This is a genomic window from Paenibacillus planticolens, from assembly GCF_013141725.1.
GTDB classification, from domain to species: domain Bacteria; phylum Bacillota; class Bacilli; order Paenibacillales; family NBRC-103111; genus Paenibacillus_E; species Paenibacillus_E planticolens.
Genome location: NZ_WHNZ01000079.1, coordinates 1 through 57,671 on the forward strand (window position 1 = coordinate 1; position 57,671 = coordinate 57,671).

45 protein-coding genes (1 of these 45 running past the window's edge) are annotated in these 57,671 nt (G+C 48.4%); 12 read left to right on the forward strand and 33 right to left on the reverse strand.

The annotated features are described in order from the left end of the window. Window positions 1–124 precede the first annotated feature (124 nt). Window positions 125–310: a hypothetical protein gene (locus GC097_RS30470; RefSeq protein ID WP_171687027.1), complete on the forward strand. Its 186-nt coding sequence runs from the start codon at window positions 125–127 to the stop codon at window positions 308–310. Window positions 311–841: 531 nt separating this feature from the next. Here GC097_RS30470 and GC097_RS30475 read toward each other — a convergent pair. Continuing rightward, window positions 842–3,079: an S-layer homology domain-containing protein gene (locus GC097_RS30475; RefSeq protein WP_171687107.1), complete on the reverse strand. Its 2,238-nt coding sequence runs from the start codon at window positions 3,077–3,079 to the stop codon at window positions 842–844. Between the two features lie 196 nt (window positions 3,080–3,275). Here GC097_RS30475 and GC097_RS30480 point away from each other — a divergent pair, with 196 nt between their 5' ends. Beyond that, on the forward strand, window positions 3,276–7,640 hold the full coding sequence (locus GC097_RS30480) for a DEAD/DEAH box helicase (protein ID WP_312875749.1): 4,365 nt from the start codon (window positions 3,276–3,278) through the stop codon (window positions 7,638–7,640). 18 nt (window positions 7,641–7,658) lie between these two features. Here GC097_RS30480 and nirD read toward each other — a convergent pair whose 3' ends face one another. The 3 genes from nirD to GC097_RS30495 are packed head-to-tail and all read right to left on the reverse strand — an operon-like array spanning window position 7,659 to window position 11,672. After that, a complete protein-coding gene (nirD, locus tag GC097_RS30485; RefSeq protein ID WP_171687028.1) occupies window positions 7,659–7,985 on the reverse strand; it encodes a nitrite reductase small subunit NirD in 327 nt (108 codons plus the stop codon). 23 nt (window positions 7,986–8,008) lie between these two features. Beyond that, window positions 8,009–10,429 carry a nitrite reductase large subunit NirB gene (nirB, locus tag GC097_RS30490; protein WP_171687029.1) on the reverse strand — a complete coding sequence of 807 codons (2,421 nt, stop codon included), beginning with the start codon at window positions 10,427–10,429 and terminating at the stop codon, window positions 8,009–8,011. 16 nt (window positions 10,430–10,445) lie between these two features. Continuing rightward, window positions 10,446–11,672 (reverse strand): nitrate/nitrite transporter, encoded by a 1,227-nt coding sequence (locus GC097_RS30495; protein ID WP_171687030.1) that lies wholly within the window; start codon window positions 11,670–11,672, stop codon window positions 10,446–10,448. A gap of 461 nt (window positions 11,673–12,133) precedes the next feature. Here GC097_RS30495 and GC097_RS30500 point away from each other — a divergent pair, with 461 nt between their 5' ends. Both GC097_RS30500 and GC097_RS30505 read left to right on the forward strand, forming a co-directional pair. Then, a complete protein-coding gene (locus GC097_RS30500) occupies window positions 12,134–12,781 on the forward strand; it encodes an ANTAR domain-containing response regulator (RefSeq protein ID WP_246294561.1) in 648 nt (215 codons plus the stop codon). Next, entirely contained in the window at window positions 12,778–13,809 is a 1,032-nt protein-coding gene (locus GC097_RS30505) for an anthranilate phosphoribosyltransferase (protein WP_171687031.1), read from the forward strand. Before GC097_RS30500 ends, GC097_RS30505 begins: the two co-directional genes overlap by 4 nt. A 352-nt stretch (window positions 13,810–14,161) precedes the next feature. Here GC097_RS30505 and GC097_RS30510 read toward each other — a convergent pair whose 3' ends face one another. The 8 genes from GC097_RS30510 to GC097_RS30545 form a co-directional block, all read right to left on the reverse strand. Continuing rightward, window positions 14,162–14,947 (reverse strand): peptidoglycan-binding protein, encoded by a 786-nt coding sequence (locus GC097_RS30510; protein ID WP_171687032.1) that lies wholly within the window; start codon window positions 14,945–14,947, stop codon window positions 14,162–14,164. Between the two features lie 143 nt (window positions 14,948–15,090). Next, the gene (locus GC097_RS30515) at window positions 15,091–16,713 is read right to left on the reverse strand and encodes an S-layer homology domain-containing protein (protein WP_171687033.1); all 1,623 of its coding nucleotides are present in this window, start codon (window positions 16,711–16,713) and stop codon (window positions 15,091–15,093) included. Between the two features lie 65 nt (window positions 16,714–16,778). Then, window positions 16,779–21,200: a chitobiase/beta-hexosaminidase C-terminal domain-containing protein gene (locus GC097_RS30520; protein ID WP_171687034.1), complete on the reverse strand. Its 4,422-nt coding sequence runs from the start codon at window positions 21,198–21,200 to the stop codon at window positions 16,779–16,781. A gap of 278 nt (window positions 21,201–21,478) precedes the next feature. Further along, complete coding sequence (locus tag GC097_RS30525) at window positions 21,479–23,101, reverse strand: response regulator transcription factor (protein ID WP_171687035.1); 1,623 nt, start codon at window positions 23,099–23,101, stop codon at window positions 21,479–21,481. Then, window positions 23,098–24,621, reverse strand: coding sequence for an ABC transporter substrate-binding protein (locus GC097_RS30530; protein ID WP_171687036.1), 1,524 nt, complete (start codon window positions 24,619–24,621; stop codon window positions 23,098–23,100). The genes GC097_RS30525 and GC097_RS30530 overlap by 4 nt, the downstream gene beginning before the upstream one ends. A 23-nt stretch (window positions 24,622–24,644) precedes the next feature. After that, complete coding sequence (locus GC097_RS30535) at window positions 24,645–26,384, reverse strand: sensor histidine kinase (RefSeq protein ID WP_171687037.1); 1,740 nt, start codon at window positions 26,382–26,384, stop codon at window positions 24,645–24,647. Between the two features lie 162 nt (window positions 26,385–26,546). Further along, complete coding sequence (locus GC097_RS30540) at window positions 26,547–27,224, reverse strand: helix-turn-helix transcriptional regulator (RefSeq protein WP_171687038.1); 678 nt, start codon at window positions 27,222–27,224, stop codon at window positions 26,547–26,549. A 212-nt stretch (window positions 27,225–27,436) separates the two neighbouring features. Then, window positions 27,437–31,780 (reverse strand): S-layer homology domain-containing protein, encoded by a 4,344-nt coding sequence (locus tag GC097_RS30545; RefSeq protein WP_171687039.1) that lies wholly within the window; start codon window positions 31,778–31,780, stop codon window positions 27,437–27,439. A gap of 877 nt (window positions 31,781–32,657) precedes the next feature. Between GC097_RS30545 and GC097_RS30550 the strand changes: the two genes are divergently transcribed. After that, the gene (locus GC097_RS30550; RefSeq protein WP_171687040.1) at window positions 32,658–33,647 is read left to right on the forward strand and encodes a ketoacyl-ACP synthase III; all 990 of its coding nucleotides are present in this window, start codon (window positions 32,658–32,660) and stop codon (window positions 33,645–33,647) included. A gap of 81 nt (window positions 33,648–33,728) precedes the next feature. On the opposite strand, the gene GC097_RS30555 is transcribed toward GC097_RS30550, so the two are convergent. The 15 genes from GC097_RS30555 to GC097_RS30625 all read right to left on the reverse strand — a co-directional run bounded on the left by GC097_RS30555 (window position 33,729) and on the right by GC097_RS30625 (window position 46,080). Further along, on the reverse strand, window positions 33,729–33,962 hold the full coding sequence (locus GC097_RS30555) for a hypothetical protein (RefSeq protein WP_171687041.1): 234 nt from the start codon (window positions 33,960–33,962) through the stop codon (window positions 33,729–33,731). A gap of 15 nt (window positions 33,963–33,977) precedes the next feature. After that, the gene (locus GC097_RS30560) at window positions 33,978–35,432 is read right to left on the reverse strand and encodes a glycosyltransferase family 2 protein (RefSeq protein WP_171687042.1); all 1,455 of its coding nucleotides are present in this window, start codon (window positions 35,430–35,432) and stop codon (window positions 33,978–33,980) included. Next, complete coding sequence (locus GC097_RS30565; protein WP_246294562.1) at window positions 35,429–36,466, reverse strand: GT-D fold domain-containing protein; 1,038 nt, start codon at window positions 36,464–36,466, stop codon at window positions 35,429–35,431. Before GC097_RS30565 ends, GC097_RS30560 begins: the two co-directional genes overlap by 4 nt. A gap of 4 nt (window positions 36,467–36,470) precedes the next feature. Next, the gene (locus tag GC097_RS30570; protein ID WP_171687043.1) at window positions 36,471–37,709 is read right to left on the reverse strand and encodes a CgeB family protein; all 1,239 of its coding nucleotides are present in this window, start codon (window positions 37,707–37,709) and stop codon (window positions 36,471–36,473) included. Continuing rightward, window positions 37,706–38,602: a dTDP-4-dehydrorhamnose reductase gene (gene rfbD / locus GC097_RS30575; protein ID WP_171687044.1), complete on the reverse strand. Its 897-nt coding sequence runs from the start codon at window positions 38,600–38,602 to the stop codon at window positions 37,706–37,708. Before rfbD ends, GC097_RS30570 begins: the two co-directional genes overlap by 4 nt. Next, entirely contained in the window at window positions 38,602–39,645 is a 1,044-nt protein-coding gene (locus GC097_RS30580) for an NAD-dependent epimerase/dehydratase family protein (RefSeq protein ID WP_171687045.1), read from the reverse strand. Before GC097_RS30580 ends, rfbD begins: the two co-directional genes overlap by 1 nt. After that, window positions 39,642–40,208, reverse strand: a complete 567-nt coding sequence (rfbC, locus tag GC097_RS30585; RefSeq protein WP_171687046.1) for a dTDP-4-dehydrorhamnose 3,5-epimerase — start codon at window positions 40,206–40,208, stop codon at window positions 39,642–39,644. The genes GC097_RS30580 and rfbC overlap by 4 nt, the downstream gene beginning before the upstream one ends. Next, window positions 40,205–41,416 (reverse strand): L-2-hydroxyglutarate dehydrogenase, encoded by a 1,212-nt coding sequence (gene lhgD, locus GC097_RS30590; protein ID WP_171687047.1) that lies wholly within the window; start codon window positions 41,414–41,416, stop codon window positions 40,205–40,207. Before lhgD ends, rfbC begins: the two co-directional genes overlap by 4 nt. After that, on the reverse strand, window positions 41,413–42,171 hold the full coding sequence (locus tag GC097_RS30595) for a sugar phosphate nucleotidyltransferase (RefSeq protein ID WP_171687048.1): 759 nt from the start codon (window positions 42,169–42,171) through the stop codon (window positions 41,413–41,415). Before GC097_RS30595 ends, lhgD begins: the two co-directional genes overlap by 4 nt. 28 nt (window positions 42,172–42,199) lie before the next feature. Next, window positions 42,200–42,928, reverse strand: coding sequence for a glycosyltransferase family 2 protein (locus GC097_RS30600; RefSeq protein ID WP_171687049.1), 729 nt, complete (start codon window positions 42,926–42,928; stop codon window positions 42,200–42,202). Further along, window positions 42,925–43,974 carry a glycosyltransferase family 2 protein gene (locus tag GC097_RS30605; RefSeq protein WP_171687050.1) on the reverse strand — a complete coding sequence of 350 codons (1,050 nt, stop codon included), beginning with the start codon at window positions 43,972–43,974 and terminating at the stop codon, window positions 42,925–42,927. Before GC097_RS30605 ends, GC097_RS30600 begins: the two co-directional genes overlap by 4 nt. Before the next feature lie 29 nt (window positions 43,975–44,003). Continuing rightward, entirely contained in the window at window positions 44,004–44,813 is an 810-nt protein-coding gene (locus GC097_RS30610; protein WP_171687051.1) for a glycosyltransferase family 2 protein, read from the reverse strand. 297 nt (window positions 44,814–45,110) lie between these two features. After that, window positions 45,111–45,335: a hypothetical protein gene (locus GC097_RS30615; RefSeq protein WP_171687052.1), complete on the reverse strand. Its 225-nt coding sequence runs from the start codon at window positions 45,333–45,335 to the stop codon at window positions 45,111–45,113. Between the two features lie 68 nt (window positions 45,336–45,403). Continuing rightward, window positions 45,404–45,775, reverse strand: coding sequence for an alpha-helical endospore appendage domain-containing protein (locus GC097_RS30620; RefSeq protein WP_312875750.1), 372 nt, complete (start codon window positions 45,773–45,775; stop codon window positions 45,404–45,406). Between the two features lie 14 nt (window positions 45,776–45,789). Beyond that, window positions 45,790–46,080 (reverse strand): hypothetical protein, encoded by a 291-nt coding sequence (locus GC097_RS30625; protein ID WP_171687053.1) that lies wholly within the window; start codon window positions 46,078–46,080, stop codon window positions 45,790–45,792. A gap of 205 nt (window positions 46,081–46,285) precedes the next feature. On the opposite strand from GC097_RS30625, the gene cysC reads away from it, so the two are divergent. Together cysC and GC097_RS30635 are read left to right on the forward strand one after the other, a co-directional pair. Continuing rightward, a complete protein-coding gene (cysC, locus tag GC097_RS30630; RefSeq protein ID WP_171687054.1) occupies window positions 46,286–46,912 on the forward strand; it encodes an adenylyl-sulfate kinase in 627 nt (208 codons plus the stop codon). Between the two features lie 37 nt (window positions 46,913–46,949). Beyond that, the gene (locus GC097_RS30635; protein ID WP_171687055.1) at window positions 46,950–48,260 is read left to right on the forward strand and encodes a glycosyltransferase family 2 protein; all 1,311 of its coding nucleotides are present in this window, start codon (window positions 46,950–46,952) and stop codon (window positions 48,258–48,260) included. Between the two features lie 15 nt (window positions 48,261–48,275). Here the strand turns inward: GC097_RS30635 and GC097_RS30640 are convergent, their stop codons facing one another. The 6 genes from GC097_RS30640 to GC097_RS30670 all read right to left on the reverse strand — a co-directional run bounded on the left by GC097_RS30640 (window position 48,276) and on the right by GC097_RS30670 (window position 53,133). Further along, complete coding sequence (locus GC097_RS30640; protein WP_171687056.1) at window positions 48,276–48,479, reverse strand: hypothetical protein; 204 nt, start codon at window positions 48,477–48,479, stop codon at window positions 48,276–48,278. A 12-nt stretch (window positions 48,480–48,491) separates the two neighbouring features. Next, window positions 48,492–48,887, reverse strand: coding sequence for a hypothetical protein (locus tag GC097_RS30645; protein ID WP_171687057.1), 396 nt, complete (start codon window positions 48,885–48,887; stop codon window positions 48,492–48,494). Between the two features lie 51 nt (window positions 48,888–48,938). Then, a complete protein-coding gene (locus GC097_RS30650; protein ID WP_171687058.1) occupies window positions 48,939–49,517 on the reverse strand; it encodes a hypothetical protein in 579 nt (192 codons plus the stop codon). Between the two features lie 117 nt (window positions 49,518–49,634). Continuing rightward, entirely contained in the window at window positions 49,635–51,389 is a 1,755-nt protein-coding gene (locus GC097_RS34515; RefSeq protein ID WP_246294563.1) for a glycosyltransferase, read from the reverse strand. A gap of 16 nt (window positions 51,390–51,405) precedes the next feature. After that, window positions 51,406–52,425, reverse strand: coding sequence for a glycosyltransferase family 4 protein (locus GC097_RS30665; RefSeq protein ID WP_171687059.1), 1,020 nt, complete (start codon window positions 52,423–52,425; stop codon window positions 51,406–51,408). 21 nt (window positions 52,426–52,446) lie between these two features. After that, window positions 52,447–53,133, reverse strand: a complete 687-nt coding sequence (locus GC097_RS30670) for a sulfotransferase domain-containing protein (protein ID WP_171687060.1) — start codon at window positions 53,131–53,133, stop codon at window positions 52,447–52,449. 263 nt (window positions 53,134–53,396) lie between these two features. On the opposite strand from GC097_RS30670, the gene GC097_RS30675 reads away from it, so the two are divergent. The 5 genes from GC097_RS30675 to wecB form a co-directional block, all read left to right on the forward strand. Further along, complete coding sequence (locus GC097_RS30675; protein ID WP_171687061.1) at window positions 53,397–53,807, forward strand: hypothetical protein; 411 nt, start codon at window positions 53,397–53,399, stop codon at window positions 53,805–53,807. A 182-nt stretch (window positions 53,808–53,989) separates the two neighbouring features. Next, entirely contained in the window at window positions 53,990–54,973 is a 984-nt protein-coding gene (locus GC097_RS30680; RefSeq protein WP_216625953.1) for an SDR family NAD(P)-dependent oxidoreductase, read from the forward strand. Window positions 54,974–54,986: 13 nt separating this feature from the next. Continuing rightward, a complete protein-coding gene (locus GC097_RS30685) occupies window positions 54,987–55,700 on the forward strand; it encodes a sugar phosphate nucleotidyltransferase (RefSeq protein WP_171687063.1) in 714 nt (237 codons plus the stop codon). Further along, window positions 55,697–56,665 carry a GDP-mannose 4,6-dehydratase gene (locus GC097_RS30690; RefSeq protein WP_171687064.1) on the forward strand — a complete coding sequence of 323 codons (969 nt, stop codon included), beginning with the start codon at window positions 55,697–55,699 and terminating at the stop codon, window positions 56,663–56,665. The genes GC097_RS30685 and GC097_RS30690 overlap by 4 nt, the downstream gene beginning before the upstream one ends. Window positions 56,666–56,681: 16 nt before the next feature. After that, window positions 56,682–57,671: the 5' portion of a non-hydrolyzing UDP-N-acetylglucosamine 2-epimerase gene (gene wecB / locus GC097_RS30695; protein ID WP_171687065.1), read on the forward strand. Its footprint extends 105 nt past the window's final position; the window shows 990 of its 1,095 coding nt (coding positions 1–990); its start codon is at window positions 56,682–56,684; its stop codon lies off the right edge, out of view.

Consider the following 57,671-nt stretch of genomic DNA (forward strand, 5'->3'; position numbering starts at 1 on the left):
TGGTACCCGGCACGCTAAAAGTGAACGTTTTGTTAACCCAACATTTCGACAGTAAGTGATCTCGTGCATGTACTATGATAGTAACTAACAAGTACATTACATCTTTAGGAGGCTATTACAATCCATGATGGAAGTAATCACTGATCAAAAAAATGTGTTTTCTCTTTCAAAGCTCCTGAATGTGGAACCGGGCATTCTGTTTCGACTCTGCCAATATATCGAGTCACGAGGCCATCACTTTGCTAAATCAGAAGAAGGCGCTTTTCAATTTAATGATAATGATATCGCTGTGATTTTAGCCCATTATTGATGGGCTTTTTTGTTTTATAGCGGTAATTCAGCGTGGGATCAGGGCGGGGATAAGCGCTGGAGTTAAGCATGTGTAACAGCGTTATCGCGGACAATTTGCGGCTTTAGCATAAGCTAGCGTGGAAATACAGCGTTAGTGGGCGGTTCGGGGTTCGGGGTCCGAGCTCCGGCTCGGGGGGGTCCGGGTCCGCGTCCGGGCCAGAAGTCGAGGCCAGGTCGCCCGGACTGGCTCAACGGGTTCGCTCAGGATAACGTAGCATCGGTCAGTGAGACGTCCATTTCGGACGTCTCACAATAGTCTAAAGCCTTAACGACTCCTGAGAAAGCCTTTTTCGACCGCTCGCGCAGCAATTTCCCCATTTCCGAGGAAAAATAGCACTCGAGACGGCCTTTTGGGACGTCTCACCGCCAATCCTCGCCCACCTTTCTCCCGAGAGGGCCTTTTCGGCTCTCTCAAAGCTGCAGCCCCCTCCAGACCGCCAAAACCATAAAAAAAGAAGCCCCGCAAGGCTTCTTAGCATACTCACCTCAATCACTTTATCGTGATCGTTGTCACAACCTTATTCGTACCATTCAGCTGTACAAGCCGCCCTTCCTTGAACAACGCCAAGTTGCCGGAGATGGTCACGCCGGAAGCAACTTGATAAATGGTCGTTTCCTCCTTGCCATTGATCGTTTGCACGATAGAAATCGTAGCAAGTCCGCCCTGGGCATTCAGGGTCGTTCCTTTTAATTTCCCCTGAAGTTCAAACGGCAAATTCTCATCCACCATTTTGGTCACTTCAATATAAATGACTTTGCTGTCGGAGGTGCGAATATCGACCTCGTCGCCGATTTTGAGATCAACCGCCCCGACCTTCACGCCGTTGCGATAGACGATCACATCCGGATGAAGCGTAAACGTTGTGGTAACTCCTGACTTCGTAAGCTTCAATTCGTTGTTGCTGACCGCTGCGCTCACGGTGCCGTTATTTGTAATCGGCTGCACCATTTTGGTCACTTCGATGTAGATGACTTTGTTCTCCGAGGTGCGGACGTTGACGGCATCGCCAACCTGAAGCGCAGATAGAGCAACCTTCACGCCATTGCGGTAAACGACGACATCCGGATGAAGCGTTATTTCAAAATTCACGCCGTTCTTCTGGAGTTTCAGCACGTTGTTGCTCACAGCGGCAGTAATGGTTCCGCTATTCGTGATGGCTTGCGCTGTTTGTGTGACTTCAATAAAAATAACTTTGTTCTCCGACGTCCGAACATTCACTTCATCCCCAACCTGCAGGGCGGAAGCAGCAACCTTCACCCCATTGCGGTAAACGACGACATCCGGATGAAGCGCTATTTCAAAATTCACGCCGCTCTTCTTGAGTTTAAGTATGTTGTTGCTCACGGCGGCAGTAATGGTTCCGCTATTCGTGATGGCTTGCGCTGTTTGTGTGACTTCAACAAGAATAACTTTATTCTCCGACGTACGAACATTCACCTCATCGCCAACTTGCAGGGCGGTAGCGGCAACCTTCACCCCATTGCGATAAATAACCGCATCCGGGTGCAGAGTATAGTCGGTTACAACACCTGATTTCGTAAGCTTTAGCACATTGCTGTTCACGACGGCCGAGACTGTACCGCTGCTGGATATCGGAACAACCGGCTTGGTCACTTCAATAAAGATAACTTTGTTATCTGAGGTGCGAATGTTAATTTCATCGCCGATTTTCAGCTCACCGGGATTCACTCGGACACCGTTTCGGTATACGACGACATCCGGATGAAGCAGCAAAGAAGATGTAACGCCCGACTTCGTAAGCGTCAATGTATTGTTCGCAACCGCCGCGCTTACTGTACCGCTGTTAATGGTGGTTTGCACGGATTTGATCACTTCAATATAAATAATTTGATTGTTAAAAGTTCTTACGCTCACTTCGTCCCCAGCTTGCAGGGCGGAAGGGCTCACTTTGGTCCCGTTCCGGTAAATGTAAACATCCGGATGCAAGGAATAGGTAGATGTCCTCCCTGAACTTGTCATCACAAGTGCATTACCGTTGGCAACACTGTTTACGGTTCCCGTTAGTGTGTTGTTTCCTTGATCGGGCAATTGACCTCCTGTACGATCAAGCAATGCAGCAAGCTGAGCCCTTGTCACCGGCTGATTCGGTCTGAACGTATTGTCTTCGAAGCCGTCCACTAAGCCTTTTTCAATGGCAACGGCCACATAACCGACGGAACCTGCCGGGATTTGCTTCGCATCCTTGAAGGGCAGCGTCGTATTCATTTTCGCTTTGGCCTGAGCATCCAGCTTCAGTGCTTTAACCAAAAGCGTTGTCGCCCACAGCCGGTCGCCTTCTTTTTGAGGCTGAACGTTGTCGTCATTTTCGGCAAATAAATCGTTTTCTACCGCAACAGCTACATAGCCGACAGCCCAGGAAGGAACTTTATTGGCATCTTTAAAATTGAGATGAGTGCTCATTTTGGATGATGATTCTGCTTGGCTGCGAAGTCCCATGAGACGAACGGCCGCCGTAATCGCTTCAATACGCGAAACGGTGTTCTGCGGTTTAAAAGTCCCATCCTCATATCCCTCAAAAACACGCTGCGAGGCTAAACTCGCAATGTAGCGTATCGCCCACTCCGCGCTCTTCAAATCGTTAAAGGTGAGATGGATTTCGTATTTCCCGTCATCTTTGCGGTTGTCATTGTCTTTGGCTAAAGCGGCAGTGCTGCTTCCCATGATCGTTACAAAAGCTAGGCCAGTCGCGATTACTTTTTTGAGCATCAAGCTTCACTCACACTCCTTATTCTAAGATAAATGCATCTACCAGAACAATTCGTGGATATGGTTATTTTTAGGAGGGTGATCTTTCATTTTCCACCCAAAAATTTTCCAAGTGAATACCTTCTGTCCCGAGCCGTCACTCCGTTGGCGAAAACGCCTGCATTATGCTATGTTGGAAGAAATTGCGAGTAAGGGAGTGAATGATCGGATGACGCCTACACCGGATGCATCGCTGTCACCGTTTCATCCAATACTGAGGGAATGGTTTATTTCGCGCTTCGGCGAACCCACTGACGTGCAAAAGCAGGCTTGGAAGGAAATACGCTCCGGCACGCATACCCTCATCTCTTCCCCTACGGGTTCAGGCAAAACCTTGGCAGCTTTACTGCCTTGCATGGACGGTATTATGAAAAAGAAGCAGGCGCTCGGCAATCCTTACGCCCCCGGTGTTCGTGTGCTGGTGGTGACCCCGCTTAAAGCGTTAAACAACGATATTCACGATCATTTGTTTCATTATATAAACGAAATCGAAGAGCTTGCGTCCACGCTTGAAAAGGATGCCGCCTGGCACGGACTCCGTGTCGGCGTTCGTACCGGCGATACCACACAGAGCACGCGAGCCTCCATGTTGAAACACCCGCCGGATCTGCTGGTGACGACACCGGAGTCGCTCTACCTTCTGCTTACTTCCCCGCGCGCAAGGGAGATGCTAAAGAGCGTAGAACAGATCGTCATCGACGAAATCCACGATCTGGCGGCCGATAAGCGCGGCATGCATTTGTCACTGACGCTGGAAAGGCTGGACATGTGGTGCGGGCGATCCGTTCAACGGATCGGCGTCTCCGCCACACAGAAGCCGATCCAGCGGGTCGCTCGTTTTCTCGGCGGATGGGAGGCGGACGAGCCACGTCCTGTCGCAATTATCGAAAGCAAGGCCGAGAAGCATTACGCACTGCAGGTGACGATGCCGGAGCCGGCGCGAGCCGGGGCGGATAAAGAGGCAATCTGGACGCCTCTTGTAGAACGCTTGCTGCAGCTGATGGACGGCTGCCGCACCGTGCTCATCTTCGCCAACAGCCGCAGGCTGTGCGAACGGTTAACTCTGCGGCTCAATGACCATGTCGGCCATGAGATCGCGCGCAGCCATCACGGCAGCGTCGCCCGCGAGACCCGGCTCGAGGTCGAGCGCCAGCTCAAAGCCGGCGAGCTGCGCTGCCTGGTGGCTACGTCGTCGCTGGAGCTCGGCATCGACGTCGGCCATGTCGAGCTGGTCATCCAGATCGACTCGCCTTTCACCGCTGCCGCAGGCATCCAGCGGATCGGCCGCGCCGGCCACGCCGTCGGCAGCGTCTCCCGCGGTGTGCTGCTCGCGCGCAGCCGCAGCCTGCTGCCGGAGCTCGCGGTGCTCGGCCGGCGGATCGCGGCGCGCGACATCGAGGACATCCGCATTCCGCGGGGCAGCCTCGATGTGCTGGCGCAGCAGCTTGTCGCCATGACCGCCATGGGCGATGAGCTGCATGTTGCGCTTCTGGCGCGCCTGCTCGCGCAGAGCGAATCCTTCCGCGAGGTGCCGCAGGAACGCTGGCTCGCGATGCTGGAGGTGCTCGCGGGCTTGTATCCCTTTGCGCGTCCGCTCATCGCATGGGACCGCGAAACCGGCCGCTTGGAACGATTGGCGGCCACACAAATGGCCGCGCTGACGGGCGCGGGCACCATTCCCCAGAGCACGGCCTACCCCGTGCATCACAACGAAACCGGCCTTCATCTGGGCGAGCTGGATGAGGAATTCATTCACGAATCGTCGGTCGGCGACGTATTCCAGCTGGGTACGGCTTCTTGGCGAATCGTCCGCAAGCGTCCGGAGCGCATCTACGTGCAGGAAGCCGACAACCGGTACAGCGAAATCCCTTTCTGGCGCGGAGAATCCGGCGGAAAGTCTTATCAGCTCGGCGTGCAAACGGGAGCGCTTTGGCGTGAGATGCGGGATCGCCTGCTTGGAGAGTCACGCACGCAAGGAGATCTGGACGTTCAAGAATGGCTCATGGAGCAGTACTTCTTTGATGCAGAAGCCAGCCAATCTCTCATCGGACTCATCCGCAATCAGATTGCGGTTAATACGGTACCGACCGATCGGACGGTTGTGATTGAAGCCTTTGCCGATGAACAGAACCAAACCCATTATGTGCTGCACAGCCTATTCGGCCGTAAAGTAAACCGAACTTGGTTAATGGCTCTGGAGAAGCAACTTATCCACAAAGGGTATACAGCCCTCTATACGAATGCCAAGGATAATGGGATCGAACTGATTTTTCCTAGCTATCAAGAATCGATTGTGTCTGATATCATGTCTCTTTCTTATATAGAAGCAGAGCATCTGATTATTGGAGCCGTCGCGGAGTCCGGTATGTTTGGCGCCGCCTTCCAGCGGCTGGCGGAAACTTCCCTGCTGCTTTCCCGCAGCTTTACGAGAATGCCTGCCTGGCTCAAGCGGCTCCGCGGGCAAGAGCTTATGAAAGAAGCTCTGCCTTTCAAGGAGCGTTTCCCGCTCTTTCAAGAGGCTATGCGCGAATGCCTGGAAGAACATGTCGATATGGGCCATCTACAAGTCATTCTGGAAGCCATTCAGGCAGGAGACATTCACTTTGCCGTTCATCGCAACCATTTTCCTTCTCCTTTGGCGGCTCAATTTCAATCCGATTACGTGGCCCAGAAAATATATGAATCAGATAGCTTATCCCAGGATCTGCAAGTAGAATTGCTCGGCTTTAGCAGGCAGATGGCAGCTGATATTTTCGGAGCGGAGACCGTCCGGAACGCGATAAGCCCTCAGGTCATCGAAGCCGAAGAGACGCGTCTCGCCAAAACGGAAGAAGCGTGGACATCTGCCGAGCATGTGCTGCGTTATTTAAAAGAACGCGGCGACGCTTCCGTCCCCGAGCTCGCCAAGGCGGGTTCGGCCTCCGAATCGTCAGCCCGCGCCTGGATGCATGAACTGCTTGAGCAAGGCAAGGCGGCAGCGGCTCCGTTCACCGGGGAGACTCGTTATATAAGCCGTGATGAAGTGGAATTTTATTCTTCGCTCTTCCTGGATCCTCTCGCCAGAACGTTCGTCTTCCAAAGATATGCCGACGGGAAGCTGAGCTTCACCGAGGAGGAACTTGCGGCTCGCTACGGGATGGAGGCTGCGCCTGTTGCGAGCTGGGTTGCGGAAGCGGTAAGCGCACGGGTCATTGAGCCTGCACCTTTTGCCGATCCCGAATTGGAATCGCTTTGGACGAGCAGCAAGGTAGCTTCGCGGTTAATACGCCAATCTCTTCAGGTGCTTAGACGAGACAGCTCGGCGATTCTACCGATGACTTTCTTGACGCATATGCCGCTCATGCGGAAGCTAATAAATAGAACGGACGTTCCCGGCATGGAACGACTGCAGGAAATCATCTCCGATTTGCAAGGCTTCTTCCTGCCCGTTTCGCTGTGGGAGTCGGTTTTGTTCCCGACCAGACAGCTGTCCTACCGGAAGCAGGATCTCGACACCTTGTGCTCATCAGGTGAAATCATGTGGATCGGCCGCAAGGAGCCCGACGAAAAAGAAGGCCGTATCGCCTTTTTTCTGACGGAAAGCACTGCGCTTATTGAGCCTTGCCTTGCCGCCATGCGCCATAAACCCGCTTCCGATCCGGGGCTTCTCAGCCTCATGCAGGATAAAGGAGCTGTCTTTCTCAGCAAGCTTGGTCTTGAAACCGGAAGGGCCCCATCCACATTGCTGGAGCAATTACTGGGCCTCGTGTGGGAGGGTCATGCCGCTAACGATCAATTCGCTCCTCTGCGGCTTCATGCTGCGGGCGCTTCCCCTGCGAAGAAAGGAGATAAATTCCAGTCCGGTCTTGGCCGCTGGTACGCCCTGAACACGCTGCATAATCCCGCCTTTGACAGGCAATCTTCCGCTATGCAGTGGACGCATCATCTCTTAGAGCAATTCGGTCTAATCACCAAAGATCTGGTCGCTGCGCTATGTCCGTTCCCATGGGAAGCCGTTCATACCGCTCTGCGCCAACTGGAAGAATGGGGACTTGTCGTCCGAGGACTGTTTATCGCCGATTTGCATGCGCTCCAATTCGCAACAAAAGACTTCATCCGGCAATTGCATCAGCCAGCGGCGATTGATTCGGACCGGCAGCCTGCATTCACGCTGGTCAGTGCTGTCGATCCGGCTAATCCTTTTGGACTGCTGGTCCCATGGCCTGACAAGACCGGCGTTTCTTTCTCTCGCAAAAGCGGCAACTATTTAGCTCTCAAAGGGAGCGATTGGTTGTATTGGATTGAAAACAACGGGAAGCGCATTTATCAGCTGAGCAGCCGCAGCCATGATCAGGCGGAGACCGTCCATGAGCTGCGCCTCCTGTTCCGGCAATTGCTTAAACAGCATCAGCTGCGTAAAATCGTCATCGACACGTGGAACGGCGTCCGGATCTCCGATGCGCCCGAGCAGGAATTTCTGAAGCTTCTGGGCGCAGAAAAAGACCGTACAAGCTTAGTTCTTTGGCCTAGCCAACTAAGCTGAATACGGTCTTCTGTAGACTTAAAATCCGATAAATACGGTCCCCTCATGAACTTTCGTCGAATACGTTTGAACACAGCCTGTATCCGGAGCTTGCACGAGACCCGATGGAAGATGAATTTTGCGGTCATGCATCGGACAAAACACATGCTCATCACAGACAATGCCCTCGGCAAGCACGCCTTCTTTGTGCGGACAGCGGTTTTGAATCGCGGTCAGCTTGCCACTTTTCATCTTGAAGAGGGCTACCTCTTCCCCTTGATAACGAATCGTTTTGCCTGTATTTACAGCTAAATCTTCATAGGATACGGCCTCCACCCAAATCGTTTGCCTATCTTGTGTTTTCATGGTCTCTCCTCCTCAGCGATTTATTAGATAAGCTCAACGACTTCGTACAGGTCGCGCTGAATTTCCCGGCTTTCGATCGCTTGTTTCCAAGGGTCCTTCGTCACGGAAAGCGCTTGGTTCATTCTGTCGCATAATGGTTTGCGCTCTTCCTCATTCTGAACGACATCACGGATATGCTCGATGCCCAAACGGTGCACCCATTCGCTTGTGCGCTCGCCGTATTTACCGGTTTCGCGGTAATACTGCAGATAGGCTTCGGCATATTCGATAATTTCTTGCTCTGTTTTCACCGTTGTTAAGAGGTCGCCAACGCGTACCTTCACACCGCCGTTTCCTCCGGCATACAGCTCCCAACCGCCATCTACGGATACAACGCCTAAATCCTTAATACCGGATTCCGCACAGTTCCGCGGACATCCCGATACAGCCAGCTTCACCTTGGCCGGTGTGTTCAAACGCTCAAAACGCTTCTCCAGCTCGATGCCCACCGCCATGGAATCGCCCGTACCGAACCGGCAAAATGTTTCGCCGACGCATGTTTTGACAGTACGCAGCGCCTTACCGTACGCATAGCCCGAGGGCATATCGAGCGCTTCCCACATCGCCGTAAGGTCTTCCTTTTTCACGCCGAGCAAGTCAAGACGTTGTCCCCCGGTAAACTTCACGGTCGGGACCTTGAATTGCTCCGCTACTTCGGCAATCCGCTTCAATTCGGTCGGATTCGTTACGCCGCCATAGATTCGCGGAACTACCGAGTAGGTGCCGTCCTTTTGAATATTCGCATGCATCCGCTCGTTAACGAAGCGCGAAGTGCTGTCGTCTATATAGGTTTCAGGACTTACCATTCCTAAATAGTAGTTGAGCGCAGGACGGCATTTGGAACAGCCCTCTTCATTTTTCCAACTGAGCACACTCATGACTTCGCGTACATGCGACAAGCCTTTTTCCCGAATAGCCTCAACAACTTCATCCCTCGTATAGTCCGTGCAAGAGCAAATCGACTCTTTTACAGCGTTTTTATCGTAAGAGGACCCAAGCGTGAAAGCTAACAGATCGCTGACAAGCGGTTTGCAGCCGCCGCAAGAACGGGAAGCCGTCGTGCAGTTTTTCACCTCATCTACGGAGGTTAAACCTTGCTCTTTAATCGCGGAACAGATCGTTCCTTTGGTTACGCCGTTGCATCCGCAAATAATCGCATCGTCCTTCATATCGGCGACACCGGAAGCCGCACCGCCTCCACCCTCTGCATCCGTCAAAATCGAAGTCTTAGCCATGCCGCTGACATCCGTTTCTTCGCGAATCATTTGCATAAGCCTCGTGCCGTCCGCCGTATCTCCAAAGAGCACCGCGCCGACGATTTTGTTTTCCTTAATCACGACTTTCTTGTACACACCGGTGAACTCATCGTGAATGCGTATCGCTTTCGTTCCTTCTTCGTCCCCGAATTTCCCGCCTGAGAATACGTCAACACCGGATACTTTCAGCTTCGTATAGAGAACGGAGCCTTCATAAGGACCCGTTTCCACGCCTGCCAAATGCTTCGCTAACACAGCGCCCTGTTCATAGAGCGGCGCTACAAGACCGTATGCAATGCCACGGTGCATCGCACATTCCCCAACCGCATACACATTGGGAACACTCGTTTGCAAATAATCATTTACAATAATGCCGGGATTACACTCTAGGCCGGAACTTTTGGCCAGCGCTACATTCGGGCGAATGCCTACCGCCATGACGATCAGATCGGCTTCAGCCACTGTGCCGTCTTTGAATTTCAAACCAGTAACTCGTTTATGACCGATGATTTCTGCGGATTGCTTCTCCAGTAAGAAGTTAATCCCTTGCTCTTCCAGAGCTGCTTGCAGCATTTTGGACGCTGTGTAATCCAATTGACGCTCCATGATCGCGTCGCCGATATGAACAACATCCACTTTCATTCCTAAGTTCAAGAAGCCTCTCGCTGCTTCCAATCCGAGCAAGCCGCCGCCGATGACGATTGCTTTTTTGTATTTTTTTGCGGATTCAATCATGATTTCACAATCACGGATGGTCCGATAGGCCATAACCCCCTCTTTGTCCGCGCCAGGTAGTGGAATCATAAAAGGATTGGACCCTGTTGCCAAAATCAATTTATCGTAGGAAACCGTTACCCCTTTATCGCTCGTTACGGTTTGAGCCGTTGTATCGATTTCCGTTACCGTTTGGTTTGTATGGAGTGTAATCTTATTGTTTGCGTACCATTCATAAGGATGGATGACGATATCCTCGACTTTGGAATCTCCCGAAAGTACGTAGGATAGCAAAATCCGGTTATAATTCGGATGAGGCTCTGTACCAAAAATCGTTACTTCATATTTATCAGGAGCAAGTTTAAGCAAATGTTCAACCGCGTTAACACCCGCCATCCCATTTCCGACTAAAACCAGCTTTTCTTTTGGAGTCATAGTATCATCTTCCTTTCTAAATAACCGTCGGAGTCATTTTCACTTTGCCGCCCTCGCCAATCCAACTGCGCTTCCACTCCCTCTGGACAACCGCGATTATAATGATGCAGCATGCCGCAATGGCGCTCAAAATGAGGAAGCCCGGCGCGAAAGAACCTGTCGCTAACTTCACATTCCCCAAAATTTTAGGCAAGAAATAACCGCCCAGTCCGCCTGCTGCGCCAACAATTCCGGTTACAACGCCGATTTCCGCTTTGAACCGCTGCGGCACCAGTTGGAACACCGAACCATTGCCCATGCCAAAAGCCATCATGGCAACAAATAACAAGACCGTTGTCACAGGGAGTGCCGGAAGCGTAGAAATCCCCGCCATCATCAAGGCGACAACCCCATATAACCCCATCAGCATCCGAATACCGCCGACTTTATCGGCCAGCCAACCGCCTACCGGTCGGAAGAAGCTTCCGCCAATCACGCATAGGGTTGTAAAATCAGCTGCGCGAACCGGCGAGAGGCCGTACTGCGTATTGAAGAAGATTGTTAAATAGGTCGACATCCCGACGAAACCGCCGAACGTTACGCTATATAAAATACAGAACAGCCAGGAGTCCTTTTGTTTCAAAACTTTGCCGTATTCAGCCATTGTTTTGGGCGCCGGTTTATTTGGGCTGTCTTTCGCCAATAGACTGAAAATAACCAAAGTCGCTGCGATCGGAATCATCGCAATACCGAATACGACGTGCCAATCGCCATAATGCTGGGCAAGCCGGTTAGCAAAGAGCGTTGCGAAGATGGTTCCGCTGTTCCCCGCTCCGGCGATTCCCATCGCCAAGCCTTGATATTGCGGCGGGTACCAAGAGCTTGCAAGCGGCAGTGCGGCGGCAAAGCTTGCTCCGGCAATACCGAGCATCAACGCCACGAAGTACATGTCACCCATGGTGTCGGCGAACTGCCATCCCCAGAATAAAGGAACCAAGGTTAGCGTCAATCCGATTTGTCCGGTGAGCTTCGGACCGATCTTATCGGTCAGAACGCCAAGCACCAGCCGAAGCACCGCTCCGCCTAATGTAGGCAGGGCAACAAGATTTGCTTTTTCGGCGGCATTTAGATGAAAATCATTAGCCAGAATGACCGCCAGCGGTCCTAACAGCACCCAAACCATGAAGCTCATGTCAAAATACAAGAATGCACTGAACAAGGACCCTTTGTGTCCGACTTGCAAAAAACTTTTCCGATCAACCATGATCTTTCCTCTCCCTTTGTGAGGCTCGTCGCCTTCTTTTTGTTCCTACCCTTACTTGCATTAGCGTTTATACTACCATGGAAAAAGGCCGACAAACATACCCCTTCCTACGTTGGGATGTTATCGGCCTCTTCGCCACTGCTGCCACATCTTCGTGAACAGCATGTTAAATAAGACTAAGTAAACGTAAAAAGCCTATCCGGTTACGTATTTGTAAGAGGATAGGCGCCATTGCCTGAGTTTGTGGCACATCATTGTGCCGATTTCTAGTTTGATTATAGTACGGCTTTAGATCCGCGTCAATAAACATGACACAAAATATTTTCAACCGGCAGTTTCTCCTACTATATCGACAAAATTCAAGTGCATATGCTATAGTTGTGCCGTATAATCATTCATCCACCCATTAAACCTAACATAAAGTTGCCATGAGATAAAAGCTTAACGATGGAGGTATACCCATGTTGCAATCATTTTTACTGATCGATGAGTTAAAGCAAACTCGCTCAGCTACCTCCTCGTCATCTGCCATCGAGATGAGCTATTCAAATCGTACCCATGGACCCTTCCCTGACGAAGTGTTGAAAGATTTGGGCTTTCGCATCTATGCGGCATCTACAGTAAAAGAAATTTCCTTTATCATTCCTAAGGTCGATGCTGTATTATTAAGTGTAAACCCGGGCCAAGTGGAGGCATGGCGCACTTGTGTGCTGGCTCAGCGCAGCCTCCCCCTCTTTTGGTGGTGCGATGTGCACACTTTTCCTTCTAACGAATGCAAAATGGATGCAGGTATAGATGGTTTAATCGGTTCAACGATGAGTCCGCTTGAAATTCACTGCGCACTGCTTCTGGGCGTGAATCACTATTTCAGGCGCACGGAGTGGCAGCAGGAACGCGAACAGCTCCTCTCCAAGCTGGAGGAACGCAAATGGGTCGATCAAGCCAAGCGGATCTTATGCGAGATTAAAGGTATTTCCGAAGCGGAAGCCTACGATTTTTTGCGAAAACAAGCCATGAATGAGCGAAAACGCATGGCAGATGTCGCTACCTCCATCGTCAAGGTGTACCAAATACTACAAGATCAGAATCAAGGAGGCCGGAAACGATGATATCTTTACTAAAAGAAGTTGGCCGCGGCAAACGCGGAGCAAGAGATCTCTCGTATGAAGAGGCTTCCCAAGCAGCCGAGCTCATGCTGACAGGCGGCGCTACACAGGCTCAAATGGGGGCATTTCTAGTAGCCGAACGGATCAAAATGGAATCGCCGGATGAGATTAAAGCCTTTATCGATGCGCTGCGTAAACGCACTGTTTCTTATCCGATTCCCGGCAATATGGACTGCGCCGGACCTTACGACGGACGCTCACGTACGTTCATCGCGACCTTGCCGACCGCATTCGTGCTTGCGGCTTGCGGTCTTCCTGCTGCGCTGCACGGCAGTCCGAGCATGCCTCCCAAATGGGGCATCACATTGACGGATGTGCTGGATGCTCTTGGCGTGCCCGTGCTTACGACAGCGCGCGAAGCGCTGATTTCCGCTGCGGCACGAACAGGCTTCCTGTTCACGCCGACGGAAAGCTGGTGCGCTCCGCTCGGAGAGCTGCGCGAACTCCGCATGGAGCTGGGCCTGCGGACCGTATTTAACACCGCCGAGAAGCTGCTTCGTTTCACGGAAGCCCCTTTCATGGCTATCGGCGTGTTTCATGGCACGGTATTCGAGAAAATTACGAATTTGCTTATCGAACTGGGCATCTCTCGCGGTATCGTCGTGCAGGGGATGGAAGGATCGGAAGACCTCTCCGTCGACAAACGCACGCGGACTTACGTCATTCAAGAAGGCTCCAGCGAATTGTTCATTGTAGATCCTGAAATTTATGAATTGATGGTCGAAGTGCCTGAAGTTGAATGGACCGCCAAGCTGCAAGGTGAAACGGCCTTGGCCGTCCTGCGCGGAGAAGCTGAACTCCCTTACTTGAACATGGTGCTGCTCAACAGCGCCGTGCGGCTCTGGGTTTCCGGGAAAGCGGGGTCCATTGAAGAAGGTATCTACATGGCCCGTCACGCCATTGAGCAAGGGACCGCCCTTCAGAAATATACCGAGTGGACCGAGGCGATTAAGCCAGTATCCGCTACTTAAACATCTCGCACTCCAATCCGAGCAATAAGAATTAGGCGAAGGAAAATAGCTGGAAAATCTCCCGCTAAATCGCTCGAAAGATGACCTAACAGGAAAATAAAAGGAAAACCTCCCGTTAATTTGACCGGATTCAGAGAATTCTCATGAACTCGGCGCAAATAGAGGGAGGTTTTCCTGCTAAACGGGTCTGACAAGCTTCTGCAGTCGAATTAGAGGGAATTTCCCCCCTTATTTTGACCACAGTAGCATAACTTATAGGACAGTCTCTTCGCATTATTTCACGAAATCCGCTACCTGCTTCACCATGCCTTCAACGGAAATCACGCCGCAGGCTGAGGCCTTTTGCATTATTTCACTTCCCGATAAACTGTTCCGTGAACATTTTACCGCAGGGTCCTCCATTTACGATACCGACCCCAATGTGTGTGTAATCTTTGCTTAATATATTCGCTTTGTGGCCAGGTGAATTCATCAGCGCTTCATGGGCCGCTTGCACGGATTGATTGCATGCGATGTTTTCTCCTGCTGCGTTATAGGTGATGCCGAATTTTTCCATCATTTGAAAGGGTGAGCCATACGTCGGCGAATCATGAGAGAAATATTTATTGTCGACCATATCCTGGCTTTTGAGTCTTGCCGTTTTGGTCAGTTCTGCATCGGCAGCAAGCGGAGCTAGTCCAGCAGCAGCGCGCGCCTTATTCACCAAATCCAACATTTGCTGTTCCTCTACCGTTAATCCCGTTGTCGGCGGGACTTGAGGGGATGGTAGCGGTTCAGGCTGCGACGGCGACGGTTCGGATGGCGGTGGGGTCGGTGCCGGCGGTGGAACCGGTTTTTTAGGAATTTTCAAGTTCCCATACGCCCATAGAATGGACTGAAGCGTTTGATCATCGACGTTTCCGGTAACCGGAAGGCCGTATCTGCTTTGAAATGCTTTAACACCCGATTGTGTTTGGTTGCCATAGTAACCTGTAATGGGTCCGCTATAGTATCCCAGAGATTTCAGCATCCCCTGAACCGCATATACATCCGGCCCCTTAGCCCCTTTTCCAAAAGCATAGGCAGTCGTTGAAGTTGAGCAAAACAAGGCGATACAGATTAGTAGGATCCAGACATGCTTTTTCCTGCCATGAAACATGCGTTAACGTTCACTCCCTGTCGTCGTCAGTATCATTCGCCCGACATGGGCGATAGCCCTTAGAGTGACCTATTTTTTGGATTTTATCCATTTTTGTGAAAAGAAGACCAGTTTCCGGTGCAGCGAAAACCAGTCATTTAACATTAAGGTACAAGATTAAAGACCCTATATATAATGACAGCAGCTTGTGCTCTGGTCGCATGATCTTTTGGTGCAAAGTTGCCGTTACCAACGCCTTCGATAACGCCAATTTTCTGCATCGCTATCACAGCATCCGCTGCATATTCCGAAATATCGGAGCTATCCGCAAACTGTGCGGCGATTGTATTTCCGCTGATTTTCACTTTCAATAATTTTATCGTCCGATCGATCATTACGGCCATGTCCTGTCTCGTTATGGAATCATTTATACCGAAACTGCCGTCGTCTTTTCCTTGCGTAATCCCTAACTTCTCCGCAGCTGCAATTGAACTATAGTACCATTCGCCTTTTTTAACATCAGTAAGCGTGCTTACAGCATGGTCGTCATCCAGGTCAAATGCTTGCATAAGAATCTTGATAAACTGTGCTCTTGTAACGTTATTGTTCGGTTCAAACATATGCTCGCTAACACCGTTAATGATCCCTCTTGCGGCCAATGCTTCTATGCTGGCTTTGGCCCATTGTACATTGGCAATATCTTGGAAGCTTACTTCGTTGTACAAAGCCACATACTTACCTGTTTGTTCGGTATGAAAGGAAACTTTTCCGGTTGCAGGATTAAATTTACTATTTTTTACAACTTCAAGTTTTCCATTCTCATTAATAAAATAAATGACAACCTTCCCGGCGTCTTTATTCGTGTCATCCAGTTTGTAATCCCAAGACATTTTTACACTTGCATCATTTACATGGCTCGTTTCTTTCCCATCAACACCTAGTCTAATATCGTAAACAGGATTGTTTCCAATCACCTTCGACACTTCTGGAGAGAGTTTGCCTGCATCCTCTTTCTTTAGTGAAAGCTGCACATTGGAGGTTGCAGTTTTTAACAAATCCATCGGCAAAGTTACGGTAGCCATGCCTGCGTCAATCTCGATCTTCTGAATGTTATTGTCAGCTGCCATTTTAATAATGGGTTCAGGAATATTAATAATAGCTTCGTTTGCATCTTTCGCGATTGTTGTTTTGATCGTAGCTGTGCCTTCATTGGCGGAATTAATTGCATTCTTCATTTCCAATTCTGTAATTGTAATCGTGGTAGATGGGATGGAAACATAACCTCCACCTGAACCAGGACTGCTGGAAATGGTGACAGATGCCGTCTGATTCGTAGAAAAATCCGAGTCATTCATTCTGCCATCCATCAATTTGACTGACTGAAGCGTCACATTGGCTGTTCCGGCAGCTATGCCTTTAAATTTGATGGAGCTCAGAGGAACATGACCGTTTTCATGCATCTCGTTGCCCATCTTGGAGTAAGCAATGGTAAACGTGTTATCTCTTGGGACTACGATCGTTTGTCCGCCTGAAAGTAATGAGACTGCCGATGAGTAGGAAAGCTTATCCGTATCGGCTGAAACAACAACCTCGTATCCCACCAAATCCTTCACATTATCCGCTTCTACCGTCAGAATAAATTCGTCCCCGGTATTCATACCGCTCTTATTTGATTTTAATTGAAACGAGGCCGTATCTTCAGCGAAAATGACACTATTCACAGGTAAAAGTGAAACAAGACAGATCATCATCATGAACATGGACATGGACTTATACTTTTTTCTCATCATAGCACCTCAAATTAAGCTAGATAGAGAGGGTACTGCTAATACCCTCTCGGTAATACTTATCGTTAATTATTTAAGATCTTTGTTGCCACATTCACCAAGTCAAAGAGACCAATGACACCATCCTCGTTAAAGTCGGCATTCTTAATGCTGTTCCAATTCTCATCTCCAACTTTGGCACCGTAATTGTGTGAAACGATTCCCAGATCGCCTACATCATAACCCGCAACATTATTAAGGATATTGGGATTGATGGTAATGATTTTCGATCCAATTGGAATACTGGTTACGTCACCTTGACCATTGGAAATAGTTCCTGATACCTTCACGAGGCTTGATCCTACAGCTGCTGTAGACTTGGTCTTCAGCTTGATGCTCAAGCCATCTGCATTGCCATTGCCTGTCGTATTGGCCAGAAGGAATCTCACTGTCCCAGCAACAGGATCGACTACAGGAGAATGAGCAAACGTTGAACTACCTAAAATAGTCGTATCGATGTAATCAAAAACAGCTGGATCATAACTTAACGTCAGATCTTGAGCATCTACATTCGTTGCTCCATTTAAATTGAATGTTAAATACGTGGTGTCAGAAAGTCCCGCCAAATAAGCACCCTTCAGCGTCGTATTCGATGCTGTACCATTGACGGTTATCGTTGCTGTCGGTTGAATAGCGGCACCAGCTACGACACCTGTCACCGTGAAAGTTCCACCCTTGGCATAGGCGAGTCCGTCTATACTACTCCATGTCACATTCACAGATGGAATGGTTCCATCGTTATAAATTGCTTGCACTGTGGAAGGCAGTACAGGAGCCTGACCTGCATTTGTGGTTGCATTTACACTTACATATCCCGTAATCGCTTTGCCGGTTACCGCAGGTTTAATGACGTTCATCACCTTATCCGGATTCAGAACATTGTGAGCCTGCTCGACAACGATCTCGCTTAAAACGATGAAGGTCGATACCTGTCTAATGTCTTTGGAAGAAGCTGCGGCATATACGACATATTGACCCGGTTCAACAACCCAAGCATCACGGGCTTCATCATAGGAAGCAAGCGATTTCGCATCCACACTGAAATTCAGCGTTTGTTTGGCATTTTGCGCCAATACATCGGTTTTAGCAAAAGCCTTCAACTCTTTAACCGGCTTATCCATGGATTTGCCTGGTGCTCCCACATACAGTTGGGCAACCTCTTTCCCGCTAACTGAGCTTGTATTCTTCACGTCAAGCGTTGCATTGAGAATACTACTCGCATTGTTGAAGTAGCCCGAGCTCAGCTGCAAATTGCTATACTCGAATGTGGAATAGTTTTTACCATAACCAAACTCATACGATACAGGCACATTGAATGTGTCGTAGTAACGATAGCCGGAATAAATGCCTTCGTTGTACACTTCGCCGCCTTGGGCGTTGGTTTGTCCGAAGTCTACGGCTGGTTGGAACGGTTTACCGTTACTTGCGTTTCCAACTACATTAATTGGGAATGTTGTCGAAAGTTTCCCCGATGGGTTAGCTGCTCCGGTAAGTACAGCCGCTACGGATCTACCTAATACTGAACCTGGCTCCCAAGCAAACAAAATGGCATCAGCTTTGTCTTTCCAGCTCTCCATTTCAACTGGAGCTCCCATATTCAGTACGACAATAAATGGTTTCCCTTGGGCACGACTTTTAGCTGAGGCTTTGCTAATTAAGTCTTGTTCTGCATCGCTTAAATAGTAGGCACCTTTAGTGGCGCCAATATCAGAACCTTCAGCAGATCCTCGTTTAATTGTCATGACCGTACTGCTTGTGTTTTTGACTAGATCATTCATTTGACTGTCTGAAATGGACATTTCATTCATGGCAGCATCACCACCCAAACCGCCAACTGCTAACACGCTGGCTACTTGTGGGAACCCCATTGTAGTTGCATCGATGACTGTACCTTTGGTGTATGCAGCATTAAGTGCTGCCGGGAGTTGTAACACTTTGGATTTGTCGATATTCGCGCTGCCGCTTCCTGCGCCGCCAGTAACCATATTGGTACTCGCATTACCGATAACCGTAATATTGCCGTTTGCGATTGGAAGAGCAGACTTGTTGTTTACGATGTTGTTCTTAAGAATGACCATACTTTCAACAGACGCTTGGAAAGCAATAGCATCGTTTTGCGCCGCATAGATATTAGGTTCTGTACTTGGCAAATCACCTTTGAAAGTTGGCGTTTTGATAATAAATTGAAGCAGTCTTGTAACCGAAGCATCTAGATCCGCCTGTGAAACAAATCCGGATGATAATCCCGTCAATACATTGGCAGCATTACCGCTTGACATGGAAAGATCCAGTCCCGCTTTTAAATTGGACGAGTTTGCGTTATTCCCTGTTTGCGCAGGCCAATAGGATGCATTACCTTGACCTCCCCAATCGGTCATAAAGTATCCTTTGAAGCCCCACTCGTTTCTCGTTACTGTTGTCAACAAATCATAGTGCGATGCAGCACTAATACCGTTAATCTGATTGTAGGAAGTCATGATTGCCCATGGTTGGGATTTTTTTACGGCAATTTCAAAACTTCTTAGCTCCATTTCACGAAGTCCTCTTTTGCTGACGGTCGTTAAACCGTTGGATCTGTTCGTTTCTTGGTTGTTAGCGGCGAAATGTTTAATTGTCGTACCCACACCTTGGGACTGAATACCGTTAACCTCCGCTGCCGCTATATTGCCGGTAAGCACCGGATCTTCGGAGAAATATTCAAAGTTTCTGCCATTCAGTGCGCTTCTGTGAAGATTCATGCCGGGAGCGAGTAAGATATCAGAACCGAAGTAATGAATTTCTTTACCAAAAGCGGTTCCAAGCTGTTCTTCAAGCGTGGTATTCCAAGTTGATGCACGTGCAGAACCATTGGGCCATTGCGTTGCATATCTGGTGGTTTGATTTCCTTGCGAATCCACTACACCCGAAGGAAGAGCGGTAATTCGTATGCCCGAAGGGCCATCCGTATTCACCGTCACCGGAATTCCTAGTCTGGTTACCCCTTTAATGGCTCCGGCAGCGCCTGGCAATTTGGAGGTTGAACCGCCGCCGCTCACCATATCCGCCTTCTCTTGATTCGTCATTTCGGCTACAACTGCAGGGATAGAGGCTTCATTGGTAAGAAGCACAAGACTAGGGTCAATCGTGTAGGTAAACGAAGCCGCTGTGCTGCTTGTAAAAGCACCCCCGCTAGCAATCGCCTTAATCGTAACCGTATTGCCTGCTGCAATGCTGTTCGTTAACGGGATTTTGCCTGTGTATAAGGTGCTTGAGGTCGTAGGCGTGCTTCCGTCAGTCGTATAGTAAATTTTGGTCCCGGTTGAAGACGAGGTCAGGGTCAATTTTGCCCCACTAGCAATATTGGCGCCTGTAGTAATATCAGCAGTAGGTGCTGCCGCCGCTGTTGCATTGATCACATAGTTGTAGGTAGCTACATCACTTGGATTTAAGCTATCTGCAACTGCAATCGCTTTCAATGTGGAAGAAGGAGAAGTAATCGATAGCGCTGCAGTGTAGAGCTTAGTCGTACCTGTCTCCGATGTGGCCGGTGTAGATCCATCCGTCGTGTAATAAATTTTTGCATTCGCGGTTGTGGTTGAAAGGGTTACGCTCTGCGTTCCGCTATAAGTTCCTGAAGCCTTGGACGCTGTCGGCTGCACGGCTTTCGAAGCTGGATCGAACGTGTAGCTGATTGAAGCTACCGCGCTGTTACTAGCTCCATACTTAGTGCCAATTGCATTAATCGTTGTTGTCGTAGATATAGGGATAGGAGTGAAATACAAACTGGTAGCCGCATTCCCAGGGGCATAGGTAGCATTGGTTACAGTTACAACTGGAGTAGAACCATCTGTGGTGTAGAAAATTTGCGCATTAGGGACAACATCGGAGAGACTCACATACACTGTTGAACCATAGGTGCCTGATGTCGGGGTTCCCGTTGGCGCCGGTACCTGATACACATCGAATTGGAGCGAGTCTATTTTATAACCATTCTTATCGTTAAAAAGAGTTATTGTATTAACGCCTGCCTGCAGATCAACATACCCGGATACGGTTCCCCAAGTCGTTGTGCCGCCTGTAGAGGGTGTATCTCCTGTGTAAAGCACGTTGCCACTGCCGTCTCTTATCGACCAAGACTTCGTATTAGCCGTTGAGGCCGCATAGCGCATAGTCACCTTATAACTTCCAGCGGTAGCTACGTCAACTAAATAACTAAGGCTATTGCCTGCAACTACGTTTGTAATATCTTTTCCGCCGCTAGCTGTAGCCTGATTTTCAATATTTGCAGTCGTGTATCCCGTTGCAGCCGTATAATTCTCTGCTTCAATCAAACCCGGGATATTTACAGCCGCTGGATCTGCTAATGCAGCCTGTTGACCAATTATTCCTGCTGAAGAAAAGGCTAGGGTCCCTACTAATAGATTGGTAGTCACCACTCGTAATGTCTTTTTAAATTTCTTTGTTTTCAATTGCCAACTCTCCTTCAACTTTTTTTGAAAAATTGCAGTGAAGCTGAATGCTTTTTCATTAAAAAAGGAGCTCTCGATTTATAAGCTTTATACACCTCCATCACGGCCTAGGTCCTACTTCTATAGTAACGTTGTCTATGTTCTATTCAAATCAGTATTCAGACCTCTCGGTTTAACTATTCAGACATTAAGAGATTCAGAAAAAAAATCTCTTACCCCCTTGTTCCAGTTACAACAGCCCGGAACAAATCGATAAGAGATTCATGTGCTATATTTATTCAGAAATTGACAGGTTGCCGGCATTGACGGAAGTCTTGCGGACTCATCTGCGTTACTTTTTTAAACATTTTCGAAAAATAAGGCAAGTTGGAATAGCCGACGGAAGTGGCGACATTACTAATTGGAATCTCTGTTTTAATTAATAATTCTTTGGCCGTCTTCATGCGCTGCTGCAAAATATATTCAGATATCGGCAACCCGGTTTCCTTTTTAAAAATACGATTTAAATAGTCTGCATTCAAGAAAACTTGTTTGGCGATATCCTCCCGTGAAATTTCATGGTTCAAATTAATGTCAATATAATGCTTGACCTTCTCAATCACGGATTGCGAATTTTCCAGTGAATCCAAGTGATCTCTAACAAACTGAATGACGGTAATTACCCATTCTCTAAGGTCAGTGACCGTTCTAATGGCTGTTACCATGGATTTCATAGCTACGGAACCCGATAAGATTTGGTGAGCTTGAAGCCCTCTAATCCTTAATGTATAGTGAATCATCTGCATGAAATCTTGATAAAGTTCATGCAATAAAGAGGGATCCAGCCTCTCGGTTAACATCCATCCATCAAAAAAATAATTGATTTCAGTCATCAGTTCTTTCGTAGAACCCAATTTTAACATTTCAAACCAAGCGTTCATATCAGGCAGCATAACCAGTACAGCACGCTTTTCCTTCTCATTTAACAGAAATACGCGATTATCTAAATTCACATTGTTCGCTTCAAGCTGGTATAAAGACTCTACCATTGCTCTAGCTTCGTATATAAATGATGAAACACCGATATAGCAGGATATATCACAATAAAAATAGAGATTGCATGATTGGATATACATCTGACATATCTTTTTTAATTGCTCGTTCTCAAAGTTGCTTCCCTCTGCACCGTCGATGAAAACAAGGATGCTGCCATCCCGTTCTTGAACGATTTGACATTCGATTCCGCTATTCGCGATAAATACTTCCTCCAACGCATTCCTGAGGGCATACTCCATAATCTTCTGTTCACGATTCGTTAATGGTTTATGCCATCGTTGTACACTGACTAATACCGGTACGAACTTGGTATCCATCGTGTAAGGAATCTCTCTCTCCTTTAATAATCGTTGCAGCTGATCTTGATTAGAGGAGATATCCTGATGAAGCAAGTCAATCCAAAAGCTTTCAACTAATCGTGGTTGATGAGTTTTCCAAAGGCGATAGGTCTTTTCGTATTTAATCGTTTCGCGTTCTTTGATGATTTTATCCTGCGCCTTCACAACAGCTTCGATTAACTCATTAAAAGGGACTGGCTTTAATAGAAAAGCATGGCTTCCCAAATGAATGGCCCTCTGCGCATATTTAAAATCGGCATGGCACGTTAAGAAAATGACTTCCACCGTAAGCCGCTGTTCGTTTATCCATTCCAGCAGTTCCAGGCCGTCTCCTTGCGGCATCTCAATGTCGCAGACCATAATATCAATATGACCGTGCTTCAGTATTTCCTTGGCTTGTCTAATATTATAAGAAACTTGAGGTTCTTCAATCGAATACTCGCCCCAATTAATTCCAGATTTCACGCAATCAATTGAATGTATATCATCATCTACCAACAATAAGTGATATGCGTTTTTCTCTGTCATTTGTTTCCTCCCGCTTGATTTTGATTAAATCGTTTGTTCTGATCCCAGACAAGGAGTTGACGCTGCTTCTCTTTAATCACCGTATCAATCCCTGCTGCCTTAAGCCTCACATTAAATTCAGGCAATTTCACCGCAGGCTCGTACGTACCGGTTTCAAGTGCATATGCATATTGTTTGAGCACACTCTTAACAGCAGCATATTCCGCTTTGACAGGAGACGAATCGAACGTAAACCCGAGTGCCTTCGATAACCTTGCGGTTTTGTTGAACACGTCCATCTTCGTCCATATATCATCGCCGTCATCTTTCCAAACATGGGAAAGGAATTGGTTGCCAACCGCCCATGATTTATACACATATCCCGTGTTGGAAGCATTGATGCCTTCTGGAAAATCAATGACGTTAGGCGCGATTTGAATGTAATGCTTCCCTTCGATGCCATTGTCCAATAAATTAATGATCCGCTCATCGGAGTAGAGCAAGTTCAAAATACTCATTGCTTTTTCCGGATTTTTGGAATTTTTATGGATCGTCATAATCGATGTATTCAATTGTTTCGTTGTCATGACAGGCTGAGAGAACGGGACGGCGACCATCGGATAGCCAGTTAATCTGGATTCTTGCTGCTCAACATTGGGCTTCAGGGGACTAAAATAAGCAAATGCCCTCCCAGCCCTGACCAGCTCGGCTGCGCTGCTTCTCTTAAACACAACATCCGGGTCAATAAAGCCGGACAAGTACCAAGTTCGTATCAAATTCAGGTCCTTGGCATATTGTTCGCTCTCATAGATATTTACAATTTTCAAATCGTTATCATATGCTGGGAGAATGCCGATGCTGTCTTCTAATTCATCATAAGTTCCAGAACGAATTCCGCCATATATGGAACCTGCATAAGGAACGAGCGGAGTTAGCCCAGGCTCTTTTTCCTTTATGGTTTGAAACACCGTTTGCAAGTCAGCGATGGATTTTATTTGCGAGGTATCTATTTTATATGTATCAACTATATCTTTGCGCATCACAATGCCATAATTGGTTGCTAAATCCCTCATGCTGGGAATTCCAAAGATCCCCCCGTTCCTTACAACGCTATTTAAAATATCAGGACCAAGCACTTTTTGAATATCTTGACCTTCTGTAGCCAGCAAATGATTCAGCGGAATAAGCTGATTTCCATCAATTAATGTATTAATCGTACTACTACCTGTCAGCATCAAATCAATTTGCCTGTTGTCAGCCGTCATCATCATCTGCTGCAGCTCGGAGGTGCTCATATAAGGCATGAATTTCACGGTAACATTCAATTTTTCTTTCGTTATTTTACTAATTTCCGTCTCAATTTCTCCCATATCTCGTTGGGTTTCCGTATAAAAGTAGAACGTAATCACACTATCCGGCGACTGCTTCATAGAGGGAGGTTGATCGGACTTCTTCTGACTCCACGTGCATCCAGCAAGCTGTACAGTCACCAGGATCAAACTAAGCACTTGCAAAGCAATACGGATCCCTCTTATTCTCATCTTTCGCCCCCCGGTTCCTAGCGTTACGTGGCAATTGGCAGAACGATTACAACGTTAGCTCCGAAATTCTCTCCGTTCGAAAAGGTTAGATTTGCTTTCTCTTGGTACAATAAATGCAATCTGCGCTGCACATTGGCAATCCCAATATGCTCGCCCTTCTCCGAATACAGTCCCTGATTTTTCTGCAACCGGCTTAATACATCAAGAGGGAAGCCCTTGCCGCTATCTTGAATTTGCAGTTGAATAGATGGCGTTGCCCCCTCAATTTGACGAATAGTAATCGCTAGTTGAATCGGTTCGTCTAAGGTTACTGCATGCTTGATCGTATTCTCGACAAAAGTCTGAATAACAAGCGGAGGTACTTTACACGTGTTCAAATCTTCAGGCACGGAGATGTCGAACGACAAATGATTCGGGAACCTCAATGCTTGTATTTTCAAATAGTTCCGGGTATGGTTGATTTCATCTTTTAACGAAACAAACGTCAAATCCGTTCGAAACATAAATCTTAAATATTGTACAAGACTGCGCGATATTTCCATAATGAGTTCGTATTTCTGCACTTGCGCAAGATTATACATGACATTAAGCGAGTTAAGAAAAAAATGCGGGTTCATTTGAAGCTGTAAATGCTTAAGCTCTTCCTTTTGTTTCTGTAATTGTTCCTCATACACATTTATTTTCAAATCTTGAATTTGTGAAACCATTTGATTGAACGTCCGATTCATTAACACAAATTCATCGGATGATGATTGATACGTAACGGCTACATTTAGATTGCCCATCTGCACAACTTTCATGGCTTTAACGAGTTTGTTAATCGGGTATAGGAGCACTTTTCTTAAAAAGAAAATGAAAATGACTAAACTTACCACCCAGCCGAGCGCAATAAACGTTAATACGCGCTGCCAATAAGGTAACTTTTCCAAAATACTGCTATCAGGTATCCAGGCCAGCAAGCTGAATTTACCCTTATGTGATTGTTGTCCTACGACCAAAAACTTCTCTTTTTCCCCCGTCATCATATACTCATCAACATCATACTGAATCTGAATGCCATGAGATTGAAAAAAATTCGTTTCTTCCATTGGCTCAAGTTGATCAGTCACAAATAATGCCTTGCCCTGCTTGCCCAGATCAATAAAATCAGTCGGCACCATGATCCTTTGGGCACTTGTCCAAGCGCCAAGATAGACATTCCCTTTTTTTACAATATGATACAAATAATAATTGCTGTTTAATTTTATAACGTGCCATTGATCATAACGATATTCGGGGTCCGGCTTGCTTTGAAGCTGCATCAAAATATTTTTCAGCTCGCCCTTTATCGTTTCACGTTCGTTGAAGTTATATCTAAGCAAAGAAGTTGTGACTAGATCATTGTTAATTGCTGAATAGAAGAATAAAGAATCCGTTATTTTATAGTTGTTGCTATCCGTTGAAAGTTTGTTAAACAATTGGACCTTAGCTGTATAGTATAGCTGGCTATCATTGTTAATAGGGTGCTCCAGCCTCAAGAAATCCGGCTCAGTCGATAGCGTGTTGTATAAGTATTTATCAACTTCATCTAAATTACGATCAATTTGGCCCATATATAAATTAATGGTATGTAAATTAGATTGAAAAACTTGCTTGCGCACGACTTGAATGGCGTACTGATTATTCGTAATCAGCAAAATGATCAACGGAAAAGTCGTAATTAAAAAGCCAAAAATCAGCTTCGAGCGTAAAGATTTAAAATGGGATCTTAAAGAAAGCTTCATTTTAGACCCCCTCACCCTGATGTTTGAAATGATTATGCTATGATACTAATATATTATCTGAACTCTATTCAAAACACACTAAAAAATACTGCTGCAAAACTTAGAAATCATCACCAAAACTTATATGGCTACAAAAGAAAAAAGCCGCCATAAGCGACTTTGTCAGACTCCTCTGAAACTGTTTCGGTATTCTCTTGGCGTTACGCCTACTTTTTTGCGGAAACTAAAACTAAAATAGTTGGCATCGGAGTAACCGACCTTTTCCGCAATCTCCAAAGCTCTCATATCGGTTGTACGCAGCAGCACCATTCCAGCTTCCAACCTAATATCGTTCAAATAATTAACAAAGGTCATCTTCGTCTCTTTCTTGAAAATGCTGCTAAAATAGCCTGTACTTATATGAAGGTGGCTGCATACTTTATTTATGGAAATATCACCTAAATGATAGTGTTTTTTGGTATACTCTTTAGCTCTATCGACTAGATTCGTAAAAGTGGACTGACGTTTTGCGGCGATATGGTTCTTCACATTAATGCAAATTTCCGTCAACCAAATCCTGGCTTCCTCCATGGTGGTGAAATTAGATATTTGGGTAAAAGGTACAAACGCCTCGCCCAAAACCACTTCAATATCCAGGTTTAAATCTTTGGCCGCTTTCAGGATGCAGGTTAATATTTCGAGCATATAAATTTGATAGTCCTGAACCGGATCTCCTGCCTCGACACCTCGAAAAACCTTGTTGATTTCCTCTTCGATTTCTTGATTTGTCCCTGCCTTAATATAACGTGTTAATTCAATCTCTCTGAGTTCGTCAAAACGAATCTTTTCAATCTTTTCCATGTCTGTTCACCACATCCTCCATACAAATCATATGATTACATCTTCTAGTTGAGTGTAATCCTTTGAACTTTTTTACTATTTTAGTATGAGAGGAAGGGCTTTCAAATCAGTATTCAGACTTTTGGATGTAACGATTCAGACTTTTAGACTTTTGGTCATAAAGAAAAAAGGCTGGCAGGAATACTATCCTGCGCAACCTTTTATAAAAATGCTTATTTGGCGTTCGATTTACTGAAGAGATCCAAAACACGTTTAATAATGACGGCCGCTTCGGCTCTTGTCGCAGTGGCTTTAGGCACAAATTCGCCCTCGGAGCGTCCATTCACAGCGCCTAATAAGCTTAAGCCGTTTACAGCTTCCTTCGCATAATCAGCAATGGAATCGTAGTCTGTGAAAGCACTAGATGCAGCCGCAGCAGGCAATGCCACTTTTTGTTCCTTAAGTGCGTTATAAATCATAACGCATAAATCTTGCCGGGTTATTTGATTATCCGGTCCAAACTCGTTATTTCCGATTCCTTCTACAAGTCCCAATGAAGTTGCGATATCGACAAATGATTTAAACCAAGCATCCTCAGGAACGTCACTAAACGTTAGCGCGTCGCCATTGCTTTTAAAATCAAAAGCTTTCACAATCATTTTCAGAAACTCTGCTCTTGTTACATGGCTTGACGGGTCAAATACGCCATTTTCTTTGCCGTTGATAATGCCTTTTTCCACTAGGTCTGCAATCGCATTCTGTGCCCAGCTAGGGATTTGAACGGCATCCTTGAATTTTTCTTTCAGAACTTCAGCAGCCGTTTTGTCGGAAGAAGAACCTTTTCCACCCTCTGTCGAAGGTTTGTCTTTCGGCACTTCTTCTTTAACAGGTTCGCTCGGAGTTGTCGATGTGTCTCCACCGCCGCTTCCGCCATCGCCACTTCCTCCATCGCTATCGCTGCCGCCGGAAGCAGGAGTTCCATATACGAAAGATGCCGTAGCCCCTTGTTTAGCAGCAGAATCATTCAGCACAAAATTGTTGGAGGTATTTCCAATAATGACATTGAATTTACTATTCGCATTAACCGTCCAGCCTTTACCGCCGCCGTAAGAAACGTTGGACGTTGTTTCCGTTCCCGACAGCTGGTTATTAAATCCATCATCATAATATTGCAGGTCGCTTAATTTAATTGTAAAAGACAGCGTTTGTACGGCACCCGGTGCAAGTTCAACTTTTTGGTAACCGCGAAGATCTTTCATCGGACGGCCTTCAGAAGCAAAGTTATCCATGCCGATGTACAACTGAGCGACTTCCTTACCTTTGACGTTGCCAACGTTTTTAACATCGACGGTCGCCGTTATCGTGTCATTCGCCTTGTTTTTATCGAATACTTGTTTGTTAAGCTTTAGGTTGCTGAACTCGAATTTCGAATAACTTAAACCAAATCCGAATGGATACGCCACTTTAGAGTCATAATCAGCCTTCGTCGCATACTTGCTATCGAACCATCTGTAGCCAACCAGTACGCCTTCATCATAAAATACAGGATTTGTTCCCCAGCCGCCGTTAGTCGTACCCACGTTAGCAGCATTTCCTGAATTAGCCGCCATGTTGAATCCTGTGCGAGTCGGAAGCGCTTTGGAGGCCTCAATGGACGGGCTGTTCTCAAAATGCGTAGTAAACGTTTGAGTTAATTTGCCTGAAGGGTTAACGGCACCTGAAAGAACATCGGTAATGGCATGCCCGCCTTCTTGACCAGGCAGCCAAGAAACAAGGATCGCATCTGCATATTGATTAACAAGAGTCGTATCAAGCGCAGCACCGATATTTAAAATAACAATCAATTTTTTATTCGCATTATGGAAGGCAGTTGCATAGGCAACTAGAGCCTTCTGTTCTTCATCAGTGAGTATGTAACCGTCGTTTCCGGTTAGGGCGTTGTCCGCGCCTTCGCCCGTTTGACGGCTCACAACGAAGATGCCATAATTTGTGCTGCCTGCAAGAGCAGCGGCTCTATTTTCTAACGTAGCCTGATTAAATGCACCTGTGTAGGTTAAATTAATGCCCGTTACTCTGTTCGAAGTATACGTGTAGCTTAACGATTTGGTATAACCGGCTGCTTCTTTAATATCTTTAACGCTGCCAGCATTGGCAACCGTGAAAGATTCTTGAAGCGCTTTTTCAAGCGAAACAACTGAAGCATTCGTAGGATCGAAGTAAACGCCGGCACTACCGCCTCCGCGTGCTACGATGTCTGAAGCCGTTACGCCATTATCGCCAAAACCTCCGCGACCCTTCAAATTTGCGCTTGTAACTAAACCAACCTTAGATTGAGCTGCGAGAGGAAGAACGTTGTTGTTCTTCAATAGAACCATGGCTTCAGCTGCTGTTTTGCGTGCAAGATTGTTTGATTCCGTAAAGAGAGAGCTTTTGTAGAAATCTTGTTCTTTTTGAACAAGGTTATCTTGGATACCCCATGTGCCATATTCGCCTTTGAATGTATTGGATTTCGTAACTACATTAAGAAGGTTCATCACGTTCTGGTTGAGATACTTCACATCAAAAGCTCCGCTTTCAATCGCAGCTTTCAGTTCTGCCTTTTTAGCCGCGCTAAGGCTTGATTCGGTCAAATCGTTCTGTGCTTTTACAGTCTCAAGAATGCCTTGCGTCGCACCCCAGTCAGACATAACATAGCCGTCGAAACCGAAGTTACCTCTGAGTACGTTCGTCAGAAGCCATTCGTTATTGCAAGCATAAATGCCGTTCAAACGATTGTAGGAACACATCACAGACCAAGGTTTTGCCGATGCGGATATTTCAAAACCTTTAAGGTAAGTTTCGCGTAAAGCACGTTCGGACACGATTGAATTGCCACCGCTGCGATACGTTTCTTGCTCGTTACCAGCAAAATGCTTAATTGTAACGCCAACATTCTGAGACTGAACACCTTCCGTGTATTCACGGGCGATATGACCGGAAAGATACGGATCCTCCGAGAAATATTCGAAGTTACGGCCGCTTTGCGGGTTTCTCAAAATATTTTGCCCCGGAGCAAGCATCTCATCGACACTGTAGTATACGGCTTCCTTACCCGTTTGAACAGCAATCGCGTTCATTAATTTGTTATCCCATGATGATGCGATAGCCGTTGGAGACGTCCAGGTTGTGGCTTTATAGCCCATACGAACACCGGCAGGCCCGTCTGAGAGCGTTAATGGAGCAATGCCCATCGACATCAATCGACGGCTTGTATAAGTACCGCCTGCACCGCCTGAGTTTTTAATCGCCGTGCCGTCGGCAACCGAACCTGATGTTCCGCCGATCAGATTAATCTTCTCGTCCAGCGTCAACTGTGCAATAACTTGTTGAATCAAGTCTTTTTTCTGAGCCTCAGTCCATGTGCCCGTTTTGAGTGCAAGCAGCGATTTGAGCGTAGGATCTACTTTGTAAGTCAATTCTACGACATCGCTGTCAGCCATATTGTAACTTCCTTTAGCCACAGCTTTAATTCTCGTTGTTTGAGTTGGTTGAATCGGGATTGGCGTTGAATAAACGGAGGAAGAACCGGTAGGAACTGCTGGTTCTGTTCCATCTGTTGTCATGGTGTAGTAAACCGTTGTTCCTGCCGCACTTGTGAGACTAGCCGTGGTTGGGAAATAGGTATCGTTTGCATAGGCACCCGCTTTGCTATCCGTTGGAACGGCAAGTTTGAATGCCAGCGTATGCGTGTATACGGGAGAATACTCCAAACCGTTATACGCAACTATTTTTAACGTTACAGGTGAAGGACGATTCGCTGCTGGAGCTGCAACAATTTGTCTATTGGTGGGAACAAGCGTCGAACTTCCCGTTGGCGTTGTACCGTCCAGAGTGTAATACATAGGCAGCCCATTTGCCGTTGCATCCGCAGTGAGCGTAACCGTTGTGCCTGATATGGTTGTAGTGCCGTTATTCGCATAACCTGTAATCGTAGGTTGAACGGCTGGAGTGGAAGCAGCAGGCATCACACCGGGCGTAGTTGTTACTCCTGAAGCAGCCGAAAAGCTGCCGTCAGATCCTGTGACACGGTAATCGTACTTTCCGCCAGCCGTGACGCTTGTATCATTATACGCACTAGCGACTAAGTCACCATTCAATACGGCATATTCGGTGTCAGCAGCGCCATTCGTTTTTCTTTCGATTTTATAATGAACATTTGCAAGCGAATTCCAAGAGACTGTAATTTGCAGCGGGTTATACGTGGTAGCGGTTACAGTCGGAGCATTTAATGACCAGAGCGCAGAAAGATTCAAGTCCGCATTAAGTACACTCGAGCTTCCTGGCGTATAGCTTGTACCGGAGCCATTTGGAGCCGTATTCCATTTCACAAAGGTATGATTGGTGTAAGTAATTCCCGCAACCGTATTGGCCAGAATCGTATAAGCAGACACGCCGTCAGTCGTTTCTGATTTCGCGCCGGATCCCCCATTTGCGGAGTAGTTAATCGTATACCCGGCAGCCATAGCATTCATAGGTGCTACACTTAGCACCATCAAAATAGCCAAGAGCATCGATATCATGGGTTTATTTCTTTTCATTTTCGGGCCCTCCATCTAGTTGATATTCTTATCATTTATGTTCCTTCTGAGAAGCACTTCTTTCCGCTTCAATCAGGCTGTTCACCTCCCCACCCAATATATAAAAATAACTAATTATCTAAAATAGAAAATACTGCGCTTCTATAACTATTCTGATAAAAATATACGAATTGCGCCTTGGATCCATGTCCCCAGTCATTTCTATGACTTATGGGGGCAGCCCTTTGTGCAGGTATGCTTCTACGGCCAAAATAAAGGGAAAAATCCCCTCTAATTTGACTGCAGAAGCTTGTCAGGTCCATTTAACAGGAAAAACTCCCTCTATTCGACCGGATTTCGTGAGAATCTACGAGATCGGGTCAAATTAACGGGAGTTTTTCCTTATATTTCCTTGCGAGGTCGTCTTTCGGGCAATTTAGAGGGGGATTTTCCAGTTATCTTCCTCCACCTTTTTCGCATAGCTTGCAGCTACTTCTTTTTCAAAAGAAATCTGTAAATTAATAGTCCTATTAAGAGTGTAATTGAAAGATAAATAATTGAATTTGTTATAAATATGGACCAAACTACCCTCATTAACTTCCCTCCAATAGAAGCCTCATATCTTCACATCCATAATAACCATATTTTATCATAAAACCTATTAAATCAAACGAAATTAGACAAGTGCCTCTTAGATGATTCAGTGATGAAGGCATTTCCCTTAATACGTGTTGCACCTCGTCTAGAATTACGAACCAACTTTTTTTACTGGAATTATGCCCCAAATCCAACCAATTGAGCAAACCACACATTGACAGCCAACTTGTTTTCCAGTAAAGTTAAACATATAAATTAGTATCTGGTACTAATACTAGGTAATAAAAAAGGAGAGATTCTCATGTCGCTATCGAATCCCTTGCCCGCCCGTATCTCCGCTATAGGCAGCTACGTGCCTTCGCATATTTTAAGCAACGCCGATCTGGAAAAAATGGTGGAAACGAATGATGAATGGATCGTGCAGCGCACCGGCATGCGGGAACGCAGAATCGCCGCCCCCGACCAATTCACAAGCCATTTATGTATAGCTGCCGTGCAAAATATGCTGGACCGTTATCCGGAAGCGCTGAGCGGCGTGGAACTGATCATTGTCACCACCCATACGCCTGACCTGCCCTCAACGCCGGTCTCTTGTATGGTTCAAGCTCATTTCGGCCTCCCTGCTGTCGGCACCTATGATCTCAACGCCACCTGCGCAGGGTTTGCCTATGCGCTCCATACGGCAAGCGGACTGATCGCGGCTGGCCTGCACCGCAAAATTCTGGTCGTCGGCGGAGATTCGATGTCGAAAATCACAGACTATACCGACCGGTCGACCTGCATTCTGTTCGGCGACGGCGCCGGGGCCGTGGTCGTGGAGCGCGAGGATGAACGGCCGGCTTTCCTAGCCCATCATTTTGGCTCGGACGGCTCCGGCGGCAAGCATGTGTACCGCACCGGGCTGGCTTCGCAGTGGCAGGATATACCGCTAACAGGCAACGGCAAGCTCGTCCAAAACGGACGCGAAGTATATAAATTCGCGGTGTCCACGGTTCCGGACGGCATCGAGCAGTTGCTGGCCAAGAGTGGACTATCGCAGACAGCCATCGATTGGTTTGTCCCGCACAGCGCCAACCTGCGGATCATTCAATCGATCTGTGAAAAAAGCGAAATTCCTTTTGAGAAAGCATTATACAGCCTTGAATATTACGGCAATACGTCAGCGGCTTCCATTCCGCTCGCGCTTGATTTAGGGGTCAAAGAAGGCAAAGTGCAAACGGGCGACACACTCTTGCTTTATGGCTTTGGTGCTGGACTTACGCACGCCGGGATCATTTTGCGCTGGGGATAAGTTAAGGCAAATTGCCGTGACAGGCTAAACAAAGGAGGCGGCAGCCTGCCTATGCAGACGCTTCAAGCTGCCGCCCCTTGCTTAAGAGGCCGAATAGTGATGGTCGAAGCCTTGTTCAAAGCCTTTGTGAAAACCATCCATATAGCCTCTGTCGTATCCGTTGTCAAAGCCCTTGTCGAAGCCTCCTTGATGTGTGAGGAGCTCTTTGGCGGGGCGCCTTTTCTTTCTCAGGAGGGCTTTCTTACCGCGAAGCGGCTTCGTTTTCCTGAGAAGCTTGCCTTTCAGCCTTCTGCGTACTACAGCCTTCACTCTCATAGATTCCTGACTCCTTTACACGTTATTCGCTTTGATGATGGCGGGAGCAATGAGCGGAAGCGCGGTTGCAAACCGGTGCAGCTCATCCCAGCCAACATGCGTTTGGTGGCGCAGATCCATATTCCAGTATCTTAGCGACCACTCATTAATGAAACGATGCAGCTTGCCGCCTTTAACTTGATAGATGGTATTTCCTTCGCTTCGGACCAGCGCACCCTCGTGATAAACACCGTCGACGCAAGCTCCCTGTGCAAGCGCCGCAAGCTTGCTCTGCACCTCATGATGCGGCAGGGAATGACCCATAGGCCAGCTGCGCAGGTCAACTTGGGAGACACGGCTGGCAGACAAGTGATGCGCCTCCCCCTCGATCGGGTGGCGGCGGCCGTTCTCAATCCAATACAGCCTTGATGATACGCCTCGGACGACAATATGGCTCGGATAGAAGTCATTCATCGCCGCGCTGCCGCCATCCAGCTTTTGCCGAACCTCATGCAGCAAGCTGTGGGACTCGCCCCATTTTCGAGCGTAGAATTCCAGGTTTCTTCCATATACCTCTTCAAAACGTTGTTCACCCAGCGCTTTAATGGTGACGCTGCCGACATGATGGATGAAGGTATCCTTGGCAATAACGAGCTCTAATCCCATCATCCGCGCCCGCAAGCCGAAATCGTCATCCTCGCAATTTCCGATCTCAAATCCTTCGTCCAAATACCCAAGCCGCTCAAAACCCCCGCGACGCATGAGTACACAGAAGCCCGTTAATCTGGTGCTGACATGCCATTTATCGGCGTTCGACTGGTTAAAGGCTGCGGCAAAACGATGCATTTCCTCCGTAGACGCGTAGGTCGTCTCCAGCAGTTGCTCGCCGCTTATATAATTCGTCATGGGTCCCACCAGGCCGAATTTCTCGCTGCTGTATAAGCAGGCCAGCATATTTTTCAGCCAATCCTTGGTCACAATGGTATCGTTGTTCAAGAACAGCAGGTTGGCGCCGCGGGCCATCCGCAGCCCTTGGTTCGTCCCTCCGGCAAAGCCGAGATTGGAGGTCAGTATCCGGTAGCGGATTTTCCCGGTTAATTCTTTCAGATACTGAGCCGTATCATCCGTTGACGCATTATCGATAACGATGATTTCGAAGGGCTCCGGCGTATGCTCGTAGATGCTCTCGATGCAATTCTGAAGATGTTGGCGTTGAGCATTCGTCGTAACGATGATGATGCTTGTTCCTTGGAAGTTCGAGGGCGCTGCTCCTGCTTCCCAACCAAGCTGATAAGCGTAATCGTGCGCGCTGTCATAGGCCAAATTAAAACCTTCATTGTAGCCGCGATTATAGCTTGCTGTGGATAGGGACAGGACGTTTCCCCGGTTTCCCATTTTGCTCAGCTTAGCGTACTTGCCTTTGCTTTTTCTGCTGAATTTACGCGATTTGCCCGCGAGCAGCCGGACAGCTCGTTTGCTTGCTGTTCTCATCGGTAAGGAGCCTCCCCTCTCACGATTGAATTCGCCAAATGCCCGAAGTCGATCGCTACTTTCCCCATGTTCGACGCAATCCACTCCGAAATAACGACAGCCGAGATCCCTGCGGAAACAAGGGCAATGTCGAAATCGTAGCCGGCGATGTTGTCTTTAATATGCGGAATGTCCTTCACACCGAGAACCGGCGTAATCTCGCCAACAATATTCACCCCGTGCGCGCGCAGCACTTCGGCCAAATGAGGAGCCAAATTGCCGACCAGCAGCACCTTTCTGCCCTGTGTAATTCGCGACAAGTAGCCCTCGTGATAGAGATAGTAATTCACTAGGGAGTCCGTCATGACAAGCTCGCGGTAGTTAATATTTTCTGCTTTAAACACCGCAAACGCGAGCGGCTGGAAATTGCGTACCCGCAGCTTCGGAATGCCTATCACGCTAGCCCGGCGAATCGATTGCACCAGCTCCGCTTTAATCGCCAGGTCCGGTACATCTACGCCAGCATACGAGAGAAACGGGCCTTCCTGCTTAATCTGTTCAATCGGTAAAATCGTTTCCTGCGCCAGGGTCAGCAGCTCGCCATCCCCTAACCGCGCGAGGGAAAACGGCGTTCTTGCGTCAAGTGCGGCGACGATTCTCTCCCCCAGCTCCCTTGCTGAAAGCAGGTGATAAATGTGCGGCCGCAAATGTTCCACGCCGGCAGCGACAACTTGCTCGATCGTGATATCGGGCAGGATTTGGTAGTCTGGCAGCAAGCTATCCACAATGGCATCGCCCCCTGCATGCTTCCCATCCCTGTAGCCTTTATCGAAGCCTCTGTCAAAACCTTCATTATAGCCTTGATCGTACATAGATCCTCTTTCAACCGGCACGGGCTGGAGCGGCGGGAGCAGCGGAACCCGTCTCCGCTTCCTTTTTAACCGTATAGAAACAGGGAAACCTTTGCCTTTGCGCTTGCGGGACCGTTTGCTTCTCCGAAATGAGATGATTTTGACCAGCTTTTTAGCGCTTTGTTTCTTCGTTAGGGGCAGCATGCGTTCACCCGCCTTTTTGCGTTATCGTTAACAATTCATTCAATCGATTGCGGTACGTGTGATCCTTCAACGTCCGTGCCATTCCACGCAAGGCGATGTGCTGCCGCTCTTCTTCATGCGCTAGATAGTACTCGATTTTCTGGATAAGCTCCTGCGGGGAGCTGAACGTATCGAGCTCTTCGCCAGGCTTATAGAAATTCGTCAGTTCGTCACGGACATCCGTTAACTGCAAAGTTCCGGACGCTGTAATATCAAATAGCCGTGGATTCGGCGAGAAAGCCGGAATTTGCCTGCTGTTGCTGTTATGGGAAACATCGTCCGTGGCCCGGTGCAGATTGATGACGATTTTCGCCCCGTGATAATACTTCATCGTGTCCTGCGGACTCAGCCAGTAGCCTTGAATCTTCGAAGACAGCTTATTGTAGGAGCTCAACCGGTCCCACCAGTAGCCGTTAATCATGAAATCCTTGTCTTGCAGATAGTCGGCCATTTCATCGATGAAAGCAACCCTGTTCCAGAAAGCTGTGCCTATAAAACATATATCTTTGCGGAAATTCGTCGGCACATAGTCCAGCTTTACCCTATCAGGATGAATACCGAACGGCAAATAATGCACATTCGCACAGCCCATAGACTTGTAAGGCTCTACGCAGCTTTTCTCCAGTGTGAACACATAGTCAAAATGGGGCACGAGTCCCATCGATTGATCCGAATGGTAGGGATCGTCCGGCAGCCAGATCGCGGTGCGAATGCCCTGTGCCCGAATCGCCTGCACGACATCTCCCGGCACCGATTGGCCAATCGCATCGAGTACGAGCACAAGATCCGGTCTTGCCTCCTGTGCAATCTGAACAATGGGATCGGCCGGATTGACGACGATAACTTCTCTGACCATATCCCGCAGACTGGCTTCGATACCTTCATCCATCGCTGCATAGGGCAGCCCGTTAGCCCTTACGTACATCACCTTCAAATTCCAGATAAGGCCGCGTTCCTGAGGAATGTCCCGCATCAAGCTTTGGCAGCGGCCCATGTGGAACCCGTGAGACCAGCCTTTTCCATAGCCTTGGTGGCTGCCCATTGTCCATTCTTCCTTGTAACGAGACAGGGAGACGACAGGCTGGAGCTTAACTTTCCGCACTCTCCGATCACGCTTCCTCTTCCTGTTCGGCGATCGCAGCGGCAATTTTCTCGCTCTCACCGGCTGCTTCGTCTTCGCTCTCACAGCTCTTAATGCACTCATTCCTTCTCGCCTCCGCTGATGTTGACATGTCCTTTGAGCTGCAAATATTGTGCCAATGCGCTTTGCCAGCTCTTCATCGGATAAATGCGATTCAATTTGCTGTTGTCCAGCACACTGTATAAAGGTCTGCGGACTTTAGCCGCATACGCGCTGTTCAGGATCGGTGTCGTTTCGCAGGCAATACCGCAAATCGCGAACGTCTCCGCCGCCAGTTCATACCAGCTGCAAGCACCTTCGCCCGAGCAATGATAAACACCGTATGCCGTAATCTCTTGTTCTAGGAAAGCCCGCACCATTTCAGCCACGTCCCGCGTATGTGTAGGTGACATGATGACATCCTGAACAACGGAAATCGGCTTCCCCTGCTTCGAGAGCCGAATCATCGTTTCCACGAAATTCCCGCCCTTCCCGCTGGCCCCGGCTTCTCCAAACAGCGAAGATACACGGAAAATAAAGTAGGTATCCAAATATGCTGCGATCGCTTCTTCTCCCGCAGCTTTGCTGCTGCCATAGGCATTCAGCGGACTTACCCGGTCTTCCTCGGTATAAGGCGCTTGTTTGCTGCCGTCAAACACATAATCTGTGCTGAAATGGATGAAAAGCGTTTTATTCTGCTTACAATAAGCCGCCATGCGCAAAACGGCGATTGAATTAATAACGAGCGCCTTGAGCGGATCGGCTTCGCATTGCTCCGTATTGTGAAACGCCGTACAGTTAATGAGCACGTCAATGCGGCCAAGCTTTTCAAGAACCGGAATGATGATTTCCGTATTCTCCACGTTCAGCATCTCACGCGTTATCGTGATAACCTCGAACTGGCTATTCTCCTTCAATGCCCGATGGATGTCGGAGCCCAGTTGGCCTTTAGCGCCTAGCAGCGCGATGCGTTTCATTATTCCCTCGATCCTTGAATATCCAAAATACCGCCATACAGCGTGGCATCCTGAATAATCTTGTGCCATTTGATGAGCTCGCTGTACCAGTCCAGCGTAATCGTTTGATCCATGCTCGGCACTTCACCCGCCGCCAGAGCGTTATAAATTTCTAATGCTCCCTGCGCAGCCGTCCATTGGCCTTTCCATCCCAGCGCCTTCTCGATTTTGTCGAAGCTGACGCGATAGGATCGGTGATCTGGCGCGCCATACCAGGCAATGGTAACCGGCTTGGGGATGACCCCTGTGATCTCCTCTGCCAATTTTCCGAGCTGATAGTTGTTGCTGTCCGAGCCCACGTTGTAAATTTGACCGTTGATGACTCCGGCATCCGCCTCCAGCAGCAAGCACATGACATCGGTTGTATCCTGAACATGAACGAACGGTCTCCACTGAGAACCGTCTCTCATTAAGGGAATAACCCCTTTCTGATAAGCGCCCAGCGCCATCCCGTTAATGGCTAAATCGAAGCGAAGGCGAGGAGAATGGCCGTAGACGGTTGCTTGGCGAATAACAACGGCCGTGAAGAGGGAATCGGCTAATGGCAGCACGCCTTGTTCCGCCATTTCGTTGGCTTTGGCATACGTCGTCAGCGGATTCGTAGGAGAAGTTTCATCGACGATCACGTCAGGGGCTTGAAAGCCGTATAAGGAGCAGGAAGACGGAAGAATGTATCGTTTCACGCCAAGCTTCTTCGCTTTATGCGCCGTGCTCACGCGAGAAATATGGTTAATTTGGTACGTTGCTTCCTGAAACAATTCACCGCTGGGATCGTTGGAAATCGCCACAAGGTCAATGACTGCATAAACGTCGGCAAAGGCTTCCTCCTTCAGACGGCGGGAGTCCTCCTTGATCATGACGAGATTCGGATGCTGTGACGGGAGCTTATCGGTACCGAAAAAAAAGCGGTCGACCGCTTTCACGGCATAGCCTTTATCCAGCAGCTTCGGTACCAGCACACTGCCGATATAGCCGCCCGCTCCCGTAACCAAGATGGTTTTCATGATAAGTCCCCTCCATAAACAAAGTTATTCTCCGCTTGCGCAAGCGCAGGCTGCTGACGATCCCTTTCGGACAAAATCGGTTGCGAGATCGGCCAAGCGATGCCAAGATCCGGATCGTCCCAAGCAATGCCACGGTCATGCTCAGGCGAATAATAATCATCCACTTTATAGAGCAGCTGCGTGTTCGGAACTAATGTGCAGGCGCCATGGGCAAAGCCCTTCGGAACTAAAATTTGGCGTTTGTTGTCCGCGCTCAAAATGACGCCGACCCACTCTCCGAAAGTGGGGGAGCCTTTGCGGATATCGACGACAACGTCATAAACAGCACCGGATACTACACGAACGAGCTTGGTTAGCGCTTTGGGCTCTAATTGATAGTGCAGACCACGAAGAACGCCCGCTTCTACCGACAAGGAATGATTATCTTGAATAAAGGCATGGTGAATGCCTGCGTTTGCCAACGTTTGCTGGTTATAGCTTTCCATAAAAAATCCGCGATGATCACCATGCGCTTTCGGTTCGAGCACCACGACCCCCGGCAGCTTGGTCGAAATCACTTTCATGAAAGGGCTCCTCCTCGTTGTTTCATAATATGATCAACCACATAGGCGGCAAACGGCATCGAGCATGTAAAAGCCGGCGATACCGCATTGAGGATATGCATGGTGCGATTGTCGCCTTCGATTACAAAATCTTGAACCAGCTCCAAGGTCTCAATATGGAGCAGCTGCGCCCTGATGCCCGGTCTTAGGAAATGGCCGAAGCCTTTGGGATCGATGTTCTTTACCATACTCATGCCTAGCCCGATGAAATAGGATTTGATATACTTGCGCATTTCCTGAAAGGCCAAACGTCTGAAATGAAACGAATTGGTGATAAAAAGCTTCAACTCATAACCGGCAATCTGCAGAAACTCCTTCAGGTTAAAGCCCTGCAGACCTTGGTAGTTTTCCCGCCAAAAGGCTGGCATCGCCGTAGGCCCGATTTTGATGCTGCCATCCACTGTTTTTGTATAATGAACCCCGAGAAAGGGGTTTTTCAAATTCGGGACAGGATAGATGTTCGTGACGACATCCGTTTTGTTTTTCGTATATTTCAAATAAATGCCTTTGAACGGAATGATTGTATACTTCTCTCCGAATCCAAAGTCATGAGCGATACTGTCCGCGTAAAGTCCCGCACAATTGATCAAATAGTTGTACTTATAAGTACCTGAGTTTGTAAAAAGGAGGTCTCCCCGATGTTTGCGATACTTCGTTAGGAAATGAAACTCGACGCCGTTCTCTGCATTTTCACGCTTCAGGGTGCGGCAAACTTCTATAGGATCGACCGACGCCGTTGTCGGTGAAAACAGAGCTTTCCTGTATGTCCTCGCATTCGGATCGATGACCGCGATTTCTTCCTCATTCATCCACTGTAACGGCACGCCGTTGATGTCTGCCCGCAGCTTCAGCTCTTCCAAGCCCGCTAGTTCGGAGGCATCCTTGGCGACAACAAGCTTGCCGCATTCATTGAGCTGCAGGCCATTTTGCTTGCAATAAGCACGCATCGCCTGATTGCCCTCTTTGGTGAATTTCGCTTTCAAGCTGTTGGCGGAATAATAGAAGCCGGCGTGCAGCACTCCGCTGTTGCGGCCGCTTGCATGCGCAGCCACATCGGACTCTTTTTCCAATATGCAAATGGTCACATCAGGCTCCCGCTTCTTCAACTCACGGGCAATGGTGAGGCCGATAATCCCCGCTCCGATAATGACGTAATCGTACTTCCTCACGTGTCATCACCGGCGTCGGGCTTAGCCGGAGCCTGCAGGTTCGGATACTCCCGCAGCTTGTCGGACGCTTCGAACCAGGACAGAAAGGTGCCGGCGTCGAACCACCACCCTGTCAGCAGATGATAGCTGAGCTTCCCCTGCTCCGCATATAAGTTGTTCACATCGGTAATCTCCATTTCGCCACGGGCAGAAGGCTCCACCGTCTTAATCAAGTCGAATACGGTGGAGTCATACATATAAATGCCGGTGACACAATAAGAAGACTGCGGATGCTCGGGCTTTTCTTCAATTCGTTTGATCAGCTCGCCGTCCATGACCGGAACCCCGTATCTTCTAGCGTCCTCCACTTCCTTCAAAAACACTTTAGCTCCCTCTGGCTGAGCTTCAAACTGATTCACATAGGGGACGAGCGAATCCTCGAACAGATTATCGCCCAGCAGCACAAGCAGTTTCTCGCCGGGATGCACGAAGTTTTCCGCAAGCTCCAAGGCATCGGCGATGCCGCCGGCTTCTTCCTGTATTTTATAAGAAATGTTAACGCCCCACTCCTTCCCGCTGCCTAAGAAATCCGTGTAGAGGGAGACGGAGTGCTTGCCCGTGATCAGCAGGATATCGGTGATTCCCGCTGCTCTCAGCTTTTCAATCCCATAATAAATCATCGGATATTTGCCGACGGGCAGAAGATGCTTGTTAATCATTTTCGTCAAGGGTCGCAGACGCGTGCCAGTTCCCCCCGCTAGAATGACTCCCTTCATAGCAACGCCATCCTTTCCTCTTGCTCACTCAAATAAAAGCTTGGGGATCGATGCCCCACTTTTCTATAAAAAGCTTGCGCGAACGCTCCACAATACCTTGCAGTTGGCTCTCTCCCTTCTTGCCGAAGCTCGCGCTTCCGTGGTGGAAGATAAAGGTATCTTCAGTAAGCATGAGCTTGTAGCCGGCCTTTCTTGCGCGATAGCAGTAGTCGTCATCCTCATAATGACCGGGACTGAATCGTTCATCCAATAAGCCGATTTTCTCCATGACTTCGCGCTTGAACAAAAAGCAGAAACCGACCAAACGCTGCACCTCAACATATTTCCCCTTATTTCCCACGTTGTACTTGAGGATCATATCCGTCATATTCGTATACGGCTCTTTCATTTGTTGGATACCGCTGGCATAGTTCGTCATGGGTCCTACAATGCCGATATCGCTTCGGTGATACAGACAAGTGAGCATGTGATCCAACCAATTCGGCGTGAGCAGAACGTCGTTATTCAGCAATAGCACGGAGCTGCCTCTAGCCAGCTTCATGCCCGCATTACAAGCCACAGGGAAGCCTCTGTTTTCCGAGAAGGAAACGAAGGGAATCCTCTCACGGACCAGATCGTCGAGCGTCCCATCAGTAGAGGCATTGTCGACCACAATAATTTCATAAGGGATTCTTGTATGCTCCCGGATGGAGTAGATGCAATCCAGCAGCAGCTTTCTTTCGTTAAAAGTTGGAATGATGATGCTTGTGCTGTTCATACCGATCCCCCCGCCAGGGCTGTTCGAGTCCGATGAGCATCCTTAAATTGCAGTCTGCTTCCATGTTCGCCCAGCAGCATATGAAGTGCTTCCAGATGGTCGCCAACAATCAGATTGGAAACAGGATTGGCCGTCCCGGTGTTGAATCTGGTCGGTTTGTTGGAAGTGACCACATCGATGCTTGCCGGTGCGCAAATACGCAATCCATTGCGGATTGCCTTCGCCTGTGCTTTAGGAGGTACCGCTAACGCTGCGCTTCCGATCACCTCAAGCGCTTTGCGGGAGAGCATGTGGGGAATCGCCGTCATGGAGTTGGCTTGGAGCTCCGGTCGACCCTGAACCCGATTCACGAATTGTTTAACAATCGAAACCCCGTCGCGATGTGCGAACAGACCGATATACGGAGAGATATCGTTTAAAGCGATATCCCATCCCCCGTCGATGGCCCGTATGAAGGGAACCAACTGCTCGGTTTGAATCGGGATATCGCCATCCAGGAACAGCATCATGTCAGATGAAGAAAGCTTTGCACCAATCGATCGCCCGACATCATGCCCAACGAGACTAGGGTAATGAACAATCGTGGCCTGAGGACACTGTCTGGCAATATGAACGCTGTTGTCAGTTGAACCGTTAATCACGACAATCAATTCCTGAAGGGGCAATCTTTGCAGTTCATTCAGCACACGCGCTATCGTTTTCTCTTCATTAGAAACGGTAACCACCGCTCCTATCGTTTTCCTTGTCGGGACAAGCACGAGATTCGGAGTGGGCATCCCCATTTTCTCGCTATAACCAGCAAGGAACGCCCGGGAGATACTCAGATACTGCCCCTCCGAAATCGGTCCAATTTCCTTCGACGTATAGAACGAATGCCATAAGGAGTTTATATACGAACTTGGATCCATGTGCTCTTGCAGAGGATGGTCCGTGGCATACCTGGCGCCGATTGCATGTACTCTTCTTCTAAGCTCCGCCACCGATCTGGAGCCCCTGCGCATGCGGCGTACGGGGATGACGGTTCTCGCTTTCGGTCTTTGTTTCACTCGTTTCCTCATTAATTTATTCATCAGCTTCACCCCACAAAGGTTCGGTCCCTTGTTAAATCCGTTAGCTGACCACGCTCATTCGTCTGTTCATGCAGCCAATTCAGGGCTTCGAGGTGATCTCCAAGAATAAGATTTTGCAGCGGGTCCACCTTAAATTTTCTTCGTTTTCTTGGATTAATCCGACCCACATTCACATTGTAAACTTTGTTCAGCGTGAGCCCCTTTACGCTTGCTATGGTTTGGGCGAGAGGCGGCACGGCCAGGTTGCCGGCACGGATTTCATTCAACGCTTTACGACTGATGGCGTGCGGGATTGTCGTCATGGAAGCTCCTCGCAAGTCCGGACGGGAGAGTGCAATGTTGAGGGCATGCTTGGCTAACACAACAGGATGTACGTCCACTTTATCCGTTTTGCCGGAATAACTGTTTAGCGCCACATCCACCCCCCGATCCACCGCCAGCACGAATGGCTTCAAATCTTTCGCTGCAATGATAATATCCGCATCAATAAATAGGATTGTACTTCCTTTCGCATAACTGGCGCCAACGCCTCTGGGAACATCGTGGCCTAACGATTCCTTGAATGAAATGACCCTTGCCCCCATCTGGCGGGCGATCCGTTCGGTGCCATCCGTTGAACCGTTGACGACCACAATGACCTCAGCTGCCGGATGAACCATTCGGGCTTGACGAATCACGGCTGCGATTGTTCTTCCTTCGTTCATGGCAGGGATGACGACAGATACTTTTGGCGATTCGTGATTTGAAATGGGCTTGAATACGGGTCTAGTTCTCCTCCTGGGTATTAACAACTTTCGCTGCCTGCGCTGTTTCATATCCACACCCTCCCACTGTGATGTGCATTCGATTTCGTTCCCATTGTATGTTTATCCATCCCGATGGACACGGCATACGTTTAAGCCCGTATCATCTCCAGCTGAAAATAGGACATCTGTCATAAGTCATCTTCGCCGCCCTCTTCAAGGCCTTCCGCATGATGTATGTTCGACCTGCTTTCATAGTATGACTGCCTTGGGACAGATTCATATGCGCTTACCCAGCTTGGCTAGAAATTGGCGAATGACTACTGCCGGTTCGATGAAAGCATTAAAAAAAGCCCCATTCTCTTCCTTCTACGAAGAGGGGGGCTTTTGAACACCTTGACGAACACCGGCGTATACATTCAACCATGGTTTTCCCGGGGGTCCGATTTGTTTCACGCGAATCGGCAATCCGATGATTTTCCGCGCCAATATTTGTTGATAGTTTACGATAGAGGCCAGATTGTCAGCGACTTGGCCGGCTAGCTGCGGCGATGTTTCTACGGACACGGCTACGCTCTCAATGATTCGGGCCAAGGCCCGTTGGCTCTTGGCAAGAGAGTCTAGTATATCCAGCTTTATCTGCTGTTCTCTTTCATTGATCCTCATTTTGAAAAGTCGAGGCCCGAACCGCCGAACAAGTCGCTTAGGCCACCTCCGCCACCGCCGCTGCCGCTTCCGCCAAAACCGGAGCTCTCTTCTTCCGCAATGAGAATGCCTAAATTTTTGGCAAAAGCGACCTCCATTTTGGTAATTCCAGCAATAACCTCAATGAGCTGTTCATGGATATCCACCGCTTGTTTCACATGCTCGGCATTGCTTTCATAGGCTGCTGTAGACAAATGATGGCAAATCCAATTGCGCGACTTCTCGGCGTGCACAGCCTTGGCCTCTAAAATCAGAGCGACATTCTGTTGAATTTTGGCCGTGGCATCCAAGAAAGATAAGTAACTGTCCGTTCTGTCCAATTTCTCCACTCCCTGCCCCTCATTTATTCATCACCGGGCTGTTCCTTCATGGCCTTCACAATAGGCGAAAGAGTATCCGCGATGGCGTCTTCCAGCTCAGCAAGGCTGTTCAGATAGCTGGAAATCCCTTTGGTAATACTCAGGGAATGCTCCATTAACGCTTCGATCTCTCCGAAGGTAGGATTATGGTCGGGAATTTCACTAACCATTTTCGCCATATGAACAACAACCTCACGTTTCGCTTCCAAGGTGCGCGCCATTTCATGCTGCGACTTCGCCATATGCTCCAAAATCGAAGTGATCTGTTCCTGCATGTCGATTTCCCTCCTCGTACCGTTAGGCTCTCCTATTTAGCATATGCGGCTTAGCGCAAAGTGGGAATACGCCGCATTCATCCAATTTTAAGGTTTCTAGTTCCTTCATCTATCATATTTGTATTTCTATACGGAAATCAGACCAGAACCTGACATTCTCCTCTAGCATATACATATAGAAATACAAGCTAAGGGAGGGAACCTCTTGTCCGATAAACACATTCAGTGGCAGCCTTCCAACATTTCCAAAAAGGACCGGCATCTCTTGAATTCCCACAAAAGCTGCGTACTTTGGCTTACAGGGTTGTCCGGCTCGGGCAAATCTACGCTTGCCTATGAGATGGATCGATTGCTTTACAATCAGAACGTGCGTTCCTACGTATTGGACGGGGACAATCTTCGGCACGGTTTAAACGGCAATCTCGGTTTTTCCCCGGAAGATCGTAGCGAAAACATTCGCAGAACGGCAGAAGCGGCCAAGCTGCTTGTCGATGCGGGGATGATTGCGATCGTGGCACTGATTTCACCGTACCGGGCGGATCGGGAGCAGGCAAGATCGCTATTCAGTGAAGGTGAATTCATTGAAGTTTATGTGGATTGCCCCCTCCACATATGCGAGGAGCGCGATCCCAAGGGCCTTTACATGAAGGCACGGGCAGGCGTCATTCCAAACTTTACGGGGATTACAGCGCCTTATGAGCAGCCATTCAGCCCTGAAATCGTCATTTCGTCCAACCGGCAATCTTTGCAAGCATCGGCTTCTCGCATCTATGACTATTTGCTCGTACATCAAATCATTGAGAACCACATCCCCGGCATCAGCATAGAATAGCATTAACACCTGCTGCTGTTGGGGGGATTAGACGCATATGCTGGTTTACGTGCTTGGAACGTCTAACAAAGCTCATACCGATGCGACCATAGCCAATCTTTCGCATATCGCTCCCGAGTGGTCCGTCCAGCTCGTTCATGACTATGCGGCAGAAACTTTGAACGAGCATCTTCATGCCTATGATCAGCCCTTTTTTATAACGCTTCAGGCAGGAGATTTACTGCACAGCGGCTTTCTAACGGAGCTTTCCGAGCACCTTACAGCGCTTCCTGAGCAGTGTGCCGGTTTAGTCTACGAGCGCGGGACACCCGCTGCCAGGCACAATCTACCTTCCCCTCCGCTCGTTTGGAGAACTAACGCAGCCCGGTCGAGTGGCCGTCCCTTTTTTTCGGAAAAAGACCGACTGCCCTTCGAGACTTATCTGCTCATGGATAAAGTGCTGCAGCTGCAGGGAGCATGGTCATGGCCCACCATCATCAGTCTTTGGTGGCAGCCCCAGGCTATACATTACCCTAAATGGCAGCGGAAGCAGGAAGAGTGGGATCTTGTCAGACCGATTCTTGAAGCAGGCTTAGCGGCATCCCGGCCAAAAGAGGAGCCATCGCCAGCCATTAGCATTGTGATATGTACATTTAATAATGCCGATTATCTCCTTTGGTCGATTCGAAGCGTCTTGGCGCAAAGCATCCCGGATTGGGAGCTGATCATCATCGATGACGCCTCCAGCGACAACACGAAGATGAAGCTGGCCTCCTTGCCTGCAGACCCACGCATTCGTATGTATACCAATCCTGCTAACTACGGCAAAGCTCGCAGTTTGAATACGGCTCTAACTTTAACCAGAACCCCCTGGCTGCTGGAGCTTGACGCCGATGACTGGCTTCCTCCGGACGCCGTCCGGATTTTACTTAGCGCTGCCAACACGGCAGCACCAGAGACATCGCTTCTGTATGGAGACTATTACGAATGGACGGAAGGAGCTCGCAAACAGCTTATTTTCGGGGGGATACGCCAGACACCTGCGCAAGTTTATCCCGAAGCTCTTCTTGCCGAAGCTCTTCCTATAGCCCCCAGATGCTATCGGGTAGCGGCCCTTCAAGGCATCCAGGGCTGGATGGTCAATGCTCCTTACGAGGGAAGGCTATACGAAGATTTTGAGATTATCATCCGCTTATCGCGATCCTATGCATTAAGGCATCTGTCAGAGCCTCTCTATCATCGGAGAATTCGCAACTCCAGCATTACGCATCAACATGCGGAGAAATATGCCGATTGGATGAAATGGATAAAGAAGGAGCACACTGTTCTCCCTCAGGGGGACGGAGGAGATTCGCGGCCATCTACGTGATCCCCTCCCTTCCGTTTATGCTACTACGCGAATATAATCAACTTGATCCGCCACGATGGTCACGATTACAGGGGGACTGTAGTAATATGTGTTGTTGATCTGTACCGTGAAAATGCAATCGTCAACCGATATTAATTGTCCCACGTAGGGCGGATTACTCGTAAAATACACCTCGATCGTTCTTCCGATAAAACTCGCCAGTAAATCTGCGAATGACATGGTTTCTCCTCCTTATATCACTGATTCAATGCTGGAAGCTGGAATAAGGAGAATATCTCCTGACGGCTCTAGAAGCTCAATCACATTGGAACCGATAAGTAACAGCAAGCCGCTCTCTGTTCCTGCGCCTGTTTGTACAGTGACTTCTGTGTTCAAGCGGCCTGCAACCGCGTTTAACGGCGTACAGCTTGCCGATGATTCTTCTTTGATCAGGAAGTAAGTCGTGACATTGTCATTGCCGTCAAAATCCACCAACGTAAAACCCGCTTGCATTAAAGCGGCCAAAACAGGTGTTACCCTTGCGCCAACTTCAAGTCCGGGAAAGTCCATTGTGGCATCAAAACAGTTAATGACAGCTTTGTTTGTAGCATAACTATTACCAGCTATAATAACTACCATATCAAGCATATTAATAAAGCCTCCTTCATTAAGGGGTGTCGTCAATCAGTACCTGTGTGTTCAAGCTCCAACCGGTATAAACGGTCTAAATCCGACAATGTGGCAGAGCGAATAGATGACAACTTGGTCCAAGGTATTTCCGGTTGTCGGACGTAGAGTTATCGTTCCTTTCCCAATTTTCTCCAAAATTCCTATCCGGTTTGGAGGTTCCGCTCCGGCGCCTGCACCGGTCGTCGTAATCAGTTCAATTTCCGTATTTCTAAAGTCCCTAAGCTGATCTCTTAACTCTTCCATACAATCGTCATCCGGATAATCAACCTTCACCTTCACTTCCGTTTTAGGTGTTTCCACTCTGACGTGAACATCAGGTTTAGGAGTATCTACGTTAACAATAGGGGGCGGTGTTGTAATCAGTACATCTGGGGGGTTCGTTAGAACATTGACTTCCGGTGGAGGGGTCGTGAGATTGACAACCGGGGCTTTAGCCTGTTTGCAGATGATTTTGATCGTTCTTCTTCTCAGCTTTCTCTTGCACACATGACATTGCTTTTTCTTGCTTTTGTTCTTCTTGCCACAGTCATCTTTACATACGACACGCTTGGTTTTCTTAACCGCGCAGTCTTTTTCTGATCGGGACATAGTGCACCTCCAAGGTTTTCACATACTAACAAATATTGGATTTCGTCACATTCCTATACTACTCATAGGGGGGGACCCTCGTCCTAGACGCTCACCTAAAAATATAAATCTGGGTATCTATCGCGATGCCCGTATTTCATATAAAGCTTTTTCAAAGGCGTTTACACTGCGTTCCCACGTCCATTTCGCCGCTTCGGCTTCCCCCGCTGCCGCCAGCCTTCTGCGCAAATCGGCATCTTCAATCAACCGGCTGACGTCGGCCGCCAATCGGTTCTCATACCGGTAAGACATCAAACCATTCTGTTCATGGCGGCAGTAATCCATATTTCCACCATTATAGGTCGTGACCAAAGCCGCCCCGCAGCGCATCGCCTCAAGTCCCGGCAGAGAAGCCGAATCATACGTAGAGGAATTCACGAAAATATCCGTTTCGTTATAGTGATAAGCCATGGCGCCATCGTGCCCGGGAGTCAGATAGCGAAAAGCCGGGTGACTCGCTTTCACCGCCTGCAAGAGGGGGGAACTGTTAAACTCTTCCGGAGGGGACATCAAGTTGATTCGGACATGCGGATACCGGGCCTGCACGATTTCCAACTGGCTGATTAAATATTCCTGCTCTCTATGCCAGGAGTAGCCGCCTTCCGGTCTGCGCATAATCGCAGATATTTGCAGTTGCGACTGCGTATTGCGAATATGCATGTTCTTAAAAGCCGTGCCGACACCCACCGGCACAATGTGCGCCTGATGACCGTGATTCAGCGCAATGATCTGCTTTTGCCAGTTGGAGAGAACGACGATATGCTCTGAAATGTGATAGGTCGGAAAAGAGACTTGATTCTCCGGCAGAAAAGAAGGTTCATAACAGAGACTTAAGCGGACATGCACGCCTTTCCCTTTCAAACTTGCTTGATGAACCCCCGGAACAATGGTATAGAAATTGGAGACGATCACATCCGATTTGGGATACTCCGACTCATGAATCAAATAGTGCTGTTTGGTACGAACGATTTTGGCATTAATGGAATAATTCAAAGCGCCGTTTAGCGGCATCAGCACAGTAACGTCATGCCCTTTGGCCGACAGCCCGTTGACCATCTCTGCCAGCATCCTCTGCGCTCCGCCGATACTGAGTGTAATAATGGGGAAAGTAACCGTCAGCCTTTCCTTGGCGATCAAAGCGTCCAGCGTTTTACGATAGACAGTTTGAACCGAGTGGATTTCTTTGACGATTTCACTCTCATACTTACGGGACCCCATCCCTTCATGCACACGATACCGCACAAGGCTTTCATCCAAATAATAAAAATCAAAGTGCTTCATAACCCTTATCCATAAATCATAATCCTGCGTATATTTGCGCGTTTCATTAAAATAACCGGCCTTCTGAAATACGTCCATATGCAGCATCACGGTACAGCCGTTGATAATACAGCCTTTTTGCATCGTCCTATAAAATTCCATCTTGCTGGAGCAGCCTATGCCTGAAGGTCCGCCAAAGATTTGCCCCTGTCCATCCATATGAACATAGGACGTATAGCTGACTTTAGCCCCTTTTTCCTGCATAAAAGCCAATTGCCTGGCCACTTTGTTCGGTTCAAACCTATCGTCGGAGCTAAGCCATGCAAAATAGTCGCCTGTGGCCTTCCTGATACCGACGTTCAGTGCACTGGCCGTGCCGCCGTTTTCTTTTTCCACATACACAATTCGATTCATATACGGAACAATTTTCTCCATATGCCGGGTAGAGCCGTCATTGACAACGATGATTTCGATATTCGGATACGTCTGACTCAGTGCACTTTCAATTGCTTCAGTAACATAAGCACAGTTATAGAAAGGAATGACAATGGATACTTTCGAATTTGCCTTCAAACTTGAAACACCTACCTTAACGATTCTCGAAGATATCCTCCAATACGTTCACAATATTTCGCTCAAAACGGGCTTTCGTTAACCTTGCGGCAGCGGCTTTGCCGCCAAGAGCGAGCTTCTCCGCCAAATGGCGATCCGATAACACTGCACAAATGCCTTGTGCCAGCCCCCTGGGATCTCTCGGTTTGGTCACATAGGCACTGTCCATATGAGAACAGAAGTCCATTACACCGCCTGAATTCGTCGTCACGACCGGCGTGCCGCAGGCCATCGCCTCCAGGGGAGGCAGCGAGAACGCCTCGAACCAAGATGAGGCCACGAAAACATCTGCCGTTCGATAAAGCTTCGCCATCTCGTGTTCATTGATGGGATAGAAGATGCGCTCAGGGATATAAAGTTCCCCGAGTGAAATTTCTCCATCCGGACAGATCAAATACACGACATAATCGCCTGCATACTCATTTTTGATAATTTCCATACAAGCATAGAAATCATCGAATCCTTTCAACGCATAGTCATCCCTATCCCGGGCGATGTACAGAATGACTTTTCCTGATTTCTGGCTCTGGAGAGGCTTCATCCGCGGACCTTGCGGACGAAACACGAGAGGGTCTATGCCAAGGGAAACAATCGTGCTTCGCCGCCCCACATGGTCGTAAATTTGCTGATCCAACCAACTGGAAATCGAGATGACCGGTACATTCTGGGCATAGGTCCATAAAGCCGCCTCGCGATTGGGCACCCAAAGCGGCTCAAAGCCGAGGCTTAGCCTGACCGTTTGTTCAGGCCAAGCTTCGAAGGCTGATTGAAACGTTGTATAGAAATTGGGCAAAATGATATCGCCATAAGGAATATAGGCTTTATCCAGCTTTGGCACGACCGTCAGCTTACAAGGAATGCTATACTTCACGGTCGCCGTCTGCGGAATGACCACTTCAACTTCGTGTCCCCTGTTCGTCAGCGCTCCGGCGATATCGACCAACACCTTACAACCGCCCCCAATATGCAAATCAGCAGCCGGTATTACGATTTTCATGTCTCACCTCCACTTCTCCGGTTATGACCAATCCAAATCTTTTTCATAACCGGTTTGAATCAAAACATCACCTGCCACTCGTTTGAACGCTGCTATAACTTCATCGTCAAACTCTTTTCTCCAACCGCCGATAATGCCTTTGCGAAACGTGAAGGAACGATCGCTGTCCATATTGCCTTCCATGCTGCGGACCAGCTCGGAAAACGGCATCGGGGGCTTGCTGTCTTTCCATAGAAATTGTGCGATTGCTGTGATGGTTCTTCGTCTTGTTTCCGGCGACGTCATCAATTCCTCATAAGTGACGTTTAACACGCCCGGCTCGGACAACCAGCCATGAAACACGCCGAACCAATTTTTGATATTCGGGTAATCGCCTATGCCGTTAATTAAGAGCAAATACCGTTCCTTTTGGCTGCTCAATGCGATCAACTTCTCATATAAAGGGTAGTCGGGCAGCTTTTCGATAATGAAATACGTCAAGGAAACAAGCACATCACGCAAATCCCTGCTCATGAAGATCGTCTTGATTCCGAGTCGTCCGAGCAGCGTCGCCCATTCGGGGGAATAGTATACATGTCCCATAAAAAGCTCATTCGGCAGTGCTCTGCTCAGAATTGAAGCATGCGCAGCCAAATCCTTGACCAACCCTTCATAAAAGACATACTCATTCATTTTCGAACCCGGAATGCCTAGCAAGAGCTGGTTCAAGAGGTTCGTTCCACTTTTTGGAACTGTATTTAGAAAAATGAAGGGCTTTGAAGGGGGAGCACTCATTTTACACGGCACCTCCCAATATTTGTTTAGATATAGAATATGTGTCTCAGCACCAACTTGACCTGTTAATGCGTCTATCGGGTTAACTTAACTTTCGGATGATATGTAACTATTTTCACAAAAAACTGGAAATCTATGACAGCCATCCAAGCAAAGTTATTTGAATTTAATAGAATATAGAGAAAGGAGGTGGTCACATGTCAAATATTGTTAGCATCGGGACAAGCGTTCCCGGAGCATCAAGCGGCTCTCTCTCTCGTACAGTTACGACGACTCCCATTACTCTTTCACAATTTGGACTAGCGATTCCACAAGGCGCAAACCGAGTTATTTTAGATGCTACCGTTGGGATAACCTCATCGCTTTTAGCGCCCGTCTTATTATTTAACGTACTCCGTGGCAATGCCGTCATTTTCTCTTGCAGACAAGAAGTGCTCTTATCCACAGGACAAGAACTTACGGTCTCCTTCCAAGCTATCGATTCCAACGTTCCAGCAACATCCAACCAAGGCTACACGCTGACTGTTCAACTGGAATCTTCTCTGTTAGTTGGCGCAACGGTTACTGGTCCTGTCACATTCTCCGGCATCTCTTACACGTATGGCTAATGGAGCGCTATGAAAAACAGGCTGTTCCGAAAGATCTGCAAAGATCCTTTGGAACAGCCTTTTCGCATGCACATTTTACCTATTTTTTCCTATTGAACCTCGAAGTGGGGGTTAGTCCACTACATCCCTATGCAAAGAGAATAGACTGTAACCATATGTTGGAAGGAGTGGTCCCATTCATGATGAGAGGGAAGCAGGTATTGGTCACAGGTGCAGCCGGCTTTATCGGCAGTCATCTTGTTCATCAGCTCGTTGCGGACGGTGCACGCGTCAGAGCCTTTATCCGATATAACTCAACGAATTCACGAGGCTTTCTTGATCAACTGCCTAGTGATATTCAGAAAGAGATAGACATTTATAAAGGAGATTTGCGTGATCCTCACGGGGTCTATCGTGCCGTCAAGGGCATGGATACTATTTTTCATTTGGGAGCGCTAATCGCTATTCCTTATTCTTATCAACATCCGACTGATGTTGTGCAATCGAATGTCATTGGCACCTTAAATATCGCTCAAGCCGCTTTAGACTTAGGCACACCCAAGCTGATTCATACCTCAACCAGCGAAGTTTACGGAAGCGCCCGCTATGTGCCTATGGATGAAACCCATCCGCTTCAAGGCCAATCCCCTTACTCGGCAAGCAAAATCGGGGCAGATAAAATAATTGAAAGCTTTTACTGTTCGTATGCGCTGCCTGTCGTAACGGTTAGGCCCTTTAATTCCTACGGTCCTCGCCAATCAATGAGAGCCGTCATTCCAACGATTATTAATCAAGCGCTGCATCAATCCGAGATCGTTCTTGGCAATCTCACTGCAACCCGGGACTTCACCTTCGTTGAAGATACCGCCAATGCCTTTATTTGCGCGGCCAACCATGAGGCTGCCGTCGGGCAAACGATAAACGCCGGGTCCGGAGCGGAAATCTCCATTGGTGAGCTGGCTCGCACGATCCTGCAAATTGTTGGCAGAGATCTTCCTGTACGCATCGCCAGTGAGCGGGTCAGGCCGGAGAAAAGCGAAGTCGACCGCCTCTTCTCGGACAGCACCAAAGCGGCAGCGTTGATGGGATGGAAGCCGTCTGTGCCGCTCACGCAAGGCTTGACCAGGACGATTGAATGGATTAGCAAGCATCCCGAGCTGTACCGACCTAATGAATATGTCGTATAAGGAGTTGGTTTCTGTGGAAGTCGTAATCATGACGGGCGGCAAGGGGATGCGCATGGCGCCTTATACCAAGGTGCTTCCGAAGGGGTTATTGCCCGTTGGCGAACAACCCATTCTGGAGATTATTGTCAAACAGCTCCGTAATTACGGGTTTACGTCCATTACGATGGCATGCGGCTACTTGTCGGGGCTCATACAAACGTATTTCGGGGACGGCAGTTCCCGGGGGGTTTCGATCTCCTATTATGTTGAAAATGAACCCTTAGGCACTGTCGGTCCAATTAAGCTGATTGGCCGCAGGCCAGGCCCCTTTTTGCTAATCAATTGTGACGTCTTAACCACTCTTGATTTTGCCCGCTTCAGAGATTTTCATATTAAGGGAGGAAGCATATTGACCATTGCTTCCCAAAAGAAAGGCATTCCGATTGAGCTTGGAGTGCTCGAAACGCAGGACGAGTATGTCACTAATTTTGTAGAAAAGCCAACCCGGTCGGCTTATGTGAGCATGGGCATCTATATGATGAATCCCGAAGTAGCCGAATATATCCCGTCCCATCAATATTTCGACATTCCTGATTTGATTCATGCCCTCCTGGCTGCAAATGAAAAGGTCCGCCACTTTGAAAACAATGACTTCTGGCTCGACATCGGAAGACCGTCCGATTATACCCTGGCTAATGAGCAATTCGGCAAACTCAAATCACTCTTATTGCCCGGTGAGCCTGTATGAGAGCATGGAGAGAACCCCCTCTCGTACTCCTAACGGGTATTAACGGGTTCGTTGGGCAGCATATGGCTGCCTGTTTATTCACGCACAATATGAACGTCATCGGCGTTGGGCGCAGGTCCGACTGCCTGCTGCAGCACCACCGTCTGCACTACGTATGCGGTGATATTACGCAGGCCGCTACGATCACCAAGCTCTTGCAGGAGCATCCGATCACCCATATCATCCATCTCGCAGGAGCAAACGATGTAAGTGCGTCTTACGCCGACCCCGTTCAAACTCTTTATACAAACGCATGGTGCACCCTGCATATGTTGGAGGCTGTACGGTCTACATCGGCAAGGAGCATCCAAGGGTTCCTTAGTGTGGGAACGGCATATGAATATGATTTCCATTCTGTGCCTTTTGCGCCTTTAACGGAAACCTCCCCTGTCGGGCCCGTCAGTCCCTATGCTTGGAGCAAGCAGTTTATGACCTCTCTTATACAAATGTATGGCGATGTCTATGCCATTCCGGCGTTTGCGGCACGGACATTCAATTTGATTGGACCGGGTAATGCCACCGGCGTATGCGCACTGCTGGCCAGACAGGTGGCGATGATGGAGAAAGGCCATCTCCCGCCTAAGCTCGTCGTCGGAAATACGGCCGTAAAGCGCGACTTCCTTGACGTCCGCGATGCAGCCGCCGCCTACTGCTCGCTCATGCAGCTAACCGCCGCACCTCCCGGCAGCCTGTTCAACGTATGCAGCGGCACAGCCTACCCCATCAGCGACATCGTTGATCTGCTGCAGCAGTATGCGGCAATACCCTTTGAGGTAGCCACCCATGAGCGCTTATTTCGCCCTAATGATCCCCCTCTCATTCAAGGCGACAATGCCAAACTTCGCTCCGCTACCGGTTGGCAGCCCACCCTTTCGCTCGCCCAGTCGGTCTGCGATACGTTGAATTATTACCGGAGCCTCTTATGAAAAGGAGAGTTACGCTATGAAGATCATGACGGTTCTTGGAACACGTCCCGAAATTATCCGGTTAAGCTTAGTGATCGCCAAACTTGACCTCCTTGCAGATTCGCATCTTCTCGTCCACTCCGGACAAAATTATGACCGTTCGCTCAGCGACGTCTTTTTCGAGCAAATGGGCATTCGCCTCCCGGATGTCCATATTCGGCTCCAAGCTCAAACCGTCGGCGAACAGATTGCTCAAATGTTCGTTGAAGTCGAAAAAGTGCTGCTGCAGGAGAAACCGGATCGCATGCTCGTTCTGGGAGATACCAACAGTGCGCTTACAGCGCTTATAGGCGAGCGGCACGGCATTCCCGTCTATCATATGGAAGCAGGAAATCGTTGTTACGATACTCGCGTTCCTGAAGAAATCAACCGGAAAGCGATCGATGCCATCTCTACCTGCAATATGCCGTATACCCCCGGTGCGCGAGAGAATTTACTGCGTGACGGTGTTCCTTCCCAGCGGATTTGGATGACCGGGAATCCGATTTATGAAGTCATGGAGCATTATAAGGAGCAGGCAAATGCCAGCCGTATTCTAGAACAGCTGGGCATTGCGGATAAAGGATATATTCTCGTTACCGCCCACCGGGCAGAAAATGTCGATAATGAATCCCGGCTGCGGCAAATTATCGCAGGCTTGCAGCTAACAGCACAGGATACACAGCTCCCCATCATCTGCAGCACCCATCCCCGTACGAAGGATCGCCTGGATAAGCTCGGGGCCACGGCTTCGCACCCGCTCATTCGCTTTCTGCCGCCATTCGGCTTTTTCGACTTTCTGAAACTGCAGCAGCATGCCGCCTGCGTGATTACCGATAGCGGCACCGTGCAGGAAGAAAGCTGTATTCTGGGCGTTCCGGCCGTTACCATCCGCCAAAGCACCGAACGACCCGAGACCCTGCTTTGCGGCAGCAACTTACTATCAGGGCTTGTGCCGGAGCGGATTGCCGCTTGCGTTAAGCTGATG

Excerpts from the sequence above, each read along its gene's own strand:
- GC097_RS30525 (WP_171687035.1), bottom strand. The coding sequence starts at position 23,101 with ATGACAGAGAAAAACGCATATCACTTATTGTTGGTAGATGATGATATA.
- GC097_RS30530 (WP_171687036.1), bottom strand. The coding sequence starts at position 24,621 with ATGAGAATAAGAGGGATCCGTATTGCTTTGCAAGTGCTTAGTTTGATC.
- GC097_RS30640 (WP_171687056.1), bottom strand. The coding sequence starts at position 48,479 with ATGTCATTCGCAGATTTACTGGCGAGTTTTATCGGAAGAACGATCGAG.
- GC097_RS30475 (WP_171687107.1), bottom strand. The coding sequence starts at position 3,079 with ATGCTCAAAAAAGTAATCGCGACTGGCCTAGCTTTTGTAACGATCATG.
- GC097_RS30690 (WP_171687064.1), top strand. The coding sequence starts at position 55,697 with ATGAGAGCATGGAGAGAACCCCCTCTCGTACTCCTAACGGGTATTAAC.
- rfbC (WP_171687046.1), bottom strand. The coding sequence starts at position 40,208 with ATGAAAGTGATTTCGACCAAGCTGCCGGGGGTCGTGGTGCTCGAACCG.
- GC097_RS30570 (WP_171687043.1), bottom strand. The coding sequence starts at position 37,709 with ATGAGTGCATTAAGAGCTGTGAGAGCGAAGACGAAGCAGCCGGTGAGA.
- GC097_RS30675 (WP_171687061.1), top strand. The coding sequence starts at position 53,397 with ATGTCAAATATTGTTAGCATCGGGACAAGCGTTCCCGGAGCATCAAGC.
- nirD (WP_171687028.1), bottom strand. The coding sequence starts at position 7,985 with ATGAAAACACAAGATAGGCAAACGATTTGGGTGGAGGCCGTATCCTAT.
- GC097_RS30550 (WP_171687040.1), top strand. The coding sequence starts at position 32,658 with ATGTCGCTATCGAATCCCTTGCCCGCCCGTATCTCCGCTATAGGCAGC.
- GC097_RS30610 (WP_171687051.1), bottom strand. The coding sequence starts at position 44,813 with ATGAAACAGCGCAGGCAGCGAAAGTTGTTAATACCCAGGAGGAGAACT.
- GC097_RS30625 (WP_171687053.1), bottom strand. The coding sequence starts at position 46,080 with ATGCAGGAACAGATCACTTCGATTTTGGAGCATATGGCGAAGTCGCAG.
- nirB (WP_171687029.1), bottom strand. The coding sequence starts at position 10,429 with ATGACTCCAAAAGAAAAGCTGGTTTTAGTCGGAAATGGGATGGCGGGT.
- GC097_RS30565 (WP_246294562.1), bottom strand. The coding sequence starts at position 36,466 with ATGCTGCCCCTAACGAAGAAACAAAGCGCTAAAAAGCTGGTCAAAATC.
- GC097_RS30500 (WP_246294561.1), top strand. The coding sequence starts at position 12,134 with ATGTTGCAATCATTTTTACTGATCGATGAGTTAAAGCAAACTCGCTCA.
- GC097_RS30595 (WP_171687048.1), bottom strand. The coding sequence starts at position 42,171 with ATGAAGGGAGTCATTCTAGCGGGGGGAACTGGCACGCGTCTGCGACCC.
- GC097_RS30600 (WP_171687049.1), bottom strand. The coding sequence starts at position 42,928 with ATGAACAGCACAAGCATCATCATTCCAACTTTTAACGAAAGAAAGCTG.
- GC097_RS30650 (WP_171687058.1), bottom strand. The coding sequence starts at position 49,517 with ATGTCCCGATCAGAAAAAGACTGCGCGGTTAAGAAAACCAAGCGTGTC.
- GC097_RS30505 (WP_171687031.1), top strand. The coding sequence starts at position 12,778 with ATGATATCTTTACTAAAAGAAGTTGGCCGCGGCAAACGCGGAGCAAGA.
- GC097_RS30645 (WP_171687057.1), bottom strand. The coding sequence starts at position 48,887 with ATGCTTGATATGGTAGTTATTATAGCTGGTAATAGTTATGCTACAAAC.
- rfbD (WP_171687044.1), bottom strand. The coding sequence starts at position 38,602 with ATGAAACGCATCGCGCTGCTAGGCGCTAAAGGCCAACTGGGCTCCGAC.
- GC097_RS30470 (WP_171687027.1), top strand. The coding sequence starts at position 125 with ATGATGGAAGTAATCACTGATCAAAAAAATGTGTTTTCTCTTTCAAAG.
- GC097_RS30560 (WP_171687042.1), bottom strand. The coding sequence starts at position 35,432 with ATGAGAACAGCAAGCAAACGAGCTGTCCGGCTGCTCGCGGGCAAATCG.
- GC097_RS30515 (WP_171687033.1), bottom strand. The coding sequence starts at position 16,713 with ATGAGAAAAAAGTATAAGTCCATGTCCATGTTCATGATGATGATCTGT.
- GC097_RS30635 (WP_171687055.1), top strand. The coding sequence starts at position 46,950 with ATGCTGGTTTACGTGCTTGGAACGTCTAACAAAGCTCATACCGATGCG.
- GC097_RS30540 (WP_171687038.1), bottom strand. The coding sequence starts at position 27,224 with ATGGAAAAGATTGAAAAGATTCGTTTTGACGAACTCAGAGAGATTGAA.
- GC097_RS30665 (WP_171687059.1), bottom strand. The coding sequence starts at position 52,425 with ATGAAAATCGTAATACCGGCTGCTGATTTGCATATTGGGGGCGGTTGT.
- GC097_RS30535 (WP_171687037.1), bottom strand. The coding sequence starts at position 26,384 with ATGAAGCTTTCTTTAAGATCCCATTTTAAATCTTTACGCTCGAAGCTG.
- GC097_RS30555 (WP_171687041.1), bottom strand. The coding sequence starts at position 33,962 with ATGAGAGTGAAGGCTGTAGTACGCAGAAGGCTGAAAGGCAAGCTTCTC.
- GC097_RS30680 (WP_216625953.1), top strand. The coding sequence starts at position 53,990 with ATGAGAGGGAAGCAGGTATTGGTCACAGGTGCAGCCGGCTTTATCGGC.
- GC097_RS30580 (WP_171687045.1), bottom strand. The coding sequence starts at position 39,645 with ATGAAAACCATCTTGGTTACGGGAGCGGGCGGCTATATCGGCAGTGTG.
- GC097_RS30510 (WP_171687032.1), bottom strand. The coding sequence starts at position 14,947 with ATGTTTCATGGCAGGAAAAAGCATGTCTGGATCCTACTAATCTGTATC.
- GC097_RS30545 (WP_171687039.1), bottom strand. The coding sequence starts at position 31,780 with ATGAAAAGAAATAAACCCATGATATCGATGCTCTTGGCTATTTTGATG.
- GC097_RS30495 (WP_171687030.1), bottom strand. The coding sequence starts at position 11,672 with ATGGTTGATCGGAAAAGTTTTTTGCAAGTCGGACACAAAGGGTCCTTG.